Origin of the sequence: Nocardia kruczakiae NBRC 101016 (genome assembly GCF_001612965.1) — a bacterium.
Lineage (GTDB): Bacteria > Actinomycetota > Actinomycetes > Mycobacteriales > Mycobacteriaceae > Nocardia > Nocardia kruczakiae.
Map to the genome: position 1 here is coordinate 1 of NZ_BDBL01000021.1, position 57,671 is coordinate 57,671.

At 67.1% G+C, this 57,671-nt stretch carries 52 protein-coding genes, 1 tRNA gene and 1 pseudogene (1 of these 54 running past the window's edge); 32 read left to right on the forward strand and 22 right to left on the reverse strand.

The features are described from left to right. The 6 genes and pseudogenes from NK1_RS35765 to NK1_RS15990 all read left to right on the forward strand — a co-directional run. Positions 1 to 883, forward strand: a pseudogene (locus NK1_RS35765) (MFS transporter); the annotation flags it as partial. 201 nt (positions 884 to 1,084) lie between these two features. Beyond that, positions 1,085 to 1,816, forward strand: a complete 732-nt coding sequence (locus NK1_RS35770) for an MSCRAMM family protein (RefSeq protein WP_245660573.1) — start codon at positions 1,085 to 1,087, stop codon at positions 1,814 to 1,816. A gap of 210 nt (positions 1,817 to 2,026) precedes the next feature. Further along, the gene (locus tag NK1_RS15975) at positions 2,027 to 2,812 is read left to right on the forward strand and encodes an ATP-binding protein (RefSeq protein WP_063009464.1); all 786 of its coding nucleotides are present in this window, start codon (positions 2,027 to 2,029) and stop codon (positions 2,810 to 2,812) included. Continuing rightward, positions 2,761 to 3,483, forward strand: coding sequence for a hypothetical protein (locus tag NK1_RS15980; protein WP_157104296.1), 723 nt, complete (start codon positions 2,761 to 2,763; stop codon positions 3,481 to 3,483). Before NK1_RS15975 ends, NK1_RS15980 begins: the two co-directional genes overlap by 52 nt. Before the next feature lie 36 nt (positions 3,484 to 3,519). After that, positions 3,520 to 4,254: a hypothetical protein gene (locus NK1_RS34560; RefSeq protein ID WP_063009467.1), complete on the forward strand. Its 735-nt coding sequence runs from the start codon at positions 3,520 to 3,522 to the stop codon at positions 4,252 to 4,254. A 149-nt stretch (positions 4,255 to 4,403) separates the two neighbouring features. Continuing rightward, a complete protein-coding gene (locus NK1_RS15990) occupies positions 4,404 to 5,552 on the forward strand; it encodes a cation:proton antiporter (RefSeq protein WP_063009469.1) in 1,149 nt (382 codons plus the stop codon). Between the two features lie 7 nt (positions 5,553 to 5,559). Here NK1_RS15990 and NK1_RS15995 read toward each other — a convergent pair whose 3' ends face one another. Then, positions 5,560 to 6,366 (reverse strand): methyltransferase domain-containing protein, encoded by an 807-nt coding sequence (locus NK1_RS15995; RefSeq protein WP_063009471.1) that lies wholly within the window; start codon positions 6,364 to 6,366, stop codon positions 5,560 to 5,562. A gap of 21 nt (positions 6,367 to 6,387) precedes the next feature. Then, positions 6,388 to 6,936 (reverse strand): TetR/AcrR family transcriptional regulator, encoded by a 549-nt coding sequence (locus NK1_RS16000; protein ID WP_063009473.1) that lies wholly within the window; start codon positions 6,934 to 6,936, stop codon positions 6,388 to 6,390. A gap of 110 nt (positions 6,937 to 7,046) precedes the next feature. Between NK1_RS16000 and NK1_RS16005 the strand changes: the two genes are divergently transcribed. Further along, the gene (locus tag NK1_RS16005) at positions 7,047 to 7,535 is read left to right on the forward strand and encodes a hypothetical protein (protein ID WP_063009475.1); all 489 of its coding nucleotides are present in this window, start codon (positions 7,047 to 7,049) and stop codon (positions 7,533 to 7,535) included. 12 nt (positions 7,536 to 7,547) lie between these two features. On the opposite strand, the gene NK1_RS16010 is transcribed toward NK1_RS16005, so the two are convergent. Together NK1_RS16010 and NK1_RS16015 are read right to left on the reverse strand one after the other, a co-directional pair. Then, positions 7,548 to 8,942, reverse strand: coding sequence for a type I glutamate--ammonia ligase (locus NK1_RS16010; protein WP_245660563.1), 1,395 nt, complete (start codon positions 8,940 to 8,942; stop codon positions 7,548 to 7,550). Between the two features lie 182 nt (positions 8,943 to 9,124). Beyond that, on the reverse strand, positions 9,125 to 9,622 hold the full coding sequence (locus tag NK1_RS16015) for a DUF6764 family protein (protein ID WP_063009477.1): 498 nt from the start codon (positions 9,620 to 9,622) through the stop codon (positions 9,125 to 9,127). Positions 9,623 to 9,953: 331 nt separating this feature from the next. Here NK1_RS16015 and NK1_RS16020 point away from each other — a divergent pair, with 331 nt between their 5' ends. The 3 genes from NK1_RS16020 to NK1_RS16030 are packed head-to-tail and all read left to right on the forward strand — an operon-like array spanning position 9,954 to position 13,613. Next, positions 9,954 to 11,081, forward strand: coding sequence for a polyprenyl synthetase family protein (locus NK1_RS16020; RefSeq protein ID WP_084461023.1), 1,128 nt, complete (start codon positions 9,954 to 9,956; stop codon positions 11,079 to 11,081). Between the two features lie 11 nt (positions 11,082 to 11,092). Further along, the gene (gene crtI, locus NK1_RS16025; RefSeq protein WP_063009479.1) at positions 11,093 to 12,631 is read left to right on the forward strand and encodes a phytoene desaturase family protein; all 1,539 of its coding nucleotides are present in this window, start codon (positions 11,093 to 11,095) and stop codon (positions 12,629 to 12,631) included. Positions 12,632 to 12,641: 10 nt separating this feature from the next. Beyond that, a complete protein-coding gene (locus NK1_RS16030; protein ID WP_063009481.1) occupies positions 12,642 to 13,613 on the forward strand; it encodes a phytoene/squalene synthase family protein in 972 nt (323 codons plus the stop codon). Here NK1_RS16030 and NK1_RS16035 read toward each other — a convergent pair. Genes NK1_RS16035 through NK1_RS16045 form a run of 3 tightly spaced genes read right to left on the reverse strand, consistent with a single transcriptional unit; the run spans position 13,570 to position 17,040 of the window. Then, positions 13,570 to 15,042 (reverse strand): SDR family oxidoreductase, encoded by a 1,473-nt coding sequence (locus NK1_RS16035; RefSeq protein ID WP_063009483.1) that lies wholly within the window; start codon positions 15,040 to 15,042, stop codon positions 13,570 to 13,572. The two genes, NK1_RS16030 and NK1_RS16035, sit on opposite strands and share 44 nt — an antisense overlap. A gap of 24 nt (positions 15,043 to 15,066) precedes the next feature. Beyond that, a complete protein-coding gene (locus NK1_RS16040) occupies positions 15,067 to 16,389 on the reverse strand; it encodes a cryptochrome/photolyase family protein (RefSeq protein WP_063009541.1) in 1,323 nt (440 codons plus the stop codon). Positions 16,390 to 16,443: 54 nt separating this feature from the next. Beyond that, positions 16,444 to 17,040, reverse strand: coding sequence for a lipocalin family protein (locus tag NK1_RS16045; protein WP_063009543.1), 597 nt, complete (start codon positions 17,038 to 17,040; stop codon positions 16,444 to 16,446). Between the two features lie 278 nt (positions 17,041 to 17,318). Between NK1_RS16045 and NK1_RS16050 the strand changes: the two genes are divergently transcribed. Next, positions 17,319 to 18,200, forward strand: a complete 882-nt coding sequence (locus NK1_RS16050) for a MerR family transcriptional regulator (RefSeq protein WP_063009545.1) — start codon at positions 17,319 to 17,321, stop codon at positions 18,198 to 18,200. Between the two features lie 131 nt (positions 18,201 to 18,331). Further along, positions 18,332 to 19,363 (forward strand): NAD(P)H-dependent amine dehydrogenase family protein, encoded by a 1,032-nt coding sequence (locus tag NK1_RS16055; RefSeq protein WP_063009485.1) that lies wholly within the window; start codon positions 18,332 to 18,334, stop codon positions 19,361 to 19,363. Between the two features lie 30 nt (positions 19,364 to 19,393). Here the strand turns inward: NK1_RS16055 and NK1_RS16060 are convergent, their stop codons facing one another. After that, positions 19,394 to 21,511, reverse strand: a complete 2,118-nt coding sequence (locus NK1_RS16060) for an MMPL family transporter (RefSeq protein ID WP_063009487.1) — start codon at positions 21,509 to 21,511, stop codon at positions 19,394 to 19,396. Positions 21,512 to 21,609: 98 nt separating this feature from the next. Between NK1_RS16060 and NK1_RS16065 the strand changes: the two genes are divergently transcribed. Beyond that, on the forward strand, positions 21,610 to 22,125 hold the full coding sequence (locus NK1_RS16065; RefSeq protein WP_063009489.1) for a MarR family winged helix-turn-helix transcriptional regulator: 516 nt from the start codon (positions 21,610 to 21,612) through the stop codon (positions 22,123 to 22,125). A gap of 11 nt (positions 22,126 to 22,136) precedes the next feature. Here NK1_RS16065 and NK1_RS16070 read toward each other — a convergent pair whose 3' ends face one another. The 3 genes from NK1_RS16070 to NK1_RS16080 form a co-directional block, all read right to left on the reverse strand. Then, complete coding sequence (locus tag NK1_RS16070) at positions 22,137 to 23,297, reverse strand: DegT/DnrJ/EryC1/StrS family aminotransferase (RefSeq protein ID WP_063009491.1); 1,161 nt, start codon at positions 23,295 to 23,297, stop codon at positions 22,137 to 22,139. 70 nt (positions 23,298 to 23,367) lie between these two features. Further along, complete coding sequence (locus NK1_RS16075; protein WP_084461028.1) at positions 23,368 to 24,342, reverse strand: Gfo/Idh/MocA family protein; 975 nt, start codon at positions 24,340 to 24,342, stop codon at positions 23,368 to 23,370. Next, entirely contained in the window at positions 24,339 to 27,605 is a 3,267-nt protein-coding gene (locus NK1_RS16080; RefSeq protein ID WP_084461030.1) for an AIR synthase related protein, read from the reverse strand. The genes NK1_RS16075 and NK1_RS16080 overlap by 4 nt, the downstream gene beginning before the upstream one ends. Before the next feature lie 172 nt (positions 27,606 to 27,777). Between NK1_RS16080 and NK1_RS16085 the strand changes: the two genes are divergently transcribed. Next, complete coding sequence (locus NK1_RS16085; protein ID WP_063009497.1) at positions 27,778 to 28,224, forward strand: NUDIX hydrolase; 447 nt, start codon at positions 27,778 to 27,780, stop codon at positions 28,222 to 28,224. Between the two features lie 234 nt (positions 28,225 to 28,458). Here the strand turns inward: NK1_RS16085 and NK1_RS33265 are convergent, their stop codons facing one another. Together NK1_RS33265 and NK1_RS16095 are read right to left on the reverse strand one after the other, a co-directional pair. After that, complete coding sequence (locus NK1_RS33265) at positions 28,459 to 29,334, reverse strand: HIT family protein (protein WP_063906018.1); 876 nt, start codon at positions 29,332 to 29,334, stop codon at positions 28,459 to 28,461. 202 nt (positions 29,335 to 29,536) lie between these two features. Beyond that, entirely contained in the window at positions 29,537 to 29,890 is a 354-nt protein-coding gene (locus NK1_RS16095) for a VOC family protein (RefSeq protein ID WP_245660567.1), read from the reverse strand. 256 nt (positions 29,891 to 30,146) lie between these two features. Between NK1_RS16095 and NK1_RS16100 the strand changes: the two genes are divergently transcribed. The 8 genes from NK1_RS16100 (at position 30,147) to NK1_RS16135 (ending at position 38,744) form a co-directional block, all read left to right on the forward strand. Continuing rightward, positions 30,147 to 31,343, forward strand: a complete 1,197-nt coding sequence (locus NK1_RS16100; protein WP_063009546.1) for a PucR family transcriptional regulator — start codon at positions 30,147 to 30,149, stop codon at positions 31,341 to 31,343. Positions 31,344 to 31,517: 174 nt separating this feature from the next. Then, positions 31,518 to 32,972, forward strand: a complete 1,455-nt coding sequence (lpdA, locus tag NK1_RS16105; RefSeq protein ID WP_063009500.1) for a dihydrolipoyl dehydrogenase — start codon at positions 31,518 to 31,520, stop codon at positions 32,970 to 32,972. Between the two features lie 11 nt (positions 32,973 to 32,983). After that, positions 32,984 to 34,153 carry a pyruvate dehydrogenase (acetyl-transferring) E1 component subunit alpha gene (gene pdhA / locus NK1_RS16110; protein ID WP_084461034.1) on the forward strand — a complete coding sequence of 390 codons (1,170 nt, stop codon included), beginning with the start codon at positions 32,984 to 32,986 and terminating at the stop codon, positions 34,151 to 34,153. Between the two features lie 18 nt (positions 34,154 to 34,171). Next, complete coding sequence (locus NK1_RS16115; RefSeq protein ID WP_218023127.1) at positions 34,172 to 35,155, forward strand: alpha-ketoacid dehydrogenase subunit beta; 984 nt, start codon at positions 34,172 to 34,174, stop codon at positions 35,153 to 35,155. Positions 35,156 to 35,167: 12 nt separating this feature from the next. Next, a complete protein-coding gene (locus NK1_RS16120; RefSeq protein WP_174552726.1) occupies positions 35,168 to 36,478 on the forward strand; it encodes a dihydrolipoamide acetyltransferase family protein in 1,311 nt (436 codons plus the stop codon). 189 nt (positions 36,479 to 36,667) lie between these two features. Then, positions 36,668 to 36,895, forward strand: a complete 228-nt coding sequence (locus tag NK1_RS16125) for a hypothetical protein (protein ID WP_063009506.1) — start codon at positions 36,668 to 36,670, stop codon at positions 36,893 to 36,895. A gap of 184 nt (positions 36,896 to 37,079) precedes the next feature. Continuing rightward, on the forward strand, positions 37,080 to 37,916 hold the full coding sequence (locus NK1_RS16130; protein WP_063009508.1) for a helix-turn-helix transcriptional regulator: 837 nt from the start codon (positions 37,080 to 37,082) through the stop codon (positions 37,914 to 37,916). A gap of 69 nt (positions 37,917 to 37,985) precedes the next feature. Next, positions 37,986 to 38,744: a glucose 1-dehydrogenase gene (locus NK1_RS16135; RefSeq protein ID WP_063009510.1), complete on the forward strand. Its 759-nt coding sequence runs from the start codon at positions 37,986 to 37,988 to the stop codon at positions 38,742 to 38,744. A 363-nt stretch (positions 38,745 to 39,107) separates the two neighbouring features. On the opposite strand, the gene NK1_RS16140 is transcribed toward NK1_RS16135, so the two are convergent. The 5 genes from NK1_RS16140 to NK1_RS16160 all read right to left on the reverse strand — a co-directional run bounded on the left by NK1_RS16140 (position 39,108) and on the right by NK1_RS16160 (position 41,875). Next, the gene (locus tag NK1_RS16140; RefSeq protein ID WP_084461036.1) at positions 39,108 to 39,563 is read right to left on the reverse strand and encodes a Zn-ribbon domain-containing OB-fold protein; all 456 of its coding nucleotides are present in this window, start codon (positions 39,561 to 39,563) and stop codon (positions 39,108 to 39,110) included. 464 nt (positions 39,564 to 40,027) lie between these two features. Further along, a tRNA-Val gene (locus tag NK1_RS16145) sits at positions 40,028 to 40,099 on the reverse strand. Between the two features lie 74 nt (positions 40,100 to 40,173). Then, on the reverse strand, positions 40,174 to 40,638 hold the full coding sequence (locus NK1_RS16150; protein ID WP_062999484.1) for a peroxiredoxin: 465 nt from the start codon (positions 40,636 to 40,638) through the stop codon (positions 40,174 to 40,176). Between the two features lie 79 nt (positions 40,639 to 40,717). Next, on the reverse strand, positions 40,718 to 41,140 hold the full coding sequence (locus NK1_RS16155; RefSeq protein WP_062999944.1) for a DUF3052 domain-containing protein: 423 nt from the start codon (positions 41,138 to 41,140) through the stop codon (positions 40,718 to 40,720). A 177-nt stretch (positions 41,141 to 41,317) separates the two neighbouring features. Next, positions 41,318 to 41,875 (reverse strand): Rv2240c family protein, encoded by a 558-nt coding sequence (locus NK1_RS16160; protein ID WP_036499805.1) that lies wholly within the window; start codon positions 41,873 to 41,875, stop codon positions 41,318 to 41,320. A gap of 238 nt (positions 41,876 to 42,113) precedes the next feature. Between NK1_RS16160 and aceE the strand changes: the two genes are divergently transcribed. From aceE to NK1_RS16190, 6 genes are all read left to right on the forward strand, one after another. Beyond that, the gene (gene aceE / locus NK1_RS16165) at positions 42,114 to 45,038 is read left to right on the forward strand and encodes a pyruvate dehydrogenase (acetyl-transferring), homodimeric type (RefSeq protein ID WP_063009512.1); all 2,925 of its coding nucleotides are present in this window, start codon (positions 42,114 to 42,116) and stop codon (positions 45,036 to 45,038) included. Between the two features lie 142 nt (positions 45,039 to 45,180). Beyond that, a complete protein-coding gene (locus NK1_RS16170) occupies positions 45,181 to 46,446 on the forward strand; it encodes a PucR family transcriptional regulator (protein ID WP_084461048.1) in 1,266 nt (421 codons plus the stop codon). A gap of 128 nt (positions 46,447 to 46,574) precedes the next feature. Continuing rightward, positions 46,575 to 47,489, forward strand: coding sequence for an ACP S-malonyltransferase (locus NK1_RS16175; RefSeq protein WP_084461038.1), 915 nt, complete (start codon positions 46,575 to 46,577; stop codon positions 47,487 to 47,489). Positions 47,490 to 47,619: 130 nt separating this feature from the next. After that, positions 47,620 to 47,919: a meromycolate extension acyl carrier protein AcpM gene (gene acpM / locus NK1_RS16180; RefSeq protein ID WP_030518485.1), complete on the forward strand. Its 300-nt coding sequence runs from the start codon at positions 47,620 to 47,622 to the stop codon at positions 47,917 to 47,919. Between the two features lie 10 nt (positions 47,920 to 47,929). Next, complete coding sequence (locus NK1_RS16185; protein ID WP_063009516.1) at positions 47,930 to 49,180, forward strand: KasA/KasB family beta-ketoacyl-ACP synthase; 1,251 nt, start codon at positions 47,930 to 47,932, stop codon at positions 49,178 to 49,180. A gap of 149 nt (positions 49,181 to 49,329) precedes the next feature. After that, the gene (locus NK1_RS16190; RefSeq protein ID WP_063009518.1) at positions 49,330 to 50,775 is read left to right on the forward strand and encodes an acyl-CoA carboxylase subunit beta; all 1,446 of its coding nucleotides are present in this window, start codon (positions 49,330 to 49,332) and stop codon (positions 50,773 to 50,775) included. Positions 50,776 to 50,853: 78 nt separating this feature from the next. Here NK1_RS16190 and NK1_RS16195 read toward each other — a convergent pair whose 3' ends face one another. The 3 genes from NK1_RS16195 to NK1_RS16205 form a co-directional block, all read right to left on the reverse strand. Beyond that, on the reverse strand, positions 50,854 to 51,381 hold the full coding sequence (locus tag NK1_RS16195; protein WP_063009520.1) for a DUF3145 domain-containing protein: 528 nt from the start codon (positions 51,379 to 51,381) through the stop codon (positions 50,854 to 50,856). Between the two features lie 96 nt (positions 51,382 to 51,477). Continuing rightward, on the reverse strand, positions 51,478 to 52,311 hold the full coding sequence (locus tag NK1_RS16200) for a serine hydrolase domain-containing protein (protein ID WP_063009522.1): 834 nt from the start codon (positions 52,309 to 52,311) through the stop codon (positions 51,478 to 51,480). 50 nt (positions 52,312 to 52,361) lie between these two features. Next, positions 52,362 to 52,733, reverse strand: coding sequence for a MerR family transcriptional regulator (locus NK1_RS16205; RefSeq protein WP_063009524.1), 372 nt, complete (start codon positions 52,731 to 52,733; stop codon positions 52,362 to 52,364). Positions 52,734 to 52,787: 54 nt separating this feature from the next. On the opposite strand from NK1_RS16205, the gene NK1_RS16210 reads away from it, so the two are divergent. The 3 genes from NK1_RS16210 to trpB all read left to right on the forward strand — a co-directional run bounded on the left by NK1_RS16210 (position 52,788) and on the right by trpB (position 56,196). Then, positions 52,788 to 53,561 (forward strand): alpha/beta fold hydrolase, encoded by a 774-nt coding sequence (locus NK1_RS16210; RefSeq protein ID WP_063009526.1) that lies wholly within the window; start codon positions 52,788 to 52,790, stop codon positions 53,559 to 53,561. Between the two features lie 65 nt (positions 53,562 to 53,626). Then, complete coding sequence (locus NK1_RS16215; protein WP_063009528.1) at positions 53,627 to 54,817, forward strand: serine hydrolase domain-containing protein; 1,191 nt, start codon at positions 53,627 to 53,629, stop codon at positions 54,815 to 54,817. Between the two features lie 143 nt (positions 54,818 to 54,960). Further along, positions 54,961 to 56,196, forward strand: a complete 1,236-nt coding sequence (gene trpB, locus NK1_RS16220) for a tryptophan synthase subunit beta (protein WP_157104301.1) — start codon at positions 54,961 to 54,963, stop codon at positions 56,194 to 56,196. Positions 56,197 to 56,213: 17 nt separating this feature from the next. Here the strand turns inward: trpB and NK1_RS16225 are convergent, their stop codons facing one another. Beyond that, positions 56,214 to 57,278: a phosphotransferase family protein gene (locus tag NK1_RS16225; protein WP_084461040.1), complete on the reverse strand. Its 1,065-nt coding sequence runs from the start codon at positions 57,276 to 57,278 to the stop codon at positions 56,214 to 56,216. A gap of 146 nt (positions 57,279 to 57,424) precedes the next feature. Here NK1_RS16225 and pabB point away from each other — a divergent pair, with 146 nt between their 5' ends. Continuing rightward, positions 57,425 to 57,671, forward strand: the 5' portion of a protein-coding gene (gene pabB / locus NK1_RS33780; RefSeq protein WP_063009554.1) for an aminodeoxychorismate synthase component I. The gene runs 2,003 nt beyond the window's last position; 247 of the gene's 2,250 nt are visible here — the first part of the coding sequence; the start codon lies at positions 57,425 to 57,427; the stop codon falls past the right edge of the window.

The window sequence follows — 57,671 nt, forward strand, 5'->3', positions numbered from 1 at the left end:
GGCGCTGATCGGCGTCCTGATCCTCACCCTGATTCCCGCCACCCCGCCGGCTTCCGCCGCCACCGGACGGTTCGACGTGCTCGGCGCCCTCGGCCTCGGCGTGAGCCTGGTGTGCCTGCTGCTCGCGGTGTCCAAGGGGTCGAGCTGGGGCTGGGGCAGCGGCCTGACCATCGGCTTGTTCGTCGCCGCCGTCGTCGTCCTGCTGCTGTGGGGCTGGTGGGAACTGGCCGCCCGCAATCCCCTCGTCGATCTCCGCGTCACCGCGCGACCGCAGGTACTTCTGACCAACGCGTCCTCAATGGTCGTCGGCATGGCGATGTACGCCCAGTCGCTGGTGGTGCCGCAGCTGTTGCAGCTGCCGAAGGCCACCGGGTACGGACTCGGGCAATCGATGATGGCCATGGGCCTGTGGATGGCACCGGCCGGACTCATGATGATGCTGGTCTCCCCCCTCGGCGCCAAACTCTCCGCCCGCAGCGGACCCAAGATCACACTGATCGTCGGCTGCGTCATCATCGCCGCCGGATACGGATCCTCGATGGCGCTGATGGGCAGCACCTGGGGCCTGCTGATCGTGACGCTGATCATCAACACCGGCGTGGGATTCGCCTACGGCGCCATGCCGGCCCTGGTGATGGCCGCGGTGCCGCAGTCGGAAACCGCCGCCGCCAACAGCTTCAACACGCTGGTCCGCGCGATCGGCACCTCCGTCGCGGCCGCCGTGGTCGGCGCGGTACTGGCGCAGATGACGATCTCGCTCGGCGGGCATGCCCTGGCCAGCGAGAACGGATTCCGCGTGTCGCTGCTGATCGGATGTGGTGTGGCCGTGGCCGGCGCACTGGTGGCGACGTTCATTCCGGGGCATCGGACGGCCGCGATCGCCGCCACCGCCGCTGTGGATATGGATGCCGAGCACAGCTCGCACTCGACTGAATCCGTGGTCGCCACGGCGGCGAACGCTGTGCAACGCAACGGTATTGCGCGGACACCGCGCGAACCGGCGGTGACCGGACCGGTCGCCTTCGGTCACGTCCACGACTCCCGTGGTGCGGCACTGCCGAATGCCGTGCTGACCCTGATCTCGATGTCGGGCCGCCAGATCGGCCGGGCGCTGACGGACGCCGAGGGATACTTCGAACTCGCCGCCCCCGAAGCCGGCTCGTACGTGCTGATCGCCTCGATCGACGGGCGCCGCCCGGACGCGTCCACCGTGCAGCTCGCGCACCATCCGGTGCCCTGCGATGTCGTGCTCACCGCGATGGCCGGACTGGCCGGCACCGTGTCGCGCGGCGACGACGGCGCCGCCATCGCGGGCGCGCGGGTGTCGGCTCTCGACGCTCGCGGTGAGGTGCTCTCCGCCGCGGCCACCACCGACGACGGCACGTTCGACCTCACGGAACTGCCCGAAGGCGACTTCACGATCGCGGTGAGCGCCAACGGCTTTCACCCGGCCGCCCTTGCGGTGCGAGCAGGTGGCAGCGACACACCGCGCCTCGACGTGACGCTGCGCCCCTGCGCCCGCCTGCACGGTGTGGTGCGCGGACGCGACGGCCGTCCCCTGCCCGACGCCCTGGTCACCCTCACCGACTGGGACGGCACCGTGGTCGACACCATGGTCACCGGCCCCGACGGGGCCTACACCTTCGCGAACCTGCACGACGGCACCTACACGGTGGTGGCGAGCGGTTACGCACCGGTGCACACCCCCGTGGTGGTCGGCGGCGAGGCCGAGGAGCTCAATGTGCAACTGGGACACGGCAAATCAAGTGACTTCGATGCCGCCGAGCAACTCACGGCCAGGTATTCGGCCGACTAGCAGTGGGCTCGGGGCGCCGGGCCGACGCCGGCGGGGCTGCACCGACTCTCCTGCGCGCTCACCGGCGACGGGTCCCCGGTCCGCTGAGACCGATCGCCGGCGGCCTCGACAGGCGTAGGGTCGGGTCATGTGCATCACGCACTCATCCACGAGTGCCGGTCGCCGGGCAGGCTCAGGTGTCGAGGTGTCGGCACGCGGAAGCGACTGGCCGTGAATTCCGTTCCCCCCATTCGGTGGCAGCCGACCGACATCGATCGCTGTGTGGTGCTCGAACCCGATCTCACCCTCGATGCGGGGACTTATCGCCAATTCAGCGATGACCTGGTCAAATTCGCGGTCGGCCAGCCTCGGGCCGTCATCGTGCGCGTCGACGGCATGACCATCGCGTCCGAGCCCGCGCTCGCCGCGTTCACCACTGCCTGGCTGCGCACACTGAACTGGCCATGCGTGCCGTTCCTGCTGGTCACCGAGGACGCGGAGCTACGACGCCGGCTGGGGCGCAGCGCCGTCCACCGGTTTCTGGCGGTGCAACCGACTGTCGCCGCCGCTGTCGCCGCGGCGGCCGAGCCACCGCCCCGCCGGCGGACCGACTTGACGGTGGCGCTCTCCCCGGTCACCGGGCACCGAGTGCGCCGAATGATCGACGACGTCTGTGCCGAATGGGGCATCGGTGACATCAGCGAGCTAGCCCAGATCATCGCGACCGAATTCGTCGACAACGCCGACCTGCACGGCCTGTTCACCGGAGTTCCCGATATCGACGTACGGCTGGAATTTCGCGACGACCTGCTCACCATCGCGATCGCGGATCCGGACCCGCGCGAGGCCGTCCTGATGGAATCGGTGCCGGGCGCCGACGGGCACCGGATGCACGGCCTGCACATCGTGGCCGCATTGGCCTCGGCCTGGGGGTGCGTCCGGCGGTGGCCGACCGGCAAGGTCGTGTGGGCGACGCTGGCGACAAGGCCTTCGATCTGCGCCGGACCGGCCGACTGAAAACCGTGGGGCCGATGGAGATCTCTCGGCCCGATCACGTCCGACCGCCCCCGCGCCGGCGCGAAGCGCGGGTGGTTAATGTACGGACGGCTCGTGAGAACGCTCGGTTCACCAACCGAGAGCGCACGGGCGATATCAGGCATCGAGAAAGAAGAATCATGCGTCACGTCATTCGCGCAGCCGCGATCGCGGTTCTCGCCACCTCCGCCACGGTCGGCATCACCGCTCCGGCCTTCGCCGAGTCTGGGTCGCCCGCGACCGCCACGGTCGCGGGCGAACAGGGCACACCGGCCGATCCGGCCGCCCCCGCCGGTACACCGGTCGATCCGACCACCGAGTATCTGAACGCGTTCGACACCATCGCCGGTGCGTGGGCCGACGACTCGACGGTCGGTCAGGTCGTGGGCACGGCGGCCGGCCTGGCGGTCGGCTGTCCGCTCGGCGCGATCACCGGCGGCACGCTGACCATTCCGGTGCCGGTGCTGACACCGATCGGCGTCGTGGGCGGATGCATTCTCGGCGCGGGCACACTCGGTTTCCTCGGTGGCATGGCCGGCGGCATCGTCACCGGCGGACCGGGCTTGGCGAACGCGGTGGGCGACCAGTACAACTCGCTACATTCCAAAGGCCTGATCGCACAGTCGATGCCGGCCGACGGCAACGCACGGTAATCGACACTCGCCCACCGATCAGAGCGGAAGAATTTCATGAAGACCACCACCCGGACCATCGCCGTGTCCACCCTGCTCGCCACCGCCGTCGTCGCGGCGGCCGGGGCGGCTCAGGGCGAGGCCCTCGCGCCGGCGCCCACTGCCCCCGCCCCTGCTGCCCCCGTTGTCCCGCAATCGAATTGGACCGGCACCGATCTGGGCCCCGGCATCCGCTACCAGGACGACACGACCACCGGCACCGCGGCGCTACAGACTCCGCTCGGCGCGGTGGCGGTGCGCCCCGGACAGTTCGACATTCGCGACGGCGCCGGTAGGACACTGCTCGGAACGCCGATCGAGGTTCCCGCGACCGCCGAGTCCGCCCCGCCGGCGACGCCGTCCCAGACCGTCTCCGGCACCGTGGAAACCACTGCGGCACAGCCGAATCAGATCGCCGACACGCAGATGTCGGATCTCAACCAGGCCGTCGCGGCGGCCGGACCGCACATGGGTCTGGCGATGGCGGTCGGCGGTATGGCCGGTTCGGTGATCGGCGCGGCCATCGGCTGCCCCCTCGGTATCGCCACCGGCGGCACCCTGATCTCCGTCGCCACCGCCGGCACCATGACCGTGCCCGCGATGGCCGCGGCCTGCCTGGTCGGCGTGGTCGCGGTGGGCGGCCTCGGTGCCAGCGTCGGCGGAATCGCGGTCGCCATTCCGGTCGGAATCGCCGCGGGCACACAGAAATACAACCAACTGCAGGCCGAACACGCTCAGGGCGTCACGCACTGAGCCCTCGCCGTGCCCGGCTCTCCGCGCATGCGGCCGGGCACGGCGCCGGACAGCAGGCGACGGCGTGTCGGCGTGACCGGGAGTGTTGCACGGCGGACAGTGTGCACGACGTCGAGCGGCAGAAGGTCGAGCGGAAGAAGTAGGCACCGATGAGTTTGTCCACCCTGGCCCTGGTGCTGGCGCTCGGGCTGGCGGGACCGTTGCTGGCGTGGCGCGAAGCCTGGCACATACCGGTGATCGTCGGCGAACTGCTGGCCGGAATCATCTGCGGCGTCACCGGATTCGGGCTGCTCGATGCGTCGGATCCGGTGTTCGCCTTCCTGGCCGATATGGGTTTCGCACTGGTGATGTTCGTGGCCGGCACTCATGTCCCGATTCGTGATCCGCGGATCCGCTCGGCACTCGGAATCGGCGCCGTGCGCGCCGTACTGGTCGGCGCGGCCGCGGCCGTCGTCGGCTACCTGCTGGCCGGGTTCTTCGGCACCGGCCACGGCGCGATCTACGCGGTCCTGCTCGCCTCCTCCTCCGCGGCACTGGTGCTGCCGATCATCGATTCCCAAAGGCTGCGGGGCAGATCGGTGCTGGAGCTCACGGCGCAGGTGGCCATCGCCGATACCGCATCGATCGTCGCGCTACCGCTGGTGATCGACGCGGGCAACGCCGCACGCGCGGCACTGGGCGCGCTGGCGGTGATCGGCACCGCGCTGGTGTTGTTCTTCCTGCTGCGGTGGCTGGAACGATCCGGTCTGCGCCGGCAGGCGCACCGGGTCTCCGAGCACCGCAAATTCGCCCTCGAACTGCGGGTCAGTCTGGCCATCGTCTTCGGGATGGCCGCCCTCGCCACCCGCACGCACGTCTCGATCATGCTCGCCGGGTTCGCGGCCGGCCTGGCCGTCGCGGCCGTCGGCGAACCGCGCCGGGTGGCGCGGCAATTGTTCGCCGCGACCGACGGATTCCTGGCTCCTCTGTTCTTCGTCTGGCTGGGCGCTCGGCTGAATCTGCGGGAATTCGCCGACCGCCCGCGGCTGATCCTGCTCGGACTCGCGCTGGGGGCCGGTGCGCTGCTGGTGCATCTGCTCATGCGGATGCTGGGACAGCCGGTCGCCCTCGGCGCGCTGGCCGCCGCTCAGATCGGTGTGCCGGTCGCGGCCGTCACCGTCGGCACCCAGCTGCACGTGTTGGTTCCGGCCGAGGCGGCGGCGATGATGCTGGGTGCGCTGGTGACGATCGTCGCGGCGGCGGTTGCTGCCGCGCTCGCGGCGCGACGGCCGCCGGTGGCGGATCCGGTCGCGCCGTGAGCGAGGGTCAGGGTTTGTGCGCCACCACCGCGAACATGGTCACCGAGAAGTGATAATCGCCGGTCTCGGCAGCACGCCGCACATCGGCGAGAACGCGATCGCGCTGGTCAGCGGTGATCAATCCGTCGGTCACACCTCGCTCGGTGACCGCCGTGAACATCGGGAGGATCGACTCCGGCTCCCAGATCACGGCCTCGGAACCGATATCGTCGATCACCAGTCCCGCGTCGACCAGCCGGCCCCGTAACTGCCTGCCGGAGTTGCGATTCGGACTGTTGGTCGCCATCCGCTGCTGTAACGCCGCGACGACCTCCGGATCGCCGGGATGGAAGATCGCCGTCGACCAGTCGCTGTCGATCAGCACCACTCGTCCGCCCGGCCGCAGCACCCGGGCGATCTCGGCGGTGGCCTTCGCCGGATCGTCGAGGTGCTGATAGACCCGCTCACAGCGAACCGCGTCGACGGATGCGTCCGGCAGCGGCAGATCGTAGGCCGATCCCTCGATGAATTCGGCCTTCATGTCGGCGGCGCGCTCGCGGGCCACCGTGAGCATCGACGGATTCGGGTCGATACCGATGGCCCGCCCGGACTCGCCCACCAGAGCGGCCAGCTCCACCACTTCGGTGCCGGTGCCCGAGCCCAGATCGAGGGCCGTTTCGCCGGGCCGCAGGGCCAGCGCGGCACGTGCCCATTCGCGCATCCGCACCACGCCGGGTAAGGCGGCCTGATTGTCGAGTATTCGGACGATCAGGTCTTGTTCCGGGTGGTCGACCTGGTCGATGTGGAAGGACGGAACGCCTTGGTCATCGCTCACCCCGCCAGTATGCCCGCGCGGTCAGTCGAACAGCAGCTGTGCGGCGTGGGCGAGCACATCCGATCTGCTCTGCCCGGGGTGTTCGGCCTTGATCAGACGATTGGCGATGACCATCGAGAAAGACAGCAGCGCAACCGCTTCCACGTCCTGTGAGGCGACGCCGGAGTTCCGCAGGAGGGTGCGCAGGTAGTCCATTCTGGCGTTGTCCACTTTCCGCAGCCGCGCCTCCACGTCCGGGTCGCGCCGGGCCCAGGCCCGGATGGCGAGGTCCAGCGGCGTCAAATCCTCGGCGAAGGTGAGCGTGCCGGCCCGCCGGATCTTGCGCTTCGGATCGCCGCCCTCGCGTTCGACCTGTTCGCGCACATCGTCGACGGCTCGGCGCTCCCAGTCGTCGAGCATCGCCTCGAGTAGTTCGTCTCGGGAACGGAACTGCCGGTAGAAACCTCCGCGGGTCACGCCGAGTTGTGCCGCCAGGGCTTCCACCCGGACCGAGTCGGGGCCTTGGTGCTCGAGCACGGACAGTCCGGCATCGACCCACGCCTGCCGCGGAGTTCGCACCGGTGGTGCCATCACGTCCTCCTTCTCGACCGGCTCGCTGTGCCCTTGATTAGATCACCCTCTGATAGATACAGTACTGTTCTGTATCTATTGTGCAGTACCGAAACCAGAAGGTTCTCGTCATGTCCGTGCACACCTCCCCCCGCGTCCGCCAGTGCGGTATCACCGCCGAGCTGCTCACCCTGACCACCCTGGACGACGTCGTCTACATCGACAGCCACGTGCTGGAAACCCCCGCCGCCATCGGCCGCACCGCCGAGCAGTGGGCCCGCACGATCATGGAGGACGTCCCCGAGGAGGTCCGGGCACGATTGCGTGCGGCGTGGGCCGGCATCGAACTCGGCCTCACCCCCGGTGCGCCCGAGACCGTCGCCGGCTGGCGCATCACCTTCTCCGCCCCGGATCGTCTTCTGCTGCGGGCCGATTCGGGACTCGGCTTCCACGGCGAACTGGCGCTCGAGATCCGCGACGGCGTCGTCGCACTGTCGACCTTCGTGGCCATGCGCGGCACGCGCGCGCCGGATGTGTGGTTCGGCGTGGTGCCCGGCCATCTGGCGTTCGTGCGTACATTGCTCGAACGAGCCGACTGTACGGAGCCGGCGGCGAGCTGACGACCGCGCGGCTCAGTACCTCCACCGGCACGCGTCGGTGATCTGCTCGGGCGTGGCGTCGGCGAACAGCGCGATCTCACCGCGCCGCACGCTGCCGATGGTGTCGGCGAGGTCGTCGCCGAATGCCGCCCACAGCACCTCGTCGGCGTCGAAAGCCGCCACCGCGTCCGCGAGCGTGGTGGGCAACGGGGTGATCCCGCGCGCCGACCGGGTGGCGGAGTCGAGGCGAGCCGGATCGCCGGCGACCGGTTCGGGCAGGGTCGCGCCCGCACGCAAGCCCGCCCGGCCCGCGGCCAGCAGGCCCGCCAGTGCCAGGTAGGGGTTGGCGGCGGCGTCGAACGTCTTGATCTCGATATTGGCCGCGCGGTCGCGTTCGCCCTCACTTCCGGTGATATAGCGCAGGGCGGCCTCCCGGTTCTCCAACCCCCAGCAGCGGAAGACACCGGCCCAGCGACTGGGCTGCAACCGCAGATAGCTCGCCACCGCCGGGCAGCCGACGGCCAGCAGCGCGGGCAGATGGTCCAGGATCCCCGCGGCGAAGTGCTCCCCCTCCGCACCGATGCCGAACGGACCGGGACCGCCGCCCATCCGATTCACACCCTCGCGCCACAGGCTCAGATGGACGTGGCCGCCGTTGCCGACGACACCGGGCACGACCATCGGGCTGAACGTCGCCCGCAATCCGTGGGCGTGGCTGACGGCCCGGACGACCTCGCGCACCAGCACGGCGTTGTCGGCGGTGCGGACGGGATCGGCGGAGGCAATCGACAGTTCGAACTGGCCCACCTCGTATTCGGGGTGGATCTGCTCGACGCCGATGCCGCTGTCGCGCACTTTCGTCACCACATCGCGCAGATAGGGGGCCAGTTCGCCGAGTCTGGCCATGCCGTAGGCGGGCGCCGAGGTGGCAGGGATGAAAGTGTCCGGGTCGGGTGGGCCGGGGCGCGATATCGTCCATTCGAATTCGATCGCGGTACGCAATTCGTAGCCGTCGCCGGCCAGTTCGGCGACGAGCCGGCGCAGCAGCAACCGCGAATCGCGTGAATGCGGCGTGCCGCTTTGCGTGTAGCGATCCGCGGGTGCCCACCCCCAGCCCGGTAGCGCGGCCACGGCGGTGGCCCGGTCGACGTCGGGGTACAGCCGCAGGTCACCGGTCGGGCCACCGGCGACGTGTTCGGTCAGGATGGAGTCATCGACCAGGAAGGCGTCGAAAACCGGCGACGCCCCGATGCCCCAGGCGGCCGCGCGCGAGAACCGTTCCACCGGAACGGCTTTCATCCGGACGATGCCGCCGGTGTCGACCCAGGTGATGGCCACGGCGTCGACGTCCCGGGTACTCAGGGCGGCGGCGACGGCGCTCGCCCGATCCGCGCGGTCGCGGCGCAGCTGCTCGGTCAGTGGTTCCACGTCGACTCCCGGGAGTTCGAGGGAAGCCGGCACAACCAGACACAGACGCCGGCGGGTTGCCGCGTTCGAGACTACGCGCCGAGATCCCGATCGCTCGCACTTCCGCCGCTGTCATCCCGGATCACTCGACCACCCACACCTGCGCGGAACCGGCACGAGGACCGTGCCGTGGCGGTGTGGGGTCACCGCATCGACAGGCAGCCCTGGAGGGTCTGGAAATCGCCCGCGAAGCCCGGGCCGCCGGTACATACCGGGGTCCCGACGCCGGAGACGGTGACCGTGGCGCCCGGCCCCGCGATGCCGATGGCCAGACCCGGCCGGACCCCGGCCAGGTCGGCGGTCGCGCCGGGACCGACCGCGATGGCCGCAGGTCCCGACAGCGGCCCCGAGGCGGACCGGGCGGTGCCACCGCCCTGCGCGATGGCCAGCGACAAGCTCGTCGGCCCCGCGTTCGCGGTGGCCGTACCGTTGATGCCGTAGGCGGCAGCCGCGCTCCCGCCGGTGCTGGTGGCCGAACACGCGGCGTCGGCTCCCGTGGCGGCGACCGAGGTGGCGCCCGGCGCCGGGCAGCTGGTGGAGTCGGCTTGGGCCGGCGCGGCCAGCAACGCGGCCGAGGTCAATGCGATACCGCCGCCGGAGATGAGAGCGAACAGCGCGCGACGCGCGGAAGAACGAGACATGAGGGCCTCCTCTGATTGGTTCGTCTCAGCCAGGATACCTCGCAATTCGATGCGTAAACGATGCGACTTCTTCTTTGGCATCTGACTGCCGCGGCAACCTGTCGAACCTGGCCCACCTCGTACGAATAGATAAACGATTCCCCCGTGTTTACGCGACGCACAGTCGACCACCGCAGACGTATACGGTTTTCACTGCATCATTTATGCATCGTTTGCTGTAGCCTTGGGTCGGACGTCGAGGGAGGATCCCCTACCCGAGCCGGAAGACGCGGTCCCCGATCCCACCTCGCAGACCCAGCCGGCACCCGAACCGCCGAACCGAGGAGTGGACATGACCGTCACCATCGACAATTCACGCCGATTGTGTTCCCCCGCAACGATTCTGGCCGATCACCCGGTGAACGCGGCGGACGGTGTGGCATGGTGGCGTGCTGCGGTACGTGATCGAGTGCTGACCGAACTGGACGCCTTCCTGCGCGAGAACCGGATCGGCGCCGTCCACGGGATCGCGGTCGACGACATCGCACGCCGATACGTGGCAGGCGGCAAATGCCTGCGCTCGACGTTCATGTACATCGGCTGGTTGTGTGGTGAGGCCCCGGATGCCGCCGCGCTGCGCGCCGCCGCCGCGCTGGAACTGGTCCACGCCTTCGCGTTGATCCAGGACGATGTGATGGACGAGTCGGCGTTGCGTCGCGGCGCGCCCACCGGACACGTCGCCTTCGCCGAGGCGCACCGCGATCGTCGAATGCCCGGCGACGCCGCACGTTTCGGCGAGTCGGCGGCGGTGCTGCTCGGCGATATCTGCCTGGTCTGGGCGGACAAGATGCTGCGCGACAGCGGAATTCGCCCCGAGTGCCTCTACCGCGTATGGCCCCGCTTCGACGCGATGCGTATCGAGCTGGCGGTGGGGCAGTTCGGCGATCTGCTCAACGACGTCCGCACGGAACCGGATTTCGGGCAGGTACTGGCGCTGGCACGTGCGAAATCCGGCAACTACACCGTGCGCCGGCCACTCGAACTCGGCGCGGCGATGGCCGGATGCGACGAGCCGACCCTGTCGGCGCTGAGCCGGTACGGACGCGCCGTGGGCGAGGCGTTCCAGATGCGCGACGACCTGCTGGGAATCTTCGGAAGCGCCCATGCCACAGGCAAACCCGGTGACGGAGACCTGACTCAGCACAAGGCGACCACCGTGGTTATCGCCGCCCGGCAGCTCGCCGACCCCGCCGCCCGCCGCGAACTCGACACCCTGCTGTCGGCACCGGTCGTCGACGCCGGCGCCACCGACCGACTGCGTGCCCTGATCACCGCCTCGGGAGCGCCCGCCCGGATCGAGGCGATGATCAGCGACCGCATCGGCGAGGCGCGGCACGCGGCCGAGAGCGCGACCCTGCCCGAGCCGATACGCCGCGTACTCGACGGCATGGCACTCATCTGCGTCACCCGCCACCCCTGAGGAGGAAGTCCATGCGCACGACCACAGGTCGCAGCGACCATATCGTCGTAGTCGGAGCGGGGCTGGCCGGACTGTCGGCGGCACTGCACCTGGCCGGCCGCGGCCGCACGGTCACGCTGCTGGAACGTGATTCGGTTCCCGGCGGCCGCACCGGTCGCGTCGACGTGGACGGCTACCGCCTCGACACGGGTCCGACCGTGCTGACGATGCCGCATCTGGTCGAGGAGACGTTCGCCGCGGTCGGTGCGCGGATGGACGACCGCCTGTCACTGGTACCGGTGGATCCTGCCTATCGGGCCCATTTCGCCGACGGGCGTCACCTCGAGGTCCACAGCGACGCCGATCGCATGGCCGCCGCGATCACCGAGTTCGCCGGCGCCGGGCAGGCGGCGGGTTACCGGCGACTGCGCGCGTGGCTGACCCGGCTCTACCGGGCCGAATTCGACTCGTTCATCGCGGCGAATTTCGATTCACCGCTGTCGGCGCTGCGTCCCTCGCTGGCGCGGCTGGCGGCGATGGGCGGATTTCGCCGCTGGGACCGTGCGGTCGCCCAGCACATCGACGATCCGGAATTGCGGCGCCTGTTCACCTTTCAGTCCCTGTACGCCGGAGTCGCGCCCAGCCGGGCGATAGCGGCGTATGCGGTGATCGCGTATATGGACACGATCGCCGGTGTCTGGTTCCCGCGCGGCGGTATGCGAACGCTGCCCGACGCCCTCGCCGCCGCCGCACTCGACGCCGGCGTGGAGATTCGCTACGACACCGCCGTGACGAGCCTCGACCGCAGCGGATCCCGGATCCGCACGGTCGTCACCTCGTCCGGCGAGCGCATCCCGTGCGATGCGGTCGTGCTCACCACCGAGTTGTCCGACACCTACCGGTTGACGGGCCATTCCCCGCGCCGCCCGCTGCGTCCCACAGCGGCACCGTCCGCGGTCGTATTACACGTGGGCTGCGAGGCGATGCCCCGGGCGGCGCACCACCATCTACTCTTCGGCCGCGCCTGGGACGAGGCCTTCGACGACATCATCACCCGCGGCAGCGTCATGACGGATCCGTCGCTGTTACTCACCAGGCCCACCGCGGCAGATTCGAGCCTCGCCCCACCCGGTCGCGACCTGCTCTACATCCTCGCTCCGGTACCGAATCTCGTTCGGGGACCGATCAACTGGGACCGCTTCGGTCCTGCCTACGCCGAGGAGATCCTGACCACGGTCCGGGATCGCCTGCCGTTCCCGCTGTCGGATCCCCGGTTGCTCCACATCACCACGCCCGCCGACTGGGCACGGCGCGGCATGCTGGCCGGCAGCCCCTTCGCGTTGGCGCACACCGTTACTCAGACCGGCCCCTTCCGCCCGGCCAATATGATCCGCGGACTCGAGAATGTGGTGCTGGCCGGTGGCAGCACCGTGCCGGGCGTGGGCATACCGCCCGTCCTGATCTCCGGGCGGCTCGCCGCGGACCGCGTCACCGGGCCGATTTCTTCGCCACGGCCCGCACGCCGACCCGCCACCGCCCTCCCCACACCGGCCGCCGCCATCATCCGCTGATCGGAAAACCATGTCCCCCATCGCTTTGATCGCCAACGGCCGCACCGATACGCAACTGCGGCGGTCCTATCACGCCTGCCGGACGCTCAACGCGCGCCACGGCAAGACCTTCTTCCTGGCCACCCGGTTACTCGCCCCGGATCAGCGTCCGGCGATCCACGCGCTCTACGGCTTCGCCCGCCGCGCCGACGACATCCTCGACGACATCGACCCGAGCCGCCCGGTCACCGAACGCGCGGCGCGACTGGACGCGCTGGCCGCGCAGTTCACCACCGAGGACGCCGATGCCGACGCGGTCCTCCCGGCCGTGCTGGACACAGCACACTCCTACCGCATCGCTGCGTCGCTGTTCGACTCGTTCCTGGAGTCGATGCGCATGGATCTCACCGTCACCGACTATCCGGATCGGCGCGCGCTGGACCGCTACGTCTACGGTTCCGCTGAAGTCATCGGATTACAGGTGCTGCCGGTGCTGGGCACGGTGTGCCCGGTGGACGAGGCCGCCCCCTACGCCGCCGCGCTCGGAAAAGCCTTCCAGCTGACCAACTTTCTGCGCGATGTGGACGAGGACCTGGTCCGGGACAGGGTGTATCTGCCAGCGGACGAACTGGCCGCCCACGGCGTCGACCGGGATCTGCTGCTGTGGTGCCAGGCGCACCGCCGCACCGACGCCCGCGTCCGGCGTGCCCTGATCGCCCAGCACGCCCACACTCGCGGCATCTACGACTACGCCCGGGCCGGCATCGCCCTGCTCGCCCCGCGGTCGCGCCCGTGCGTCACCGCCGCGCTCACCCTCTATTCGGAAATCCTGGATCGGATCGAGAGCCTGGACTTCGACATCTTCGTTCATCGTGCCCGCGTCGGTATTCCGCGACGTGCCGCGGTGGGAACCCGCGGTCTCGCGGCTGCCGTCTGGTCTCGGAGTCGCGTTGCCAGCGCTATGAAACCGACTGGGACACAGCCTCTTCGGCCGCGCCGGTGATGTTGCGGGTCATTCCGCCGAAGATGAGCGCGTGGAAGGGAGCGATCGCCTTCCAGTACAGGTGACCGGCCAGGCCGTGCGGGTCGAATACGGCCCGCTGCCGATAGACCGTGCCCCGCGAATCCTCCTCCACGCTCAGCTCCAGCCATGCCCGACCCGGCACCCGCATTTCCGCGCGCAACACGAGGGTGCGGGGTCGTTCAATGCGTTCCACTCGCCACCAGTCCAGCGCCTCGCCGGCGTGCAGCCGATGCGGGTCTCGTCTTCCCCGGCGCAATCCGGCGCCCCCGGCCAGCCGGTCGATCCAGCCGCGCAACGACCACGCCAGCGGAAACGAATACCAGCCGTATTCGCCGCCGATGGATTCGATCACCCCCCACAGCGTCGCCGGATCGGCGCGGGTGTGGCGTTCTCGCACATCGACGTAAAGGGAACCACCCGACCACGCGGGGTCGGTGGGCAGCGGGGACGACGGTTCACGACCTTGCTGGTCGGCATCCGACCAGCGGGTGGGAACGTCGAAGTCGCGGATGCGCGTCAACGCCAGTTCGACCGCGGTGCGGTAGTCGATCAGTCCGCGCTCCGGGTCGGGGATGTGCTCGGCGATCGCGTGATCTTCGCAGACCACGTCGTTGACCAGCGATTCCATCAGCGGCACCGCGATCGACCTGGGAACCGGGGTGACGAGATTGACCCATTGCGCCGACAGCCAGGGGGTGAGCACCGGGACCGGGACGATCACGCGCCGCGGCAGCCGCGCCACTTCGGCGTAGTCACGCATCATCTGTTCGTAGGTGAGCACATCCGGGCCGCCGATATCGAAGGCGCCGCGCACGTCGGGCGGTAGGTCGGCCGCCCGCGTCAGGTAGTACAGCACATCGCGCACCGCGATCGGCTGGATGCGGTTGCGCACCCAGCGCGGCGTGACCATCACCGGCAGCCGTTCGGTGAGATACCGCAGCATTTCGAAACTGGCCGAACCGGATCCGATGATCACCGCGGCCTGCATCGCTATCGCCGGGACCGATCCCGCGAGCAGGATTCGCCCGACCTCGGCACGGGAGGACAGATGCCGCGACAATCGCTGGCCGGGCGGAACGATGCCGCCCAGATACACGATCCTGCCTACCCCCGCCCGGGCCGCCTGCTCGGCGACCAGTGTCGCCGCGCGGCGGTCGACATCGTCGAAATCCGTTCGCGTCAGCGAATGCACCAGGTAATAGAGCACATCCGTCTCGGCGCAGGCCGCGGCCACATCGTCGGCGCGGAGTACATCACCGCGCAGGACTTCCACGCTGTCGCGCCAGGCGGCGTCGTCGAGTTTGGCCGGGGTGCGGGCCAGCACCCGCACCTCGTGGCCCGCGGCCAGTAGCTCGGGCACCAACCGGCCACCGATGTAGCCGGTCGCACCGAACACCACACATCGCATACCGTCTCCTGATCACCGCATCGATTACATGCCGGGCACTTCCACGATCGGCGCCGGATAGGTCGCCTCGTCGATGTCCTCGCGCCACGGGCGGTGCACCGCCGCGCCGGACAGCTGGGCGAGTTCGGGCAGCCAGCGGCGTACGTACTCACCCTCCGGATCGAAACGGTGCGCTTGCCGTAGTGGATTGAGCGTGCGATTGGGGCGGGTGTCGGTTCCGGTACCCGCGACCCACTGCCAGTTCATCTGGTTGTTCGCCACATCACCGTCGACCAGCCAGTACCGGAAATGGGCTGCGCCGATTCGCCAATCCAGCCGCAGGGTTTTGGCCAGAAACGATGCGGTGATCAGCCGCGCGCGTCCCGGCATCCATCCTTCGTCACGCAGTTGGCGCATCGGCGCGTCGACGATCGGGAAACCGGTGCGACCGTGCGTCCATGCCTCGAAGGCCTGCTCATCCTCGCGGATCTCGACCGGACCGGAGCGGTAATCGGACCACGCCGCCGCGGGCCGGGCCGCCAGCACCTGATGATGGAAGTCGCGCCAGGCCAATTGCCGGGCGAAACTGTGCGCACCCGGGTCCGACATGTCCAGCCTCGACACCACCTCCGCGGCGGACAGGCATCCGAAATGCAGGTACGGCGACAAGTGTGAGGTGCCGTCGGCGGCGAGATCGTCATTGGCCTCGTCATACGCGGTGACCGGATCGGACAGCCAGCGGCGCAATATCTTTCGCGCGGTGGTCTCGCCGCCGACGCGCAGGTTCGGTGAGGTCCGCGCGGTGCGGAGTTCGTCGAGATCCGGTTGTTCGCCGTCGAGCCGCGGCACCTCGAGGTCTGCAGGCGGCGGCAGCGGACGCCGATGGCGAGCGCTTTCCCAGCGCCGGAAGTACGGCGTGAACACCGCGAAATGATCGCGTCCGGTGCTCGGCTCGATCGCATCGAGGTCCACACTGGTCACCGTGGCGGCGTGGGTCTTCACCTGGCAACCGTGGGACTCGAGCCGGTCACGCAGGGCCGACTCGCGTCGTTTGCCGTAGTGGCTGACTTCGGCCGCGAGGTGGACCGACTCCGCCTGCGTCTGGGCGACGATCCGCTCGACCTCGTCGACCACCTTGCCGCGTCGTAGAACGAGATGCGCCCCGCGCCTTCGCAATTCGTCGTCGAGTTCGTCCAGCGCCGCGGCGAGGAATCGCACCCGGTTGGGTGCGGCCTCCGAGCCGGTGATCAACGATTCGTCGAGGACGAACAGGGGAACCACCGCATCGCCGGCACGCTGCGCCGCGGTCAGCATCGGATTGTCGTGAACCCGCAGATCACGGGTGAACAAAGCTACCGCCACACCCATCGCCACTCACCTCCACTCACTGCGCTTGCCCTGACTGGTACGTCGCCCGGGGGCTCACAGCCGGCACAGCGGAGTGATGTCCTCGCGCCCACCGGTCACCGGCGAGGTCAGGTACAGGCAGGGCTGCTCACCGGCGGCCTCGATCGCGGCGACCACGTTGTTCCACTGCACCGCATCCAGTGCGGGTGTGCGGGAGAGTACGAATCCGGAGATCCGATAGGGATCTGTGACCAGGGCCCAGGAGTAGTCCGGGCCAAGCGCGGTCACGATGTAATTGGGCGGACCGTCTAGGCTTTCCTGCGTCGGCACCCCCGGGAACGCCACGCGCAACTGCGCGCCCGTCACGGGATCGACCACGCGCGCCGCACCCTGGATGTCGTTGCTCCCGCCCGACCACGTGGTGCACGAATTGTGCACCGACACATCACCGTTCGGCAGTGCCGCGTACTCGGCGCGCGTATCGCGGGCGCAGACGAGATTGAAATACTGAGGAACCGCGGCGACCTGGTACCACGTTCCGACATAACGGCTCAGATCGAGCGAGGTAACCGGCGCGGGACCGTCCGCCGGACTCGCACCGGCGGGCGCCCCGACGCCGCCGAACACGACCGCCGCCAGGACCGCGACACCTGCCAGCCGAGCCGGGCGCATCGCTGCCGCAGCGAACGCCGTCACGCGGCGGACACCTTCGGTCAGCGTTCCCCCCACCTTCCCGTCGAAGTCAGCGGGCTGATCTACCTGCGAACGATGTCCGAGCACCTGCGACTCCTCTGTTCGATGAGCATGGGTTCGACGCCACAGACGATCCTACAGCAATCGATGCGTAATCGATGCATACTGGAAGTGTCACCCCACGCGTCGCCCCCGCGCGGGTGTCGCAGCACTGCGACGATGCGACGCCCATGCCCGCGAAAGGCAGAATGATCGTCATGTCCGATGCCTCACCCCCCGACAACGACGCGACCGGATTCTCGGTACGCACAGTCGCGGAGCGCATCGGCATTCCCACCGCGACCCTGCGCAGCTGGAATCAGCGCTACGGCATCGGACCCTCCCAGCATCGGCGCGGTCGCCACCGCCTCTACTCCGAGGCCGACATCGCCCGGCTCGAGCGCATGGTCGTGCTCGTGCGCGGCGGATCGAGCCCGGCGCGAGCGGCCGAGTCAGTGCGCGGACCACTACCGATCGCCGGAGACCACGCATCACTCCTCGACGCCGCCTTCACCTCCGACCCCACCACTCTGCAGTCGTTGCTGCTCGCCCACATTCACGCCTTCGGCGTAGTCGACACCTGGGATCGACTGTGTCGCCCGGCCTTCGCCGAGATCGTCCAGCGGCAAGGGGCCGGCATCGGATGCATCGACGTCGAACACCTTCTGTCCTGGTGCATTTCGGCCACACTGCATCGCGCGGTCCCACCTCCGGCCGACACGTCCGCAACACCCGTGCTGCTCGCCTGCACCAGTGGTGAAACACACTCCCTGCCACTCGAGGTGTTGCGCGCGGCCCTCGCCGAGCGCGACGTCCCGGCCACGATGCTCGGCCCCAATGTCCCCACCCCCGCCCTCGGCGATGCCCTCGATCGCAGCGCGCCGGACTCGGCAGCGGTGCTCTGGTCACAGCAGGAATCGACCGCCCTCCTCTCGGCCGTGCGCACATGCGCCGAACGCGGCGCCCGCGTCCTGTTGGCAGGCCCCGGCTGGGAGGACGTGCCCGCACCGAACACCGCCGAAATCGTCAAGAGCCTCCCATCCGCGCTGTCGGAGTTGACCGCCGCCGCCCCGGCAGAGGTGTCGCCACAACGACAGTGATCGGCGGGCGCACCACCCCGCTCCGACGTCGCCGCGAGATCGGCGCGGACCTTGTCACCCCGCGCTCGTGATGCTAATTTCCATATAAGAGAATCACATTCTCGGCACCGGCTGCTCGAAAGGTCGATCACGTGCGCGTCATTCAATGGACCACCGGGAAGGTCGGAAAGCTCAGTCTGCGAGGGATTCTCGACGATCCGCGACTCGAGTTGGCCGGTGTCTACGCCTATTCCGACGACAAGGCCGGGGTGGATGCGGGCAGGCTGTGCGGGCGGCCCGATACGGGAGTGCTCGCCACCGCCGATATCGATGCGCTGCTCGCGCTCGATGCGGATACCGTCATCTACACGCCGTTCATGGCCGACCTCGACCATGCGACACGATTGCTCGAGAGCGGCCTCGATGTCATCAGCACCAACCTGTTCCTCAACGTCGGCGGAATTCAGGGCGAGACGGAGCGGAAACTCGCCGCCGCCTGCGAACGCGGCAACAGCTCGCTGCACATCACCGGCATCAACCCGGGCTGGGTCAATACCGTGACCACCGCATTGACCGCGGTGTGCCGTGACGTCCGATCGATTTCGATCTTCGAATCGGCCGATGTCTCGGTCTACGAATCCGCGGAAACGTGGCAGGCCCTGGGTATTTCACGACCCGAGGCCACCCCGGAGCTGATCGAGATCGCGAAACTGTGGATGAGCACCTTCCGTGATTCGGTGCGGCGCATGGGTGTGGCCCTGGGCTACGAATTCGACGACATGGATTTCTCCATCGAGTACGCGACCGCCGCCGAAACGGTGGATCTGGGCTGGATCCGCATCGAGAAGGACACCATTGCCGCCGTGCGCGGAGGATGGGCCGGCACAGTCGGCGAGAAATCCGTCGTCCGCTCGAACGTCGCCTGGTATCTGACCGAAAAGCTCAACGAGAGCTGGGAATTCGACGACGACCACTATCACATCGTCATCGAGGGAGAACCCGAGGTGCGGACCCGGATCAGGTTCGTCCCGCCGGACAGCTGGGGAAATCACGAGTGGGACACCATGACCGCGATGCCCGCGGTGAATTCCGTCTTCGACGTCGCCCGAGCGCCCGCCGGCATCTCGACGCTGAAAGAGGTGGGATTGCCCTGCGCGCCCGCCGATCTGTGGTTGTCGAGGTGACGCGGTGGGTTCCATCCGGCCACGCCCGGCTCAACGGCTCTGTTCCGACGTCGACGCGCTCGCGGCGACCGACGAGGCCGGCGGTTCGGAATCGGCTGGCGTCGCATCCTGAATCCAGCGCCCCGGCCACCAGATTCTCGGACCGATCAGGGCGAACAGGGCGGGGATCACCAGGGTTCGGATGACGAAGGTGTCGAGCAGAATTCCGACGCCGACCACGATGCCCAGCTGGGTCAGCGTGATCAGGGGGAGGACGCCGAGGACGGCGAACACTGCCGCCAGCACGATTCCGGCGCTGGTGATCACCCCGCCCGTGGAGCCGACCGCGCGGACGATGCCGCCGGTCACGCCGTGGCCGGGCGTCTCCTCGCGCGCTCGTGTCACCAGGAAGATCGTGTAGTCGACACCGAGCGCCACCAGGAACAGGAAGGCGAACAGCGGCACGTTGGTGTCCAATGCCGGGAACCCGAAAACGTGAGTGCTGAGCAGGCTTCCGATCCCCAGCGCGGCCAGGGCACTGAGCACCGTGACCGCCACCAGCAGTATCGCGGCCGGCAGCGCCCGCAACAGCACCAGGAGCACCAGCAGGACGACCACCAGAATGAGCGGAATGATCACGTGCTGATCGCGCCGGGCCGCGTCCCGGGTGTCCATGGCGACGGCGTCGGAGCCGCCGACCAGCGCCTCGGCGCCGGGCACCGAGGACAGTGCGGTGCGCAGGCGACTCACATCGGCGAATGCCGCGTCGGAGGCAGGCGGCGCGTCCAGGATCACCGACCAGCGCGTCGACCCGTTGCCCGAAACGCCGGCGGGGGTCGCGCGCACGACACCCGGGGTGCCGTCGAGGACCGCCTGCACCTGCGGCGCGGTTTCGGTGTTCGCCAGCACGATCGCGGGATCGCTTGCGCCGGAGGAGAAATGCTCGCTCACCGCTCGCAGGCCGTCGACCGATTCCGCGTGCACGCGGAACTGCTCGGATTGCGCGAGACCGACATGAGCGAACGGCAGCGCGGCCGCACAGGCGGCCGCGACCACCAGAAAGACGCCGGCCACCGCGGCCGGTCGCCGTACGACCTTCTCCGCGACGGTATGCCAGGCGCCGGAGGTCGCGGTGTCATGACCGTCGACTCGAGGAACGAACGGCCAGAACACCTTTCGTCCACACAGGGCCAGCGCGGGGGGCAGCGCGACGAGGACGAAGACCGCAGCGATCACCAGCCCCAATGCGCCGAACGCGCCCAGGCCGCGGGTATTGGGCAGCAGCGCGAGCAGCAACATCAACAGGGCCAGCACCACCGTCAGATTGCTGGCGAGCACCGCCGGCCCGGCTCGCCGCGCGGCGATCCGCAGCGCGGCCCGATGGTCCTCGGTCCGATACAACTCGTCGCGATAGCGGGACACCAGCAGCAACGCATAGTTCGTGCCGGCCCCGAATACCAGCACGCTGGTGATTCCGGCGGTCGAACCGTCGAACGTCAGACCACTCACCTGGGCGAGCGCGTTTCCCGCCGCGGCGGCGACCCGGTCGGCGACCGCCACCACCGACAGCGGAATCAGCCACAGCACCGGGGAACGGTAGGTCGCAATCAGCAGCACCATCACCACGGCGGCGGTGACCGCGAGCAGCAGGGTGTTGGCGCCGGAGAAGGAGTCGGCGATATCGGCGCCGAAGGCCGGGCCGCCGGTGATTCGCACCTGTAGATCGGCGCGTGCGCCCGCCCGCGCGGCCGTGCGCAATTCGTCGATCCGGTCGGTCAGGGCGAAGCCGTTCAGCTCGGACGGAATCGGTGTCTGCCCGAGCGCGGCGCGCTGGTCGGGCGACAGCACGAGACCCGGCCCACTCGCACCGGAGCGAATCCGGGCCAGCGCCGCGTCGGCCTGCGCTCGGTCGCCGGGGGTGAGGACTTCGCCGTCGGCGCGGGTGACGATCAGGACCGCCGCGGCCGAATCCCCGCCGGGGAACTGCCGCAACAACCGCTGCACCTGCGCGGATTCGGCGTCGTCCGGCAACGAGTTCGGCGCCGAGCCACCCGACCCGCCCCCACCGGACAAACCGAGCACCGCGACGGCGGCGACCACCATCGCCACGAGGACGATCCACCCTTTCCGTCCGGAGACGATCTGCGCATATCGGTCCCATCCGCCCATCCTGGAACTATTTCAGAAACTGAAATAGTTTGCAAAGGGTTCGCCCCTCGTCCGATTACCCTGTGTGCACGCACACCGGCAGGAGAAGGGAGACAGAGGTGCCCGAGCGCTCGACCGACGCGGCGCCCACCGATCGCGACGAACTCGAGACGGCGATCGCCCGCGACATCCGCGCACTCAGCGCCGTCTCGGATCAGATCTCGCACCTCTTCGCCCATTCGAACGATCTGCGCCCCAACGACTTCCGCGCCCTCATGCATATCGCCACCGCCGACGCGGAAGGAACGCCCCTCACCGCCGGACGACTCGGGGCGCTGCTGGGCGTCTCCCCCGGCGCGATCACCTACCTGATCGAGCGCATGATCGAGTCGGGTCATATCGAACGCGAAGCCGACGACACCGACAAACGTCGCGTGCTACTGCACTACAGCGACCACGGCATGACCGTGGCCGCGGGCTTCTTCACCCCCATCGGCATGCGAACGAGAACCGCACTCGCCGACCTCCCCGACTCCGACCTGCAGGCCACGCATCGGGTCCTGACCGCGATCGTCAGCGCTCTCCGCGACCACAGCACGGCGATCACTTCCGACCGACCACACTCAGAACGATAGATCGCCTGCGTCTACGCTCGACCAGCGGCCAAGCCGCGTCCCACCTTGCGAATAGCCTCGGCGCAGATCGCAGTCTTCTCCAGAACCGAATCCTCGGACACGACCGAAGGGATGAAGAATTTTAGCGCCTGGCCGGTGATTCGTAGCGAGTTCGAAAAGCCATATCCGTTCTGCCCGAACCCTGCATCCTGGACCAGCGGGTAATGATGCATCGAACGCATCTGAAGGGGAACATCTGCAATCCGGATGTTCTCCGCACGGAGCGCAGCCACGAACTGTTCGCGTGCATAACCACATTCCGCCGGGTCGAACAAGGCCACCAGACTGTAGTACGAGTGCCTCGTCGAGCCGGTCGATCTGCTGAGGAGGCGCACTCCCGGCAATTCGTTCAAAGCGGCACAGATCATATCGGCCGGTTCCTGTCTGCCATCCACGAGCGCAGCAAGGTCATCCAACTGCGCGAGCGCCATCGCCAAAGCCAGTGGATGCGCACGGTACTTCAGACCGGTACCTGTGAATGCATACCTGGCATTGCCGGAGTCCGGCCGGATGTCCCGCAGAGCGCGCTGGTTGAAATGGCCGAGCAACAACGCGCGTTCGAAGATGTCCTCGTTATTCGTTGCCAGCACACCACCTTCGCCCGCGCACAAGGTCTTCTTCGCCTGCATGCTCCACGCGGCACCGTCTCCGAAAGAACCAACCACTCGCTCACCGATCCTGCTGTCGTAGGCGTGTGAACAGTCCTCGAACAACAACAGCCCGCGGTCGTCGCAAATTCGGCGCAGAGTCACTACGTCGGCCGGCTGACCCCACATGTGCGTAGCCACAACGGCCTTGGTCCGGACGGTACACGCGCTTTCGATCTGCGCCACATCGATGGTGCCGTTTGCAGTCGAGTCGACCAGCACCAAGCGCACCCCCAGGTGCAGCAATGGAGTGATGGTGGCAAAAAACCCGTAGTCGGAGCAGATGACCTCGTCACCAGCACCGAGCCGAGAACCGTAGTACAACGAATGCAACGCCGCCGTGCCGGAACACACAGCGAGCGTTCTCGTCTGCGACGAGTAGCCTGCAAAGGCATCCTCGAAACGACCGACAATGCCACTCCGGTCGTACAGCGAGGTAGCCTCGCGCAACTGCGTTGCGACAGCCGATGCGATGCGGTCCGTCATGACAGGCCACTGAAACCGGATCGGAGAAGGCGCCAGCGGTAAACCACCGTGAATCGCTAGCCGACTCGAATCACCTGTCATAGCAAGGTACCTCGCTCGCCGAGTCGGAATGGCGGTAGAGAGACTCGATGAGGGCGAGCACCGATTCCTGTTCATGCAATGCAGCGCGCCAGTTCCCCTGGCCCTTCAGGAAGCCCGCTTCTACGAGGTCTCGGATCTGCACGAGTACCGGATCACTCACAGCATGCACAGATGCTCGCTCCGGCACCACCGGTACGGAGCTCCAACGACCAGTGTCGGCGTCGGCACCATCCCGGACCAGTAATCGCCTTCTGGACTCCCGCTTCGACCACGCACCCAGAAGCAGTTGGACACGTATTCCTGCCGATGCGTACTCCAGTAAAACGCGCGCCTCTCGCTCGCACGCCCGTGACCCCGCACAGCGCGAATCGAGCAACGCATGGGCGATGGTGGGCGTACCCAGACATACGTTGATCAGATCAAGATAGTGGTAACCGAGGTCGATCAAAACTCCACCACCGCTGCGACTCCGGTCCGTGCGCCACCCGTGCACCCCGGGATCGAACGGAACTTTGACGTCGATCACAAATTCTGCGGGACCGTGCTGCGCGCCGAAGGCGTCCACTATCGCCACCCCGAACTCAGTGTTCCGCATCGACAACAACGGCGCCAAGGGCGTCTCGAAATCGGTTGCCGCACGACGTAGCAACGCCAGATCCGTCGCTTTGATCACCAATGGCTTCTCGATCAGCGTAGGAACCCCCGCGCGCAGCAGGGCTATTCCGATCGGCATGTGCGTGTCGTGCGGAGTAGCGACCACCGCTAGATCTGGGCGTACGACCCGAACTGCATCTGCAAGATCCTCGAATACCGGTACGTCCAAGGCGCTGCGTTGCAGACTCCATGCCCTGTGCCGCTCCTCCACAATCGCTACGACTGCCATGTCATGCGTAGCCGCCATCGCCGGATAGTACGTACCCAAGCCCCGTTTTCCTGCGCCGACGAGGAGGACACCGATGTTCATCGCTCTGCACTGCCCGCAGACTTGTTCATGATCTGGCGCGTTGCATCCCGAGCAAATTCAAGCCAGTCGCGAGCACGAAGTTCGTAGGGATGTGCGACGAACTTCTCGTCCGTGAAGAACGGAAGAATGTGAGCGCCGCCGTCGTTCGCGATGAGGCGAATTCCGTCATGTGACCATTCTCCTCGGGAAACTACTCGACCGATCACTGCGGCCGACGGATACTCGCCGGCGGATTTCGGAGCGGCGAGCGCTTCGAATTCTGCCGTCTTCTCGGGTTGCACCGTTACCAGTACTTCCCAATCGTGGCCGGCATTCATCGCGAACAGAAAAGGGGCGATGCCGAGTTCGGCAGCCAGCCGACGGACATCATCGTTGATCAAGCGATCCAGCCTGCTCACGTCGATCTCCAACCCGACGCCGGACGCCTCACCGACGAGCTGAGCACACGCCAGCAGACCGTCGCTGGTGTCGATGGCGGCCGTCGCGATATTTCGATTCGCGATCTGGCGCATGATATCGACGGCCAGACCGAGGTCGTTGAATTTCGCGTTGCGATCGACAAGCGGCCTGGTCGCTGCCTTCATCCGCTCGGAGAGATGAGGAAGCAACTCGTGCGCCCATCTGGTGCCCAACCCGTTTACTACTCCGTCCGCACCGGCGGAAAGGGTGAGAACCACTGCGTCACCCACTCGCGCGCCGGAGCGGCGCAGGGCTCCCCCACGCGGAATCTTGCCGACCACGGTGGTGGTGAGACTGTCGCCCGGACGTTCTTTGAGGTCGCCGCCGATCACCGCGGCACCGAACTTCGCGGCTTCCGTGGCGACCGCTTGGAGGAGAGCGCGGGTCCACGACGCTGCGGTGGTGCGCTGAAGGTGCAGATTGAGCAGAATTCCGAGCGGCTCTCCGCCCATCGCAATGATGTCGGAAAGCGAGCTGACGACGGCGAATCGGGCAGCGTAGTGAGCCGATTCCAGATCGCTGGTACGCAGCAGGGCGGGCGGAACAGAGTCGGTCGAGACTGCAAAGTCTTCGGTAGGACTCACCCGCAATATGGCGGCATCATCACCAACGCTCAACACGATGTTGTCGGAATTCATCCGGTGACGGCTGATGAGGCCGTGAGCGATCCAGTTATGTACGGAGAATTCACCGACTCCGGTCATCTCGATGTCATCATCTATTTGATTCGGCAGGACCATATTGTGAGTGAGGTGCGCCATCTCGGCACGAATTGCCGCCTGGGCTACCTTATGGTCGTTGTCACCTAGGGAGCCCAGCGTTTCATTGAGTAGCCGCATCGCTCCGTCGAGATCGCCGATATGCGCGAGACAGCGGGCGACGAGGCGGGCGGAATTGGCAGCTTCCGGCACCTTGCCGAGCCGGTTGAACTCGCGCTGGGCGAACTCGTAGCGGTCCATCGCCTCAGGAGAATTTCCGAGAGAATACTCCAGATCTCCCATCCCTGCAGTAACCCGGGCAATCATATAGTCGTGCCCACGCCGCTCCCCGACACGAAGCACTTTCCGCAGAGTCGGGCGCAGCATGCCCACCTGCGTATCACTGTGACTGGAGAAATCCATTTCGAGTCGCACAATCGATTCGAGAACACCCGCCAATCGAATCGGATTGTCGTATTGTTGTAGCTTTCTATAGCTGGATTGAAGAATATCCTTCGCAGATTCGTAGTCATGATCGATCGCGTAATTTACGCGAGCCAATTGGTACTCGATTACGCTTGTGAGGTACCCTGCGGACCGCATATTCACAGGACGGGTCTCGTCCAGCGCGCGATTGAGCACTCGCTGCGCGGAATCAAGGTTTCCTGCTCGCCGCTCCAGAGTGGCGAGCTCGCGCAGACAGTCCGCATGCAGCATCCTGCGCGCACCGGACGACGGTATCCGAGACTTCAGCAGTGCCGTATCTCGCAAGTCTTCGGAATAGTGGGCCGCGCGCTGGAGATGCTCCCGCGCCGAGGAATACCGTCCCTGTTCTTTGTGAATCATCCCCAAGAGCCGATGAGTACAGATGATCATCGGCCAATCGGAGGCTGCCAGGCATTTCGCCAGAATCGTTTCGCCTCGCCCGACAGCTCCATAGACTCGACCGAGTTCGAACTCCAGTGACAACAGATCCAAGCTGATCGCCAACGTAGCGGAGGTCTCTTGGCCGATCATTTCGGTCAGCGGTTCCGCGGTGAGCACTTCGAGCGCCGTTGTCCAGTCACCCACGAAACGCCGGACGGCCGCATAGGCCAGGACCGTAGCAAGGCGATGTTCATGCATCGGCGGCATTTCATAGACCGCGAATCGGTATGCCTCTTCGGCCGCCCTGGCCGCCGCCCGATCGAGGCAGAATTTGTCAGCGAGCAGGTGAAACGGAGTACCGTCGTTCAGCCTGAGGGAACGTTCGGTCAGGTCGGTGTCGACGGCGGCGTCGAACCGCCGTCTCGGTTGACGATGCTGAGGTCTACGGTGCCGCGCCGGCCCGCTCGTCACCGCACCGTTCAGTTCGAGTACCCGCGCCCCCGCCGGTGGCGGATGCCCGTTCGCCAACGTCAAATAGATCACCGACCGGCCCCGGGTCACCGCATTTCGCAGCACCTGAGCTATTTCCGGGCTTTCTCGCGCCGCCGACGTCCACAGGACGGCTAACGCGCCGTGTTCGCCACCCGCTGACCTGGCGACGCCGGCACTGTAATACTTGACGTCATCGATACCCAATTTCACCAATCGCTCGTGCGCTGTGTCGACGAGATGGCTGTCCTCCCAGTCGTACACAACGGTGAAATCGGCCGAGCTTATACTGTCGACCTGCACCTCGGCTTGTTGACGCTCCGGATATCGATAGTTTTCGCGAATAGCCGACACTAATTTGTCGAACGAGCTCGGTGTCATTTCGAGGCGAAAATAAGTCCGCCCCTTGATTACCCGGAGGAGATCTTTACCGGCATCTGTCTCGGGTTCCGGGTCGGCGCCGATCACAATCGGTATCAGGTTGCTGTCACGATTCGCCAGAGTTGTCGACACCTCGATTTCCGTAAAGTGCCGGTCGAGGTATTGAGAGGACACGAGGGCAAGAACCACGGTCGCACGATGCAGCGCTCTTCCGATGTTCACCATGACGGAACGACCGGGCTCGAACTCATCGTCCATGATCACATCGATGCCACGCGAGGTCAGTTCCGCGCGAACCGCCATAGCCCTACTCCGCTCCGATCCGGCGTAGCTGAGAAAGACCTGCGGCGCGGTGACCGTGTCGACCATTTATTTCCTCTCTGACGATTCTTCCTGTTCCATTGGCGAGCAATCATCGTAATGTGAGAAAGTCAACAGAATATAATCCGTACAGGCGCTTGCACCCTCGACCCGAATGGCCGGTAACCGATATCTGACGTAGAGTTATCGGCACACTTCGACGAGATGAGGTATCGAAAAGATGATCGATGACGGACTGCTGCACACTCTGACGACGCAGGCCGCCACCGAGGGCATACGACGATTGATCGTCGGCGCGGTGGTTCCTCGTGATGCCGACGTACTGCTTCTCAAACGTCCCGAAGACGACTTCATGGGCGGTATTTTCGAATTGCCCAGCGGCAAAGTTGAACAAGGCGAAAGCCTGACCGAAGCGCTTGCTCGTGAAGTTCGCGAGGAGAGCGGGCTGATCGTCACCGGCATTCGCGGATACCTGGGCAACTTCGATTACATATCGGGCAGCGGCAAGAAGAGCCGGCAGTTCAATTTCGCAGTGGACGTGGACCGGACGGAGCCTGTCGAGTTGTCTGAACATGACGCCTTCCTCTGGGCCGCACCGACCGGCGACCTACCGGTCACTGATTCCGTCGAGCGAATTATTCAGGCATACCGCCGGAAGTTCGGCTGATGCCGCGTATAACGATCTTCCGCGGGCGATCAACACCCCCAGCCGTAGACTCGAAATCCGGCACCCCCGACCCCCTACCGACCCTTGCTCGATGCGGCACTGTTACCGGCACATCTTACGCCACACCTGCTGAACTTGTTGGGGCGGCGAGCATTTGGCGTGCCACTTTCTCGGCCGGTGGCCTACCGCTCGCGCCACGGCCGGTCGCGCTGTCCGGTAGGTCGCGCTTGTCTCTCACCACACCCAGGCATAGAGCACTGCGATAACAAGCCCGGTCATCACCAACGGCAAGTAGACCGGTGCGACGGACCAAGATTTCCAGTCACGTAGGTCGGGCCAGTAGTTGCGCCGCTGTCTATTGTGCCCGGCCACTGCTGGATTCATCGAGAACGCGGGGACAGGGCCGTCGCCGGCAACTTCGTCGTATAGCTGACGAAATGCGCGTTCCTCTTTGAGGTAGTTGGCGTCCAGGAGCGCGAAAACCATGACAGCGACAACTCCGAGCAACGCGATCCCCGGCGCGTTCTTCGTGATGGCATAACCGTACGTTGCGGTCACGATAGGTAGGAGCCACGCCTTGGCCGTGGAGGACGCCTGCGCCAGTCGCGCGACGACTGACTGGACGAATACCAGATGTTGCCGACGGTCCTCTGCGGACGTGGTCGAGGTGCCTCCGGAAAGGGCTGCGGTGATCTTCCTTGCGGCACTCGCTATATCGGCACTGGTCTCCTCGGTGCCGGCAGGCCAGAACTCGGTCATCCGATCGTTCTCCCACCGGGGGACCACATGGACGTGCACGTGTTCGACTGTCTGCGCCGCGGCATGCCCGTTGGACTGGATGATGTTGAGCCCTTCAGGAGCCACCGCGGTGCGAATCGCTCCTGCTACTTTGATCGTGACCAACGACAACGATGTGAGGTCTGAATCGGTTAGTTCCCACACGTGTCGAACATGCCTCGTCGGCACCACCAGAGTGTGACCATGTGTGGCCGGCTCCCGCGGGAAGAACGCGACGGCGTTCGCATCGCGGTAGATCTCACGAGCCGACGGGTCTTCCCCAGCGACAATGACACAAAAGGGGCACGCAGCATCCGTCACAGTCGAACGCACCCGCGGTCAGTCCGATTTTCGGTCACGCCTCGATCCTCCCTGTCGAATCTGATGGCGATCAGACTACGGTCAATCGCCGCCGCGTTCAGAAGTACTCGACCACCGAAATGCGAAAGTCCCTCTCGCGCGGTCGGTTGCGCCGGCCGAGACGGCGCCACGATGGCTTCCCAACCCGACACGCCACCACCTTCGACCCGATGAATCAGCCGGCCAGGAATTCCAGGCGATTGCCCACCGGATCGGTAGTGTGGAAGCGGCGACGACCGGGGATTTCGGCCGGATCCGCCCATCGAACCTCATATCCGGCCGCCGTGACCGCGTCCGCCGTCGCGTCCACGTCGACGACGAAGGCCGGATGGGCTTTGCGCGCGGGTTGGAAGGGCTCCTCCACACCTACGTGGAGTTCACCGTCCGGGCCGCCCACGCCCGGAACCAGGAACCAACAGCCGCCACGGACTGCGAGCAACGGGGGTTTGGCAAGTTCCGTCCAGCCGAGCACACCGGTGAAGAAGGCCCGCATGCGGGCTTCGGCGCCGGGCGGACAGGCAATTTGCACGTGGTGAATCACTGCGCCTCCTGACATCCCCTGCAGGACAAGAATAGTCGGGCGCTGAACTGCGAGCACTTCACCGCCGGCCGGAGCGCGGAAACCGAAAACGAGCAGGTCCAGTCATGGCGCCGATATACCCCCCGCCGGGCACCGCCAAGCGGTCACGAAGGCTGGTGCTACCTCACACCGAGCTGCCGAAACCGTCACCGTGCCGACCCGCCGGCGTTCTCTGCGCAGCCCCGCTCGACGTACTGTGGCCGTCGTGGCGCCCGCAGAAATCTCCGAACCCGTGCCCGACTCAGCGGAGTTGGCGAGGGCGTGCGGGAGCGATATCGCCGAGCTCACCGCCCGGCTCATGGCGGCGGTGTTCACCGACAATCCGGAGTGGACCGACTATTCGGCGGTGAGCAGAGCGGATTTGCAGGAGGGATGCCGGCGGTTCCTGACGCGGGTGCTGGAGTTGCTCGCGGCGAAGGGTGTCGGCGCCGAGCGCGACGATGTGGCCGCCGCGATCGGCCGGCAGCGCGCCGCGCAGGGTGTTCCGCTCGAGGCCATGCAGCGCACCTTCCGCCTGGGCGGGCGCATCGTGTGGGAAGCGCTGATGGATCGTGCCGGCGATATGTCACCTGCCGATTTCCGTGAGATCGGGACCGCGATGTGGGCGGTTGTCGACGGGATGTCCTCGGCGCTGGTGACCTCCTATCGCGGTGCCGAACTCGACCGGGTCCGACGCGACGAGCGCCGCCGTCACGCCCTGATCGAAGATGTCCTCTCCGGGCGTGGCCGCGACGCCGCCTTCGCGGCGTACGCGGCGCGCGAACTCGACCTTCCCGCCGGCGGTGACTACCTGGTGGTCGTCGCTCGCGGGGAGCAGCCGCTGCGGCTGGGCACCGAAAGCGCGTTGGCGGCCATGGGGATTCGTTCGGTCCGCCACGATCGGGGTGACCACACGGTCGGCATCGTCGCACTGGAACAGCATTCGCCGCAGCAGGTGGCGGAGCTGCTGGGTCCGCTCGTGCTCGGACGCGCAGGGCTGTCCCCGGCGGTCGACGGGTTGGCCGAGATCGACGTCGCCCACGCACTCGCCACGCTCGCACTCGATACCGTGCCGCGAGACCGCGAACCCACTCTCACGCTCCTGGACGATCGCTACCCGGAGGCAGTGCTGGTGCGCGCGCCCGATCTGGCGCAGCGACTGGTCCAGCGGTGCTTGGGTCCGATTCTGGCGCTGCCCGCCAGAGAGCGCGACATCCTGCTGCGCACGCTGCGGGTCTGGCTGGCCCAGAACTGCTCGGCCGCCCACGCCGCTCCACTGTTGCACTGCCATCGCAACACCGTCATCAACCGGCTCCAGCGTGCGGCGACGCTGCTCGGGCGTCCACTGGAAGACCAGCGCCACCAATTCGAACTCGCCCTCGCGCTCACCGCCCGCGACCTGCTCGAACGCCCCACCGACTGAATATTTCGCGCGGCGCAGCCGCAAGCGGGATTGGGCGCAGCGCCCAATTCACGGGCGCAAAACCTGGGCTTGCCGGGAATTGTCCGGCGTCCGTGCGCGGATAAGACTCCACACCTGATGGCCCACACCGCAACCGGATTCGGGTCACGCGATTCAGGACGAGGAGCACCACAAGTGCCGGAATTCGATCTCTTGATCATCGGCGGCGGGCCGGGCGGGTACGTGGCGGCGATCCGCGCGGCCCAGCGCGGCCTGCACGTCGCCGTGGTGGAGAAGGAACGCCCGGGCGGGGTGTGCCTGAACTGGGGCTGCATCCCCACCAAGGCCATGCTGCGCTCGGCGGAGGTATTCGAAACACTGAGCGCAGCAGCGGATTTCGGTGTGCAGGCCGAGAACGTGCGGTTCGACTTCGCGGCCGTCCGCCGGCGCAAAGACGAGATCGTCGGCAAACTCACCGGAGGCGTGGCCGGGCTCCTGCGGGCCAACGGCGTCACCGTGATCGAGGGGCATGCCCGTTTCACCGGACCGACCACGGTCGAGGTATTCGAGCCGGGTCCCTCGCCGGTCTTCGCGGACGGTCCGCGCTACGCGGCCGCCCCGACCGGCACCCCGACGCGAACCGTGACGGCCACCGATGTGATCGTCGCGACCGGGTCCGTGCCCGCGGCCCTGCCCGTGCCGGGCGCCGACCTGCCCGGCGTGATCACCTCCGACGGCGCGTTCGGGTTGACCGAGGTGCCGCGTCGGCTGGTCGTCATCGGCGGCAGCGCGGTCGGCGTCGAATGGGCCGGCCTGTTCGCCGCCTTCGGCGCCGACGTGACCGTCGTGGAGATGCAGGACCGGCTGGTTCCCGCGGAGGACACCGAGATCGGCGCCGCGCTGGGCCGCTCGTTCACCGAGCGCGGCATCACCGTCCTGACCGGCTGCACTGTCACCGGCATCGACCGGACCGGCGACGCGCTGGAGGTCGGCGTGAACGGCGCGACGACTCGGAAGGTCGCGGCCGACGTCGTGCTCGTCGGTGTGGGACGACGGCCGAACACCGCCGATCTCGACCTGAAATACGCCGGAATCGACACCGACGCACGAGGTTTCATTCCGGTCGACGACCGGCTGCGGACCACGGTCGAGCACGTCTACGCCATCGGCGATGTCACCGGCAAGGCGCTGCTGGCCCACGTGGCCTCCCATCAGGGGCTCACTGCCGCCGACGTCATCGCCGGTCACGACGCCCACATCGACTACACCGTCATCCCCGCGGCGACGTTCACCCATCCGGAGATCGCGAGCGTCGGCCTGACCGAGCACGCGGCTCGCGCCGGCGGCCACGAGGTGATCACCGCGAAATTCCCGTTCGCCGCACTCGGGCGCGCCGAAGCGCTCGGCGAGACCCAGGGCTTCTACAAGATCGTGGCCGGGGCACGCCATCGGGAAGTGCTCGGCGTGCACATCATCGGCCCTTCCGCGAGCGACCTGATCGCCGAAGGGGCACTGGCGATATCGCTCGAAGCGACGCTCGACGAACTCGCCGACACCATCCACGCCCACCCCACCCTCGGCGAGATCGGTATGGAGGCAGCCCTGACCGGGCTCGGCCTGCCGATCCACATCGCGCCGCGTTCACGTTGAGGAGCACCACCGTGACTACCACAACCCCGCAGAAGGCCACGCGCACCTCGACCCGGCGCGCGCCGAAACGACCGGCCGCGACCACCGAGCCGGCCGGGACGGTATCGAGCGAATCTCTGCTCGCCGACCGAACCGCCTCCCAGACAGCATCATTCGATACCCGGGTGGCGGCCGAGGACCCCGGCACGCTGCGGAAGCTGTATCGCGACATGCTGTTCGTGCGCCGATTCGAGGAGCGCACCGCGCAGAGCTATCAGCAGGCCGAGATCGGCGGCTACTGCCACCTCAACCTCGGCGAAGAGGCCACAGTCGTCGGTCTCGGCGCGGCGATGCGGCCCACCGACTACCTGTTCACCAACTACCGCGAACACGGCTACGCCCTCGCCAAGGGCATCGAACCCGGCCGCGTCATGGCCGAACTGTACGGCCGCTCCACCGGCACCTCCAAAGGGTGGGGCGGATCGATGCACATGTACGACACCCAGACCCGGCTGCTCGGCGGCTACGCCATCGTCGGCGGCCAGGTCCCCCTCGCCGTCGGCGCGGCACTGGCGATCGACTACCGCGGCGGCGACGACGTCGTCGTCTGCCAAATGGGTGAGGGCACAACCAATATCGGTGCCTTCCACGAATCGCTGAACCTGGCCGCGCTGTGGAATCTGCCGATCGTGTTCCTGGTGGTCAACAACCAGACCGGCATGGGCACCACCGTCGAGAAGTCCTCCGCCGAACCCGATCTGTGGAAACGCGCCGCCGCCTACCGCATGCGCGGCGAACGCGTCGACGGCACCGATGTCCTCGCCGTCCGCGATACCGCCGAACAGCTCATCGACACCGCACGCCGGGAGGGAAAACCGGCCCTGCTGGAGGCGGTCAGCCACCGCTTGAAAGGGCATTCGGTGGTCGATCCCGCGAAATACCGCACCGAGGAAACGGCCACGGCGGCGCGATCCCATGACCCGATCGCGATCTGGAAGAGCGCGCTGCTGAAAGCCGGTGTGCTCAGCGAGGATTCGGCCACCGCCCTGGACGCGGAAATCATCGCCGAGGTCGCCGTCGCCGTCGAGTTCGCCGACACCAGCCCGCATCCGCAGCCGTCGAGTCTGTTCGACTACACCTACGCCACCCCGGTGCCCGGTGATTCCCGCCGCCTGCCCGCCGACCCGCTCTTCACCGCCTGAGGATCACCCGTGCCTGTCATGACCTACCGCGAAGCGCTGCGCGAGACCCTGCGCGAGGAAATGCGCCGCGACGACGACATCTTCCTCATCGGTGAGGAGATCGGCGTCTTCGAAGGCTCCTACAAGATCACCGCCGGACTGCTGAACGAATTCGGCGACAAGCGAGTTCGCGACACCCCGATCGCGGAGGAAGGGTTCGTCGGCGCGGCCATCGGCGCCGCCATGCTGGGGTTGCGCCCGGTCGTGGAGATCATGACGATCAACTTCTCACTGCTGGCACTGGATCAGATCGTCAATCACGCCGCCAAGATCTACGGCATGTTCGGCGGGCAGACCAGCGTGCCGATGGTTATCCGCACACCCGGCGGCGGCGGACAACAACTGGGCGCGACCCACTCCCAGAACATCGAGCTGTACTACGCGTTCGTGCCCGGACTCAAAGTCGTCGCACCCAGCACTCCCGCCGACGCCCGCGCTCTGCTCAAAGCCGCCATCGACGACGACGATCCGGTGCTGTTTCTGGAGAACCTGTCGCTCTACAACACCAAAGGCGACGTGCCGGACGATCTTCCGCCCGCGCAGATCGGTAAGGCCGCCGTCACCCGCGAAGGCACCGACATCACGCTGATCGGCTACTCGCGCATGGCCACGGTGTGCACCCAGGTCGCGGAACGGCTTGCCGCCGAGGGCATTTCCGCCGAGGTGATCGACCTGCGCAGCCTGCGCCCGCTCGACCGCGACACTCTCGTCCGCTCGGTCCGCGGCACCGGATGCGCGGTCATCGGCGAGGACGACTGGCTCACCTACGGTATCGGCGCCGAAATCGCGGCCTCGATCTCCGAGGGCGCATTCGACTATCTCGATGCCCCCGTACGCCGCGTCGCCATGGCCGAAGTGCCGCTCCCCTACGCCAAGCCGCTGGAGAAGCTGGCCCTGCCGTCCGTCGAATCGCTCTACACCGCCGCCGTCGAAACCCTTGCGGCCGTGGGCAAGCGACGCTGAGAGGAAAGATCGTTGTCCGACATCACCATGCCCCGCCTCTCCGACACCATGGAAGACGGCGTCGTCGCCACCTGGCTCAAACAGGTCGGCGACACCGTCACCCGCGGCGAGGTACTCGCCGAAATCGAAACCGACAAGGCCCTGATGGAACTCGAGGCCTACGACGACGGCATCCTCGAACGCATCATCGCCGCACCCGGAACCCGCGTGCCGATCGGCGAACCCATCGCCATACTCGGCGACGGCAGTGGGACCACTGCGCCATCCGCACCGCCGTCGACTGTTCAGCAGACCGAGACGGCATCGGCACGGCAGCACACCGAACAGCCGCAGGAGCCGGCCGACATCGCATCGGCACGACGGCAGATCGCCCAACAGCCCGGCCCTGCCGACGCGGCGACGGCAGGGTCCGCTGCGCCCTCCGCTTCAGACGCCGTCCGTCGCAAATCCTCGCCGTTGGCGCGCAAGATCGCGCAGGAACTCGGTGTCGACATCACGACCGTCACCGGAACCGGCCCCGGCGGCCGCATCACCCGACTCGACGTCGAAAACGCCCATGCGGCAAGCACTTCCGACATCGCGCAAACGACCGCCGCGCCGGAACATACGGAACCGGGCGCCCCGGCAACCGCCGACTACGACGAAATACCGCTGACCACCATCCAGCGCGTGTCCGCCACTCGCCTGACCGAGAGCAAACAGCAGGCACCGCACATCTACCTGACCAGCGCCATCGACGTCACCGAACTCCTCGCCTTCCGCGTCCGGATCAACGAGACACTCGCCGACACCGGAACCGGGAAGGTCAGCGTCAACGATCTGCTCGTCAAAGCCGTCGCCACGGCACTGCGCGCCAACCCCGCGGTCAACGTCTCCTTCGCCGGTGACACCCTGCGCCGCCACCACGGTATTCACCTCGGCGTCGCCGTCGCCACCCCCGCCGGCCTGCTCGTCCCGGTCATCCGCGACGCCGACCGCAAAACGGTGTCGGCCATCGCCGCCGAAAGCCGAGACAAGGCCGAACGCGCACGCGACCGCAAACTCCGCGCCGAGGAGATGACCGGCGGCACCTTCACCCTCTCCAATCTCGGCATGTACGGCATCGAGCATTTCACCGCCGTCATCAATCCGCCCGAGGCCGCCATACTCGCGATCGGCGCCGCCACCGACGGACTGCGACTCGACGGTGACGCGGTCGTGAGCCGAAAGGTCCTGCGCGTCACCATGTCCGCCGACCACCGCGCTATCGACGGAGCCGTCGCCGCGCAATTCCTCGCCCAACTGAAGGACCTGATCGAGCACCCGCTGCGGATCGTGACCTAGCGTCACGACGATGTTCGCGGGCCCCGAGAGTTCCGGAAAATGATCTGACATGCGTTCGAACCGTTGAGTCGGCCGCGGGAACGGCGTTCAATCGAAGGGACGGTCCACGTAACGAGTCGGGGCACGAGAATCCTGTGGATCGCGTGCGCGCAGCGCGCTATACGGAGAGTGATCGACATGATGGGGACAATGCATCGAACCGCGGCGCGAGTGCTCATGGTGACCGCCATCGCGGTCGCGCCGATACTGCCTGCCGCGCCGGCTCTGGCGGAACAGCCGGCCGGAGCACCGGCGGTTCAGGTGGCCCACGACACCGGCTGGTACGGAAATCCCTGCAATTGGGGCTTCAACTGGCTGTATCCGCAGTGCTGGTTCGGCTGGGGTAACTACGACGGTTTCCACGGCTGGCTGTGGTAGGCCGTTAGCCGCGGGGAGGGACAGGCCGGTCGCCGCTCGCGTGGCGACAGACGCTGTTGCGGCACAGCACATTTCCCGGACGTCGTCGTCAGCTCCGCGGCGCGTATGTCTTCGGATAATGCGAAACGTCGACATGTGCACTGCGGGGCCGCCGCCGAGTCGGAGTGCGTTGTTACTGTTTCTCATGACCAACGACGCGCACCGGCGTAGGGAACAGCTGCGCGAATTCCTCCGCAGTCGCCGAGAGCGGCTCACCCCCGCCGAGGTCGGGCTCGCGCCGGCCGGGCGGCGCCGCACACCGGGACTGCGGCGTGAGGAGGTCGCGCAGCTCGCCGGGGTCGGCGTGTCCTGGTACACCTGGCTCGAGCAGGGGCGCGATATCAAGGTGTCGGCCGACGTGCTCGACGCGGTCGCGATCGCACTGCGATTGACCGAATGGGAGCGGGCCCACCTGTATGTACTGTCAGGGATGAATCCGCCTCGGGCCGTGGGGAATCGGGACGCGCGGGTCACCGAGGAACTGCGGCATCTGCTGACGGTATGGGCGCCCCGGCCCGCGGTGCTGCGTGACCGCTACTGGAACATCCTGGCCGTCAACGACGGGGCGCGCACGGCCTTCGGCTACGACTGCGACGACTACAACTGCCTCGTCTCGTTTTTCACCAACGCGAGCTACCGGGAGATGCATCTGCACTGGACCGCCGCCGCACCGGCGGTCGTCGCCGCCTATCGTGCCGATGCGGCGCAGGGCGATCCCGAATTCGACCGGGTGATCACCGAACTCTCCACGATCAGTACCGAATTCGCCGAATTGTGGGCACGGCACGACGTGGGCGCCCCGACGCAGGCGGTACACGCGGTGCGCCATCCGGACGCGGGCGACCTGTACTTCGACACCACCACGCTGATCGTCGCGGACCATCCCGATCTGCATCTGGTGCTGTACAACCCGCGGCCGGGCACCGAGACCGAGCAGCGCCTGGGCCTGCTGACGCCGGAACGGTCGGCCGCACCCGCATAGCCTGGTGGTCGTGATCCCACGTTGACCTCGCACTGGCTGTCCCGGGCGATCCTCGGCAGGCTTTTCGCCATGGCACACAACAGATTCGACGGCAAGACCACACTGATCACCGGCGGTACGAGCGGTATGGGACTGGCCACCGCGCGGCGGTTGCGCGACGAGGGCGCGCGGGTGATCGTCACCGGACGCGACCCGGCACGACTGGCCGCGGCGGCCGATGAACTCGGACCGGAGGCGCTCGCGATCGCCGCCGATACGACCGATCTCGCCGCTCTCGACGCCCTGTTCGACATCATCCAGACCAGGTACGGCAGGTTGGACGTGCTCTTCGTGAATGCCGGCATCGGATTCTTCCCGCCGACCGACGCGGTGACCGAGGCCGACTTCGACCGGGTGGTCGGCGTCAACGTCAAAGGGGTCTTCTTCACGATCCAGAAGGCGATTCCGCTGCTGTCCGCCGGCGCGGCTGTCGTGATCAACGCCTCGTGGGCACTGCACCGCGGCATGCCGTTCGGCTCGCTGTACTCCGCGACCAAGGCCGCCGCGCACAATCTCGCGCGCACGCTCGCAGCGGAATTGGGCGGCAAGGGAATTCGGGTCAACTCGGTGAGCCCGGGATATATCGACACCCCCGCGCTGCGGTCCGAACTGCCCGCGGCCGCGCAGAGCGCTGTGGCCGGCGATATCGTCGCCGGACGGATCGGCTCGGCCGAAGACGTCGCCGATGCGGTGGCATTCCTCGCCTCGCACGAGGCGTCCTACATCACCGGCCAGGACCTGCTCGTCGACGGAGGCCTGGTGGGCCTGGTTCCGGGTGCGGCAACCTGACCGCTGCTGACTTCACGAAGCTCGATCGCCGTTCACAAAGTCCGGCAGGAGGGCGGGGTCACGACTGGGATTCCATGCGTAGTCCAGTGCTGCCAGCAGATGCTGCTTCAGCCCTCTCGTCTCCCTGTTGTCCGTACGGCCGGGAGCCAGCGCCGCCTGCAACATCTGCAGGAACCGTCGTCTGGCGACGCCGAAACGCACCAGCAACTCGCTGGAGTCGGCACCGCCGAACGGCGCCCACTGAATGGCGAATACGACTATCGAGCGCGCATGCGGATCGAGATAGCCGTCTCTCTCGAGAAGCCGGCATTGCAGCAGCGAGGTCCGGACCCATGCCTGGCTGTAGCACCGCGCGACCCCAGGTCACCGCGACGCATGGACTCGGCCGTCGGAGCCGGAGGAAGTCACCGATTCGCGGCGGCACTGCCGGTGCCGGCGATCGGCACACACCACGAAGACCGGAAACCTGCCGTCCCGCGAACGCGGCTGGAAATGCACACGCACCGGCCGATCCGCAAGCAACGGCACCTCCCCCTCCAGCGAGGTGTAGACCCACGGGCCCTCGTCGAGTTCGACGATCGCGACCGTCGACTGAGCCAGCACACCACCCGCACCGGCACGTTCCACCACCCGCCAGGACACGATCGAACCCGCACCCGACGACGGCACCCGTTCCAGGACATCCGACGCACACGAGGAACACCCCGCCGTCAGCGGCGCATACAACTTGTCACATTTCGCGCATCGCCGGATCATCAAGACCTCTTCCGAGGTCCTCGTGCCGCTATGAGACCTGTTTTGAAGCTTGGGTGCAGACATCGAATCCTCCGCAACGTGGCCGACAGAACGCACTCCAGCCTCGTCACCGACGGGCACCACCGCGACGGTAGAACTACCCCTGCGTATACCTATTTCTCGGCAGTCGGCCTGCCGAGTGACACCGCGTCCCCCCGCCTCACCGGCCCCTCCGCGACGCCCGACGCGCCCTCCACAAACGCGGCCTCACATGCTCCCCGCAGGCAGAACCTGAAGGACCCGCACGGATTCAGCCCGATGCACTTACCACTTCCACTCCGTGGATCCGTGCCGCCTTCTGCATCCCGTCGTTCGCGGATAGCGGCTATCCTCACCGCATCGTCTCCAGCCACGCACCAGAGTCTTCGATCCGGACCGCGGACCAGATCGCCGCGCCTCGAGAAGCAAGGCGCTCGATGACGTTCGAGATACCGCCGGTAGAGCATGAAAAAGCCTCTGACCTGAGGTGTCAGATCAGAGGCCGGTAATGGGCGCAGAGGGGTTCGAACCCCCGACCGCTGGTGTGTAAAACCAGTGCTCTACCACTGAGCTATACGCCCGGACTTCACCGGCCGGGCGGCGGTGAAGATGGTGTGCTGCGCGGGGCCGGGTGTCCGGGTCCGTGCGCGGCGGTTCATGAATCTAGTGCAGTGAGCGCTTTCTCCCAAGCCGCCTGGTCACGGGGCTCTCCGGGGCCGTTCATTTCGGCGAACCGGATGATTCCGTCCTTGTCCACGACGAAGGTGCCGCGGTTGGGGAAGCCGGTTTTGTCGTTGAAGACACCGTAGGCCTGGGTGACGGCGCCGTGCGGCCAGAAGTCCGACAGCAGCGGGAAGGTGTAGCCCTGCTCGGCCGCCCAGATCTTGTGGGTGGGCGGGGGTCCGACGGAGATGGCGAGGATCTCGGCGTTGTCGTTCTGGAACTTGGGCAGTTCGTCGCGCACCTTGCACAGCTCACCCTGGCAGATGCCGGTGAACGCCAATGGGTAGAACACGATCAGGACGTTCTTGTGGCCCCGGTAATCGGCGAGGCTCACATCCTGGTTGTTCTGATCCTTCAGCGTGAAATCCGGTGCGGCCGTACCCACTTCGAGCGGCATGCGCAGTCCTCCTGTCTTCGACGGCGGGCTGTTCCGGTACTCGGCGGCCGCCCGTGCGAAACAATAGTCACGCGGTGGGTCAGCGCTGCTTCGAGGGCGTCTTGGGCTGCATCAGCTTGGTGCCGGTCCAGGTGCCGAGGCTGACCGGTGTGGTCGACGTCAACCCCGCGGTGGGGGCGGATTCGGCGATCTCGCTGGGATCGACATGCCCGGGCCGGCCGGTCTTGGGGGTGAGCACCCACACGACACCGTCCTCGGCGAGCGGACCGATGGCATCCATCAGTTCGTCGACCAGGTCGCCGTCTCCGTCGCGCCACCACAGCAGTACGACGTCGATCACCTCGTCGGTGTCCTCGTCGAGTAGTTCGGAGCCGATGGCATCCTCGACAGACGCCCTCAACTCGTCTGCGGTGTCCTCGTCCCAGCCCAACTCCTGAACCGCCATGCCGTGGGCAATGCCAAGCTTCTGAGCGTAGTTCTGCGCGTCCGCCGCGGCGACCACGGTGGTGTCCTCCTCAACTCCCGACAACAGATAGTTGCAAGCGAACATGGTTATCGGCCGCAACGCAAGCCGATCCGCTCAAATAACCTCCGAAATGTCGCGGATGCATGCCCCGGGACGAAGCGTGCAGAGGCGGTTCGCAACGCCCTGAGCGGCCCCGGGACATCCGTTTCCCGGCTATCGCGCCGGGCATGCGGTACGCACCGCGTTCAGCGCGTCGTTGACTCGCTTACTGGCGTCGTTGAGCGTGCCGACGGGTGCGGTGTAGGTCATCTTGCGGGATTCGCCGGCCAGTCCGCGGGCGGCGTTCACATAGTCGGTGAACTTCTGCGCGAGATCCGCGGGTAACGCGTCGCCGGCGGCGGTGACCCGTCCCTCCACCGTCCGCGCGGCGTCCTCGAGGGTCTGGGCGGCGGCATCGCGCTTGGCGTCCTGGTCGGGGGCGTTCGCATCGTGCGCGTCGACGAAGTCGTTGTACTTCGTCACCGCGGCGCCGGTGGTCTCACGGAACGGTGTGCAGTTGTCGGCGACGGCTTTCGTCTGCGCGGCAGCCTTTTTCGACGAGGTGGCCGCGGCCGAGGACGACGCCATCTCGGTGCGGAACGCGGCCGCGTCCGCCTGGTTCACCGTCGCGGTACCGTGGACAGCGGTAGAGCATCCTGCCACCACCAGTCCGGTGCCGACCGCCAAGGTCGCGCACATCAGTCCGAACCCACGTGGGTTCAGCAGTTTCATCGTCCTCCCCGCTTCTCGAGCAGTCGAAAGAGTGTCCTGTGGCGAGCTTCGCTGCAACGAGCGTCACAGCCTAGCGAACGGTACTGGATTTACGGCTGACATGATGACCTGGGACGCATCATCGACAAGGATGTGAGGTGCGCCCCAAACCGTGAGCGACGGACGGCCCGCACACCAGCGGTGCTGCCCGGGGTTAGAGCCATCAGCTTGTCCACCCCCTGTACGAGGAGCATTGATTTTGACCGACCTGATGCACCCGATTTCGTCAAGTTCTGCATCCGACCCCGAGCCGACGAGCAGCAACGGTTCCGCCGATCACCAGTCGGCGCCCGCCCGCCCGGCCGGTGCGCGGGTGCGTGTGATCCGCGAGGGGGTGGCGTCATATCTACCGGACATCGACCCGGAGGAGACGAGCGAGTGGCTCGATTCCTTCGACGAGATGCTCGAGCGCGAAGGCCCCGGCCGCGCTCGCTATCTGATGCTGCGCCTGCTCGAGCGCGCCGGTGAACGTCACGTCACCATTCCTTCGTTGACCTCTACCGATTACGTCAACACCATCCCCACCGAGAACGAGCCCTGGTTCCCCGGCGACGAAGAGGTCGAGCGCCGCTACCGCGCCTGGATCCGCTGGAACGCCGCGGTCATGGTGCATCGCGCGCAGCGGCCGGGAATCGGTGTGGGCGGCCATATTTCGACCTACGCGTCGTCCGCGGCGCTGTACGAGGTCGGCTTCAACCACTTCTTCCGCGGTAAGGACCATCCCGGCGGCGGCGATCAGATCTTCATCCAGGGCCACGCCTCCCCCGGTATCTACGCCCGCGCCTTCCTCGAGGGCCGCCTGACCGAGGATCAACTCGACGGGTTCCGCCAGGAATACAGCCACGGCGGCCCGGGCCACGGGTTGTCGTCGTATCCGCATCCGCGGCTGATGCCCGATTTCTGGGAGTTCCCCACGGTCTCCATGGGCTTGGGTCCGATGAACGCCATCTACCAGGCCCGCTTCAACCACTATCTGCACGATCGCGGGATCAAGGACACCTCCGATCAGCACGTGTGGGCCTTCCTCGGCGACGGCGAGATGGACGAGGCGGAATCGCGCGGTCTGGCCCATGTGGCGGCGCTGGAGGGTCTGGACAATCTGACCTTCGTCATCAACTGCAACCTGCAGCGGCTCGACGGCCCGGTCCGCGGTAACGGCAAGATCATCCAGGAGCTGGAGTCCTTCTTCCGCGGCGCGGGCTGGAACGTCATCAAGGTGATCTGGGGCCGGGAGTGGGATGCGCTGCTGGGCGCCGACCGCGACGGGGCGCTGGTCAACCTGATGAACTCGACCCCGGACGGCGACTACCAGACCTACAAGGCCAACGACGGCGCCTACGTGCGCGAGCACTTCTTCGGCCGCGATCCGCGCACCAAGGATCTGGTGAAGGACCTGACCGATCAGCAGGTCTGGAACCTCAAGCGCGGTGGCCACGACTACCGCAAGATCTACGCGGCCTACGCGGCGGCGCTGGCGCATCAGGGCAAGCCGACGGTGATCCTGGCCAAGACCATCAAGGGTTACGGCCTGGGTAAGCACTTCGAGGCGCGCAACGCGACGCACCAGATGAAGAAGATGACGCTCGACGATCTGAAGGCGTTCCGCGACGTGCAGCGCATTCCGATCACCGACGCCCAGCTCGAGGCCGATCCGTATCTGCCCCCGTACTACCACCCGGGCATGGATTCGCACGAGATCGGCTACATGCTGGACCGGCGTCGCGCCCTGGGCGGCTACCTGCCCGAACGGCGTTCGGTCGCAAAGCCTTTGCAGCTGCCCGGCGACGCGCCCTACGCCTCGGTGCGCAAGGGGTCGGGCAAGCAGAACGTGGCGACCACCATGGCGTTCGTGCGGTTGATGAAGGAACTGTTGCGCGACAAGGAGATCGGCAAGCGCATCGTGCCGATCATCCCGGACGAGGCCCGCACCTTCGGTATGGACTCGTGGTTCCCCTCGCTGAAGATCTACAACCGCAACGGGCAGCTGTACACCTCCGTCGACGCGGAATTGATGCTGGCCTACAAAGAAAGCCAAGTCGGCCAGATCCTGCACGAGGGCATCAACGAGGCCGGGTCGACCGCGTCGTTCACCGCGGCCGGCACGTCCTACGCCACCCACGGCGAGCCGATGATTCCACTCTACATCTTCTATTCGATGTTCGGGTTCCAGCGCACCGGCGACGGCCTGTGGGCGGCCGCGGACCAGCTGGCCCGCGGCTTCGTCCTCGGCGCGACCGCCGGGCGTACCACGCTGACCGGTGAGGGTTTGCAGCACAACGACGGTCATTCGCTGCTGCTGGCCTCGACCAACCCGGCGGTGGTCTCCTACGATCCGGCGTTCGCCTTCGAGATCGCCCACATCGTGCGCGACGGCCTGCGCCGGATGTACGGGGGCGGGCGACCGCAGCTCGGACCGGGTGGAACGCTGGCCTCGGAGGTGCCCGGTACCCATCCGGTCATGAAGGACGACGTCTTCGGCGGCGAGAACGTCTTCTACTACATCACCCTCTACAACGAGCCGTATCAGCAGCCGGCCGAACCGGACGACCTCGATGTCGAGGGCCTGTTGAAGGGTATCTACCTGTACCGCCGGGGCAACGAGGGTGACGTACGCGCCCAGATCCTGGTCGCGGGTGTGACGCTGCCCGACGGCCTGCGCGCGCAGGAGTTGCTGGCGCAGGACTGGGGTGTGCAGGCGGACGTGTGGTCGGTGACCTCGTGGAGCGAGCTGCGCCGGGAGGCGCTGGCCAAGGAGATCCACACACTGCGCCATCCGGACGCCGGAACCGATGCGCCGTACGTGACGCGGGTGCTGTCGCAGGCGCAGGGGCCGTTCGTGGCGGCATCCGACTGGATGCGCGCGGTGCCGGACCAGATCCGCAAGTGGGTCCCCGGCGACTACACCACGCTGGGTACCGACGGATTCGGATTCTCCGACACCCGGCAGGCGGCGCGGCGGGTATTCAACGTCGACGCCGAATCCATCGCCCTGGCGGCGCTGGAGGCCCTGGGACGCACCGGCGGTATCGATCCGTCGGTGGTCGCGCAGGCCGCGGCCCGCTACCGCATCGACGACGTCGATGCCGCACCGAAATCGATGAGCAGCGAAGAACAGCTCGCGTGACCGGTCCGGTAGGGGCGCGAATCGCGCCCCTACCGGGGGGTTGCGGAGACCGACCAGCGCGATGACGGAATATTGAACAGTGGAACGTAAACCGCCGCGGCCTCGCCGGGTTTCCGAGGGGTCGTCCGAGCACGAGGTCTATCTGCCGACCGGGGCCCTGTCACCCAATCGGCAAACCCGCGATCCGCTGCCGGACACCCTGCTGAAACGGGTGAAGCAGTTCTCCGGGCGGTTGTCCACCGAGGCGATCGCCTCGATGGAGGACCGGCTACCGTTCTTCGGCGACCTGGACGCCGCCCAGCGCGCGGGCGTGCAGATGCTGGTGCAGACCGCGGTGGTCAATTTCCTGGAGTGGTTGCAGGATCCGGAAAGCGATATCCGCTTCAGCCTCGACGCCTTCCAGGTGATCCCGCAGGATTTGGCCCGGCGGCTGACCCTGCGCCAGACCGTCGACATGGTCCGCGTGGCGATGGAGTTCTTCGAGCAGTGGCTGCCGGCGCTGGCCCGCAACGACCGCCAGCTGGTGGCGCTCACCGAGGCGGTGCTGCGCTACGGCCGCGAACTCGGTTTCGCCGCGGCCTCGGTCTACGCCTCGGCGGCCGAATCCCGCGGCGCCTGGGACACCCGCCTGGAGGCGCTGGTCGTCGACGCCGTGGTACGCGGCGACACCGGCGCCGAAATGCTCTCGCGCGCGGCCACATTGAACTGGGACGCCACCGCCGCGGCGACGGTGCTGGTCGGTACGCCACCGAAAGATCAAGTGGCCGTGGTGAGTTCGGTACACGTCATCGCCGCCCGGCACGGCCGCGCGGCACTGGCCGTCGTGCAGGGTTCGCGGTTGGTGATGGTGGTCAGCGGCAATCTCGGTGACACCGGCTACCCCTCGCCGTTCCTGATGGATCTGCTCGCCGAGGCGTTTTCCGACGGTCCCGTCGTGATCGGCCCGACCATGCGCACGCTGTCCGCGGCCCACGTCAGCGCGGTGGAGGCGATGGCCGGAATGGAGGCCGTGGTGGGCTGGCGGGCGGCGCCGCGACCGGTGCACGCCTCCGAACTTCTGCCCGAGCGAGCACTGCTCGGCGATCGGGCTGCGGTCGACGCTCTGAACGAGTATCTTGTGCTACCGTTGGCCGCCGCCGGGTCGGCCTTGTCGGACACTCTCGACGCCTACCTCGATTGCGGTGGAGCGGTCGAGACATGCGCCCGGCAGCTGTTCGTTCATCCAAATACGGTCCGCTATCGACTCAAGCGCATCGCCGAGGTCACGGGCCGGGATCCGATGAATCCTCGTGACGCCTATGTGCTCCGAATCGCGGCAACAGTAGGTCGTTTGACACGAACCCGTAACGAATCGTCAACACCTGCCCCAGAAGACTCGCAGGCAACTTTCTACGAAGATCGCCTGTAACGGACATCGGGGCGCGGTCGATCGCCACAACCCACGTGCCGTTTTGTGGGGTCCACACAAAAGCGTCGCTCAAACATCATCGGCGCCGACATCTCCACGGAGCCTCCTCACAGTGTTTTGTTAGAGGCGTGATCGCGTTGTTCGCCCCTGGACAGGGCTCCCAGACACCCGGCATGCTCGCGCCATGGCTCGATCTTCCCGGCGCGCGTGACCGCCTCGAACTGTGGTCCAAGGCCTCCGGCCTGGATCTGCTCCGCCTCGGCACCACGGCCACCGCGGAGGAGATCACCGATACCGCGGTGACCCAGCCGCTGGTCGTCGCCGCCGCGCTGCTGGCTTTCGCCGAGATTCCGCACGAAGCGGTTCCGGCGGATACCATCGTCGCCGGACATTCGGTCGGCGAGCTCGCCGCCGCAGCCGTCGCCGGAGTCGTCTCCCCCGATGACGCGGTGAAACTGGCCGCGATCCGCGGTGCGGAGATGGCGAAGGCGTGTGCGCTGGTTCCGACCGGCATGTCCGCCGTGCTCGGTGGCGACGAAGCCGCCGTGCTCGACCGGCTCGCCGAGCTCGACCTGGTCCCGGCCAACCGCAACGCGGTCGGCCAGATCGTGGCGGCAGGCCGGCTGGATGCGCTGGCGGAACTGGCCGCGAACCCGCCGGAGAAGGCGCGGATTCGCGCGCTGCCCGTCGCCGGGGCATTCCACACCGCGTTCATGGCACCCGCCCAGGACGCCGTGGCCGAAGCCATCTCCCAGATGGTCCCCGGTGAGCCGACCCGTACCCTGCTGTCGAACTACGACGGCAAGCCGGTCGAGTCGGGCACAGACGCCATCGAGAAGCTGGCGGCACAGGTGACCCGGCCCGTCCGGTGGGATCTGTGCACCGAAACCGTTCGCGCGGCAGGGGTTTCCGCGGTGGCCGAGTTGCCACCGGCCGGAACCCTGGTCGGCATCGCCAAGCGGGAGCTCAAGGGCACCCCGAATCTGGCGCTGAAGACCCCCGAGAACATCCCCGCGTTTGTCGAGCTCTCGGCAACCGGCTAGCTTTCCTCGCGGCTCGCAGTGACGCGACCGTGAGCGAGCAGGACGAAACATTCGTCCACCTCGTACCGAAGAAATAATCGGACCTCCGATTCACGTCGGACCAACGAAAGAACAAGAAGGGAGCCACCAAGTGGCCGCTCTGACCCAGGAACAGATCGTCGAAGAGCTCGGCAAGATCATCGAAGAGGTGACCGGCATCGAGCCCTCCGAGGTGACGATCGAGAAGTCTTTCGTCGATGACCTGGACATCGACTCGCTGTCGATGGTCGAGATCGCCGTGCAGACCGAGGACAAGTACGGCGTGAAGATCCCCGACGAGGATCTCGCCAGCCTCAAGACCGTGGGTGACGCCGTCTCCTACATCCAGAAGCTCGAGGCCGAGAACTCCGACGCGGCCGCCGAGCTCAAGGCCAAGTTCGACGCCCAGTAAGGCCGACACCGTGACCACTCCTTCCACTTTGAACGGGAACTTCCCGAACGTCGTCGTCACCAGCCTGGCGGCGACCACGTCGATCGCGGGTGACGTCGATGCGACGTGGAAGGGACTCCTCAACGGCGAGAGCGGCATCGACGTTCTCGAGGATTCCTTCATCGAGGAATACGACCTGCCGGTTCGCATCGGCGGCCACCTGAAGGTTTCGCCGGACACCCTGCTCAGCCGGGTCGAGATCCGCCGCATGGCCTATGTCGAGCGGCTGGCGATGGTGCTGGGGCGTGAGGTGTGGAAGAACGCCGGCAGCCCCGAGGTCGACCCCGAGCGCCTGGCCGTGGCGATCGGCACCGGTCTCGGCGGCGGCGACGCGCTCATCGACTCGGTGGACAAGCTGAAGAACGGCGGCTACCGCAAGATCTCGCCGCTGGCCGTTCAGATGGTCATGCCGAACGGGCCGTCCGCTGTCGTGGGCCTCGAACTGGGCGCCAAGGCGGGAGTGGTCACCCCGGTCTCGGCATGTTCGTCGGGATCCGAGGGCATCGCCAACGCGTGGCGGATGATCGTCATGGGCGACGCCGACATGGTCGTCACCGGCGGTGTCGAGGGATACATCTCCGACGTGCCGATCGCCGCGTTCTCCATGATGCGCGCGATGAGCACCCGCAACGACGACCCCAAGGGCGCGTCGCGGCCGTTCGACAAGGATCGTGACGGCTTCGTCTTCGGCGAGGCCGGCGCACTGATGGTCGTGGAGACCGAAGAGCACGCGAAGGCGCGCGGGGCCACCATCCACGCCCGCCTGCTGGGTGCCGGCATCACCTCCGACGGCTTCCATCTGGTCGCCCCGGATCCCACGGGTGCCGGTGCGGCGCGCGCCATGGAGCGCGCCATGCAGACCGCCGGACTGACGAAGTCCGACATCACGCACATCAATGCGCACGCGACCGCCACCCCGATCGGGGATACCGCGGAAGCGAACGCGATCTACAAGGCCGTCGGCAAGCACGCCTCGGTCTACGCACCCAAGTCCGCCCTGGGCCACTCGATCGGCGCTGTGGGCGCCCTCGAGTCGGTACTCACAGTGCTCAGCATTCGCGACGGCATCGTTCCGCCCACGCTGAACCTGGAGAACCAGGACCCGGAGATCGACCTGGATGTCGTGCACGGTGAGGCCCGTCGCCAGGACATCGAGTACGCGATCAACAACTCGTTCGGTTTCGGCGGCCACAACGTGGCGCTCGCCTTCGGACGGTACTGATCCGACTCGTCGACAACGTCTGTCGACAACTTCAGCGAACCCGGTGGGGCTTTTCGGCCAAGGCAGATTCCCTCGTCGAAAAGCCCCACCGGGATTTTCATCTTCGCAGCCGCGTCAGCGACTCCACATTCCCTCGAGGAGAGACCGCGATGACCATCATGGCCCCCGCGCAGGCGGACGCCACGACCGATCCCCGGGATCCGCTCGGTCGGTTGCAGCGCTTCTTCGATCCCGGCACCGTCCTCCCGCTCCACCCCCGCGACAAGTCCGGCGTGCTGGCCGCCATCGGTGAGGTCGACGGCGTGCGCACCGTCGCGTACTGCTCCGACGCCACCGTGATGGGTGGCGCCATGGGTGTCGACGGATGCAAGCACATCGTGGACGCGATCGATACCGCCATCGACTCCCGGATTCCCGTCGTCGGCATCTGGCATTCGGGCGGTGCGCGCCTGGCCGAGGGCGTCGAGGCACTGCACGCGGTGGGCACCGTCTTCGAGGCGATGGTTCGCGCGTCGGGCCTGGTCCCCCAGATTTCGATCGTGGTCGGCTTCGCCGCCGGCGGCGCCGCGTACGGTCCCGCGCTGACCGACGTCGTCATCATGGCGCCCGAGGGCCGCGTCTTCGTCACCGGTCCGGATGTCGTCAAGTCGGTCACCGGTGAGAACGTCGACATGGCCACCCTCGGTGGTCCCGAGACCCACGGCAAGAAGTCCGGTGTGTGCCATATCGTCGCCGACGACGAGAACGATGCGATGCACCGCGGTCGCCGCCTGGTCTCGATGTTCGCCGAACAGGGCGAATTCGACCTGTCCGCCGCCGCCCACGGCGATGTGGACCTCAAGGCGATGCTGCCGGAGTCGGCCAAGCGCGCCTACGACGTCAAGCCGGTCGTGCGCGAACTGCTCGACAAGATCCCCTCGCCGGACGGCGATGACGAATCCTCCTTCGAGGAGCTGCAGGGCGGTTACGCCCGCAGCATCGTCACCGGACTCGGCCGCCTCGGTGGTCGCACGGTCGGTGTGCTCGCCAACAACCCGCTGCGCATGGGTGGCTGCCTCACCAGCGAATCCGCCGAGAAGGCAGCGCGTTTCGTGCGCCTGTGCAACTCCTTCGGCATTCCGCTGGTCGTGATCACCGACGTGCCCGGCTACCTGCCCGGTGTCGGCATGGAATGGGAGGGCGTGGTGCGCCGCGGTGCGAAGCTGCTGCACGCCTTCGCCGAGGCCCGCGTCCCGCGCGTCACGCTGGTGACCCGGAAGATCTACGGCGGCGCCTACATCGCGATGAACGCCCGCTCGCTGGGCGCGACGGCGGTGTACGCCTGGCCGGAGTCCGAGGTCGCCGTGATGGGCGCCAAGGCCGCGGTCGGCATTCTGCACAAGAAGGCCATCGCGAAGGCTCCCGAGGAGGAGCGCGAGGCTCTGATCGAGCGCCTCACCGCCGAACACGAGACCATCGCCGGCGGTGTCGGGCGGGCCCTGTCCATCGGCGTCGTGGACGAGGTCATCGACCCCGCCAAGACCCGGTCCACCATTGCCGGCGCGCTGGCCTCGGCGCCGGCCAAGGCCAGCCACAACAAGAACATTCCGCTGTAAAGCTCTCGGCGGCAACACATTACGGGTGGTCTCCCGCGCGGAGGCCACCCGTCGTGTTTCCCGGAACCGATGCGGAACTCAGCCGACGTCGCGGCGGAGCCAGGTGACCTCGGCGCCTTCGCCGCCGGTGCGGAAGGGTTCGAGTTCGTCGTCCCAGGCGGTGCCCAGGGCGCGATCGATATCGGCGGAGATGTCGCCGTGGCGGCCACGGGCCCGGGCCGAGCGCACGATTTCCCGCAGGCGCATCTCGCCGACCATGACGTCGCCGTTGGCGCTCATCGCACCGGTCCACAATCCGAGGCCGGGAACGAAACTGTAGCGTTCGCCGTCGACCCCTTCGGAGGGATCCTCGGTGACCTCGAAGCGCAGCACCGGCCAATCCCGCAACGCCTTGGCAATTCGCCCCGCGGTGCCGACCGGGCCTACCCAGTCGGTGGTTGCGCGCAGTTGTCCCGCAGCGGCCGGCTGGGCGGTCCAGCGCAGCGACGCAGGCGATTTCAGAGTGGAGGAAAGCGTCCATTCGATGTGCGGGCACAGCGCGGCCGGTGACGCGTGGATGTACACCACACCACACGTCACATCCGCGTACTGATCAGATGCGCGCACCTGTACACCTCCAGCCTCGACGTCGGACGTCTTCCCCAACATCCCGTCGAGCGCAGGCGTTGCCCGAGTTTACTGGAGTGCCCGATGTTACGGCTGTTACTTTTCGGCCGTGTCGCGAATCCGCTGGGTATCGGCGATGACGGCATCGCTGAGCGTCGGCCACACCGCTCGGGCCCAATCGCCGAAATTCTCGTCGCTCAACGCCACACACGCCACCTCGATCTCCGGATCCACCCACAGGAAGGTGCCGGACTGCCCGAAATGCCCGTAGCTTCGCGGCGAGTTGGCTCCCCCCGTCCAATGCGGAGTCTTGTGGTCGCGGATCTCGAATCCCAGACCCCAATCATTGGGGCGCTGCGATCCGTATCCGGGAAGCACTCCGCCGACGCCCGGGAATTGCACGGAGGTCGCCGCGGTGAGCATGTCACCGGATATCAAGATCGGGTTCAGCAATTCTCCGGCGAAACGCAGCAGATCGTTCACCGTGGAGCGGGCGGCGTGCCCGGCGGATCCGGCCAGCACCGAGGATTTCATTCCGAGTGGCTCGAATACCGCTTGCCGCAGATATTCGGGGAATTCGATTCCGGTTTCGCGCGTGAGGAACTCGGCGAGTACTTCGAATCCGGCGCTGGAATAGATGCGGCGCTGCCCGGGCTCGGCCATGATCACGGTGGTGTCGAAGGCCAGTCCGGCCGTATGCGCCAGCAGGTGCCGCACGGTGGAGCCGGGCGGGCCGGCGGGCTGGTCCAGTTCGATCGCACCTTCTTCGACCGCCACCAGAACCGCATAGGCGGCAAGGGGTTTCGTGACCGACGCGAGGGCGAACACCCGATCGAGGTCCCCCTCGGTGCCGACCACGCCATGGGTATCGACGACGCCCGCGGCGGCGTGCCGGACGGGCCAGTCGCGAATCTGTTCCAGTGCTCGCACGGCACCGAGCCTACGAGAAGGGCCCGAACCCACCGCCGCGGGGAGGCCGGTTACGCCGGGCCGTCGCTGCGATAGGGCGCGGCCACCAGTTGCTCGTCCTGACGAGCCAGCAGCGTGCGGCGCCGGGACAGCTCGGCGATCTGCGCGTCGAGATGAGACAGGCCCTCCCGCACGATCTTTCGGGTGTGATCGCAGTGCTGCAAGCCCGTGGCGGTCGCACACGGCAGCAGTTCGCGGATGGCGCTGGTCGGCAATCCGGCGGCGAGTAATTCGCGAATGCGGCGCACCCGCTGCGGTGCGTCGTCGGTGTAGACGCGGTAGCCGTTGCCGTCGCGGCGGGCGCTCAGCAGTCCCTGTTCCTCGTAGTAGCGCAGCAGGCGCGTGCTGACGCCGGTGGTGTTCGCCAGCTCGCCGATCAGCACCGCACCCTCCCGGGCTTGACCTTCACACTCATGTCAATCCCTAACGTCGCCGCCATGACGAACATTTCACTGTCCACATCGGTTACCGGCAGCGGTCCCGCGGTCGTGCTCGCACATGGTGCGGGCGGCGGGATCGAGGCCAACTTCGGTTCTCTGATCCCGTTGCTCGCCGAGCGGCACACCGTGATCGGCTCCGACTACCCGGCCGACGACACCGTGCTGACTCTCGACGGGTTGGCCGACGCACTGGTCGAGGAGGCCGTGGCGGCGGGCGCCGATAGGTTTCCGATCATCGGGTTCTCGCTCGGCACGGCGGTGGCGGTGCGCGCCGCCGTGCGTCATCCCGATCGGATCACCGGGTTGGTGCTCGCGGCCGGGCTGGCGCGAGCCGACCATCGGGCCCGGCTCGTGCTGGATCTGTGGCGCGGCGCGCTCGCCGCCCGAGACCACGAGGCGTTCGCGCGCGTGGTGCTGCTGTCCGGATACAGTGCCGCGTTCACCAATTCGCTGCCGGACGAGGTGTTTTCGCAATATCTGACGCAGATTGCGGCCCAGGTTCCGGGCGGGGCGGCGGCGCAGGCGGATCTGGTGGCCCGGGTGGACACCCGCGCCGATCTGCCGCGGGTCGCGGTGCCGACCCGGGTCATCGCGGCCACGGCGGACCTGCTGGTCGATCCCGCGAATTCGCGCGAGCTGGCGGCGGCGATTCCGGGCGCCGATTACGTCGAGGTGGCGGCGGGACATGTGCTGATGCACGAGGCGCCGCAGGCGTGGCATCGCGCCGTGCTCGACTACTTCGCGGACAGCTCCCGGATCCACGCCGCCTGATCGGTTTCCGATCCGGGTGGACACCGTACAACGCCGCAGCGGTGACCGTTACCATCGGTTGCACTATGGGCGAGGTTGCTGAGGTACATGGTGAGGTGGCGAGCGGTTTCGAGCCGGTCGCGGATGCGTTTCGACGCAACTTCGCCCGATTCGGCGAGATCGGCGCGGCCGTGGCCGTCTACGACGGGGACCGGCCGGTGGTGGATCTGTGGGCGGGGTTCCGCGATCGCCGCGGACAGCTGCCGTGGGAGCGCGACACCATGGTTCCGGTGTTCTCCTCGACGAAGGGGATGACGGCATTCGCCGTGGCGAGTGCCGTCTCGCGTGGGGTGCTCGACTACCAGGCGCCGGTCGCGCAGTACTGGCCGGAATTCGCCGCGCACGGCAAGGAATCGATCACCGTGCGGCAGCTGCTCGACCACCGGGCGGGTCTGCCGGTGCTGGATCGGGTGGTGCGGCTGGCGGATATGGCCGACCGGGATCGGCTCGCGGAAATCCTGGCCGACCAGAAGCCACTGTGGAGCCCGGGCACCCGGCAGGGCTATCACCCGATCACCGCCGGGCTGTATCAGGGCGAACTGCTCCGCCGCGTCGATCCGCGGCACCGCACCCTGGGCCGCATCTTCGCCGAGGACTTCGCCGGGCCGCTCGAGCTGGACTTCTTCATCGGGCTGCCGGAGGAACAATCCCTCGATCGCATCGCCACGCTCGTGTCCACCTCCGGGCTGGACCTGCTGCGGTACGAGCGAGACGTGCCGCTGCGCATCGCTATTCAGATGTTCCTGCGGCGCGGACTGACCTATCGCGCCTTGAGCAGCCCCCGCACCGGCGCGCCCGAACGTGCCACCCGCCGCGAATTCCTCGGCGTCGAGAGCCCGGCCGCGGGCGGCGTGGGCACGGCGCGGTCGCTGGCGCGGGTCTACGGCGCGGCGGCGGGACGCACCGGTGAATTGCCCATCGCACCGGGCATTCTCGACCGGCTGGCCACCGCCGACACCGTCGACGACGTGCCCGCCGACGATCTGGTGCTGCTCACCCGCAGCCGCTACCACCTGGGGTTCCGCAAATCCTGTGGCAGCTTCCGTTTCGGCAGCGACAAGCGCGCCTACGGCACCACCGGTTACGGGGGCTCGTTCGGATTCGCCGATCCGGCAACGGGTTTGGGGTTCGGCTATGTGATGAACCGTCTCGGCACCGCCGTCCTCGACGATGCGCGCGCCCGTGCCGTCCGGGAGGCATTACTCCGCTGCGGCTGATCTCGCCACCCGCTCGGACTTACCACCACTGACGATGACCTCTTCCGTGCTGTTAACTCACTCGTTGCCGGCAGGTGACCGGGTGTGCGAGCGGATCGCACACACTGTCCGAGCCGGACGGCGAGAAGAAAGCGCGGATGCGAATGGTGATCGGACCCAGGCCAACCCACGCCACCACTCGGGACGGCAGCCGAGACCCCGGTAGATTCGGCGCCTTCGGCGGGCGTTACGTTCCCGAAGGACTGATGGCGGCGCTCACCGACGTGGAGAATGCCCATCGAGCGGCCTGGGCCGATCCTGAATATCACCGCGAACTCGACCGGTTGCTGCGCGAGCGCGTCGGCCGGCCGACGTTGCTGCATGCGGCGCCGCGGCTCGCGCAGGCGCTGGGAGTGCCCGGGGTGCGCGTGTTCCTGAAGCGTGAGGATATGACGCACACCGGCGCCCACAAGATCAACAATGCGCTCGGGCAGGCGCTGCTGGCCGTGCGGATGGGCAAGACCCGCATCATCGCCGAAACCGGGGCAGGGCAGCACGGCGTCGCGGTGGCGACCGTCTGCGCCATGCTCGGACTGTCGTGTGTGATCTACATGGGCGCCGACGATATGGCCCGGCAGCAGAGCAACGTCGTGCGGATGCGCCTGCTCGGTGCGGAGGTGCGCCCCGTTCGTTCCGGTGATCGCCGCCTGAAGGCCGCGGTGACCGAGGCGGTGCGAGATTGGGTGGCGCACACCGAAACCACGCATTTCCTGTTCGGCACCGCCACCGGGCCCGCACCCTATCCGCGCATGGTGCGCGACCATCAGAGCCGGATCGGCATCGAATCCCGGGCCCAGCTGCTGGCGGCGACGGGGCGGCTGCCCGACCACGTCATCGCCTGCGTGGGCGGCGGCAGTAACGCGATCGGCATGTTCCACGCGTTCACCGGTGATGCGCAGGTGCGGCTGATCGGCGTGGAAGCCGGGGGCCGCGGGTTACATACCGGCGAGCACGCGGCCACCCTCAGCGCGGGCACACCGGGCGAGATGGACGGCTCGTTCAGCTACGTCCTGCAGGACCACGAGGGTCAGATCGCGCGCACCCACAGCATCGCGGCCGGGCTGGACTATCCGGGGGTGGGCCCGGAACTGAGCCATCTCAAGGACATCGGCCGCATCGATCACGCCGTCGCGACCGATGCGGTGGCGCTGCGCGGACTGGATACGCTGTGCCGGACCGAAGGCATCATCACCGCGCTCGAATCCGCGCATGCCGTGGGATATCTGCTGGAGTCGGCCGAACAGGGCGGGATCGCCGAGAACGCGCTGATCCTGCTGTGCCTGTCCGGCCGTGGCGACAAGGATCTCGCCATCGTCGCCGACCTGCTCGACGCCGGCTGACACCGTGCCACATCGGCTCATTCGCAGAGCCGGGCGGCCTTCTCGAACAGTTCCAGCGTGATGGCGTGCAGGAAATCGCCGGTCTGCTTCGGCGCCTTGCCGGCGAAGGCCCGGGCGTGCGTGCCCTCGAGCACGATGCCGAGTTTGAAGCAGGCCAGCACCGTGTACCAGGTGGCGTGGCCGAGGTCGCGGTCGGAGAAGTTCGCGTAGTGGGCGATCATCTCCTCGGCGGTGGGCAGGCCGCCCGCGGCGCCGAGCTTGCCGACCAGGGCCGCGCCGGTGGTTCCGGGTTCGGGCCGGGTGGCGATCTGCCAGCCCAGATCCAGCAGCGGATCACCGATCGTCGACATCTCCCAGTCGACCATGGCGGCGACCTCGGGCCCGTCGTAGGAGAACATCATGTTGGCGAGGTGGCAGTCGCCGTGCAGGATGCCCGGCCGCCACTGCGCCGGCCGGTTGCGGTCGAGCCAGTCCCCGACCCGGTCCACACCCGGAATCTGCGGGCCGGGGTAGCCGTCGTTGCTGTTGTAGGACTCGAGTTCGCCGAGCCAGCGCGGCACCTGACGCTCCAGGAAACCGTCCGGCTTGCCGTAATCGGACAGGCCCAGCGCCTCGTAGTCGAGCGATCCGAGCCGGGCGATGGCCTCGACCGCCGACAGTCCCATCCGCCGCCGTACCTCTGGATCGCCGGCGTGCAGGGCGGGCAGTTCGTTCTGCGGGTTGAAGCCGGTGATCGGCTCCATCAGGTAGAAGACCGCGCCGATCACCGATTCGTCGGCGCCCGCGGCGATCACCCGCGGGGCGCGCACGCCGGTGCCCGCCAGCGCGCCGAGCAGGCGGGATTCGCGGCGGATGACGTCGTTGCTCTTGGGACGCAGATGTTTCGGCCCGCGGCGCAGTACGAAATCGCGACCACCCCGGCGGAACCGCAGCATGATGTTCTGGGTGCCGCCGCCGAGTGAGGTCACATCCTCGAAGTCACCGCCGGGCAGGCCTTGTTCATCCATCCATTCGCCGACGGCCGCGAAATCGACGACCTCGCGCTCGACCTCGGCCGGTTGCACCACAGACATGCCCCACATTGTGCACCACCACGACCGGCCAACTGAAGGCATATGCCCTCACTGCCTGGTCCGAGATGCCCGATACGGTGATGCACATGAGCACGTCCTGGTCTCGGCATTCGAGCGAGACCGCTTTCGACCACGGGGCGCGGGCCCGGACCCCCGTGCGCACGCTGCTGGTCGACAACTACGACTCGTTCACCTACAACCTCTTCCAATTGATCGGCACGGTGAACGGGGCCGAACCGACCGTACTGCGCAACGACGAGATCGACACCCTGGCCGGGTTCGACCTCGACCGGTTCGACAACATCGTCGTCTCCCCCGGGCCCGGACGTCCCGACGTACCAAGAGATTTCGGGATCTCGCAGGAGCTGATCGAGCGGGCGGAACTCCCGCTGCTGGGCGTCT

What these genes read in the sequence shown, in the direction of transcription:
- NK1_RS16115 (WP_218023127.1), top strand. Translation starts at nt 34,172, where the DNA reads ATGACCTACCGCGAAGCGCTGCGCGAGACCCTGCGCGAGGAAATGCGC.
- NK1_RS16190 (WP_063009518.1), top strand. Translation starts at nt 49,330, where the DNA reads ATGACCATCATGGCCCCCGCGCAGGCGGACGCCACGACCGATCCCCGG.
- NK1_RS16000 (WP_063009473.1), bottom strand. Translation starts at nt 6,936, where the DNA reads ATGGCACCACCGGTGCGAACTCCGCGGCAGGCGTGGGTCGATGCCGGA.
- crtI (WP_063009479.1), top strand. Translation starts at nt 11,093, where the DNA reads ATGCGCACGACCACAGGTCGCAGCGACCATATCGTCGTAGTCGGAGCG.
- NK1_RS16160 (WP_036499805.1), bottom strand. Translation starts at nt 41,875, where the DNA reads ATGAAACTGCTGAACCCACGTGGGTTCGGACTGATGTGCGCGACCTTG.
- NK1_RS16030 (WP_063009481.1), top strand. Translation starts at nt 12,642, where the DNA reads ATGTCCCCCATCGCTTTGATCGCCAACGGCCGCACCGATACGCAACTG.
- NK1_RS16225 (WP_084461040.1), bottom strand. Translation starts at nt 57,278, where the DNA reads ATGTGGGGCATGTCTGTGGTGCAACCGGCCGAGGTCGAGCGCGAGGTC.
- NK1_RS16035 (WP_063009483.1), bottom strand. Translation starts at nt 15,042, where the DNA reads ATGCGATGTGTGGTGTTCGGTGCGACCGGCTACATCGGTGGCCGGTTG.
- NK1_RS16140 (WP_084461036.1), bottom strand. Translation starts at nt 39,563, where the DNA reads ATGTCTGCACCCAAGCTTCAAAACAGGTCTCATAGCGGCACGAGGACC.
- NK1_RS16020 (WP_084461023.1), top strand. Translation starts at nt 9,954, where the DNA reads ATGACCGTCACCATCGACAATTCACGCCGATTGTGTTCCCCCGCAACG.
- NK1_RS16135 (WP_063009510.1), top strand. Translation starts at nt 37,986, where the DNA reads ATGGCACACAACAGATTCGACGGCAAGACCACACTGATCACCGGCGGT.
- NK1_RS35770 (WP_245660573.1), top strand. Translation starts at nt 1,085, where the DNA reads ATGTCGGGCCGCCAGATCGGCCGGGCGCTGACGGACGCCGAGGGATAC.
- NK1_RS16215 (WP_063009528.1), top strand. Translation starts at nt 53,627, where the DNA reads ATGGGCGAGGTTGCTGAGGTACATGGTGAGGTGGCGAGCGGTTTCGAG.
- NK1_RS16075 (WP_084461028.1), bottom strand. Translation starts at nt 24,342, where the DNA reads ATGAACATCGGTGTCCTCCTCGTCGGCGCAGGAAAACGGGGCTTGGGT.
- NK1_RS34560 (WP_063009467.1), top strand. Translation starts at nt 3,520, where the DNA reads ATGAAGACCACCACCCGGACCATCGCCGTGTCCACCCTGCTCGCCACC.
- trpB (WP_157104301.1), top strand. Translation starts at nt 54,961, where the DNA reads ATGGTGATCGGACCCAGGCCAACCCACGCCACCACTCGGGACGGCAGC.
- NK1_RS16070 (WP_063009491.1), bottom strand. Translation starts at nt 23,297, where the DNA reads ATGACGGACCGCATCGCATCGGCTGTCGCAACGCAGTTGCGCGAGGCT.
- NK1_RS16125 (WP_063009506.1), top strand. Translation starts at nt 36,668, where the DNA reads ATGCATCGAACCGCGGCGCGAGTGCTCATGGTGACCGCCATCGCGGTC.
- NK1_RS16080 (WP_084461030.1), bottom strand. Translation starts at nt 27,605, where the DNA reads ATGGTCGACACGGTCACCGCGCCGCAGGTCTTTCTCAGCTACGCCGGA.
- NK1_RS16150 (WP_062999484.1), bottom strand. Translation starts at nt 40,638, where the DNA reads ATGCCGCTCGAAGTGGGTACGGCCGCACCGGATTTCACGCTGAAGGAT.
- NK1_RS15990 (WP_063009469.1), top strand. Translation starts at nt 4,404, where the DNA reads ATGAGTTTGTCCACCCTGGCCCTGGTGCTGGCGCTCGGGCTGGCGGGA.
- NK1_RS16210 (WP_063009526.1), top strand. Translation starts at nt 52,788, where the DNA reads ATGACGAACATTTCACTGTCCACATCGGTTACCGGCAGCGGTCCCGCG.
- NK1_RS16040 (WP_063009541.1), bottom strand. Translation starts at nt 16,389, where the DNA reads ATGGGTGTGGCGGTAGCTTTGTTCACCCGTGATCTGCGGGTTCACGAC.
- NK1_RS16130 (WP_063009508.1), top strand. Translation starts at nt 37,080, where the DNA reads ATGACCAACGACGCGCACCGGCGTAGGGAACAGCTGCGCGAATTCCTC.
- NK1_RS16050 (WP_063009545.1), top strand. Translation starts at nt 17,319, where the DNA reads ATGTCCGATGCCTCACCCCCCGACAACGACGCGACCGGATTCTCGGTA.
- NK1_RS16015 (WP_063009477.1), bottom strand. Translation starts at nt 9,622, where the DNA reads ATGTCTCGTTCTTCCGCGCGTCGCGCGCTGTTCGCTCTCATCTCCGGC.
- NK1_RS16085 (WP_063009497.1), top strand. Translation starts at nt 27,778, where the DNA reads ATGATCGATGACGGACTGCTGCACACTCTGACGACGCAGGCCGCCACC.
- NK1_RS16005 (WP_063009475.1), top strand. Translation starts at nt 7,047, where the DNA reads ATGTCCGTGCACACCTCCCCCCGCGTCCGCCAGTGCGGTATCACCGCC.
- NK1_RS16045 (WP_063009543.1), bottom strand. Translation starts at nt 17,040, where the DNA reads ATGCGCCCGGCTCGGCTGGCAGGTGTCGCGGTCCTGGCGGCGGTCGTG.
- NK1_RS16060 (WP_063009487.1), bottom strand. Translation starts at nt 21,511, where the DNA reads ATGGGCGGATGGGACCGATATGCGCAGATCGTCTCCGGACGGAAAGGG.